This is a genomic window from Promicromonospora xylanilytica, from assembly GCF_054782895.1.
The window spans coordinates 1-56875 of record NZ_BAAGRP010000073.1 but is presented as its reverse complement, the minus strand read 5'-3'; the positions used below and the strand labels follow the sequence as shown (position 1 = coordinate 56875).

Sequence of the window (56875 nt, the reverse complement as noted above, 5' to 3'; positions counted from 1 at the left end):
TGACCGCGGCCGACGGCGATCTCGTTGAGCGCCTTGGCGCGCCCCAGATAGTCCTCCGTGAGGGCACCGGACGAGAGGAACGGGGAGTCGGAACGTGCCGCCCGCGACCCCTCCGGCGCCGCGCCGTCGAGGTACTTGCTGGTCAGCAGGCCCTGCTGGAGCGGGGAGAACACGATGGTCCCGACACCGAGCTCGCCGACGACGTCGAGCAGGGACTCGGTCTGCCGCCCGTCGTACGCGTCCTCGTGCGCCGGGTTCTCGATGTGCCGGTTGAGCATCGAGTAGGAGGGCTGGTGGATGAGCAGCGGGACGCCCAGGTCGCCGAGGATCCGCGCCGCCTCGCGCGTCCGCGCAGGCGAGTAGTTGGAGACGCCCACGTACAGGGCCTTGCCCTGCTGCACCGCCGACGCGAGGGCACCCATGGTCTCCTCGAGCGGCGTCGAGGGGTCCGGCCGGTGGTGGTAGAAGACGTCCACGTAGTCGACGCCCATCCGGGTGAGCGACTGGTTCAGGGAGGCGGTGAGGTACTTGCGCGAGCCGTGGTCGCCGTACGGCCCCGGCCACATGTCGTAGCCGGCCTTCGTCGACAGGATCAGCTCGTCGCGGTACGGCTTGAGGTCCGCGGCGAAGTGGCGCCCGAAGTTCTCCTCCGCCGAGCCGTACGGCGGGCCGTAGTTGTTCGCCAGGTCGAAGTGGGTGACGCCCAGGTCCAGCGCGCAGCGCAGGATCGCCCGCTGGGTGTCGAACGGGCTGGTGTCGCCGAAGTTGTGCCAGAGCCCCAGCGAGAGTGCCGGGAGGTCGAGGCCGGAGCGGCCGGTGCGGCGGTACTGCATGGTGTCGTAGCGGTCGTCGGCGGCGAGGTACCGGGATGCGAGGGGCATGCGGCCATCGTGGCATGCGCGGCGCGCACTCGGTCCCCCGTCGAGGCTCGACGGGATCGCATCGGTAAAACTTCCTGTTCTGCCCTCACTCCGGGCGCTGGATCTGCCCCTTTTCCTGACGCGTGGTGCGCGGGGACGTGCACCCGCGCACCACGACGAGCTGGATCAGCAGTACAGGTTGCCGCCCGGGTCCACGCCGAGCGCGCTCGTGAAGCGCAGATAGGTGTCGACACGGCTCTGCACCTGGGCCGGGTTACCGCCGTTGCACTCGATCCGGCCGTTGATGCTCCGGATGGTCTCGCCGAACCCGGCGCCGTTCACCATCGCGGCGTGCGGCGTCATGGTGCCCGGGCCGTTCTGGGTGTTCCAGTACCAGAGCCCGGTCTTCCAGGCGACAGCCGAGTTCGTCTGGACAAGGCTCGGGTTGTTCAGCAGGTCGATCCCGAGGGCGTCGCCCGCCGCCTTGTAGTTGTAGTTCCAGCTCAGCTGGACCGGACCGCGGCCGTAGTACTGGTCGTTGCCGGCCGGGCACCCGAAGGGCTGGTTGGTGTCGCAGTAGTGCGGGTAGTTGTCCGTGTTCTGCTCCACGATGTGGACCAGGCCGCCGGTCTCGTGGGAGACGTTGGCGAGGAACGCGGCAGCCTCACGCTTCTGGACGGTCTCGCTGCCGGTGTTGGCGAAGCCCGGGTACGCACTGAGCGCCTCGACGAGCCCCGCATAGGTGTAGAACGAGTTCCGGCTGGGGAAGAACTGGTTGAACTGCGTCTGGCTGACCGGGAAGTCCTCGGTGCCGGGCGGGTCCGTCGGGTCCTCACCGCCCCCGCACGTTCCGACACGCTCCCAGACCCCCCACTCGCCGGTCGTGCCGGGAGTCTCTCCCTGGGTCCACCACTTGGCACGCCACGCGACGCCGGCGTGCGTGACCTGGCTGCCGCCGACATAGACGGCGCTACCGCTCCAGGCCGGGGCCCCGCAGTCCGCCACGGCGGTCGTGCCCGCCGGTGCGGTACCGGCGGCCGCCGGTACCGAGACCGCGGCCGCCGTGGTCAGGAGTGCAGTGACGAGAGCAGTGATCAGTAGCGGTGCGCGACGAGATCTCACGGGGAACCACCTCGCTTCCGGTTCTGGGCCGTCGCCGTCGACGGCCGATTTGTTCAGGAACCTAGCAAGGTCGAGGCGGGGTGGTCGTGAGGGATTCCCACACGAAGGACCCGTACGGAGGAACAGCACGGCGAGTGCGCTCGTGGGGCTGAGTTCGGTCGGTTGACCCGCGGGAGTGGATGAGTTCGGTCGGTTGCCATGAGATCGGTCAATCAACTGACCGATCTCATCCCAACGGACCGAAGTCACCGAGACCCACCAGACAACCGGCCACGGCGTCCTCCAGGGTCGGCGCGGACGCCGCAGATCCGGGGCGGGCGGCGTACAAGGTCGCCGACGACGTACGGCAGCACCAGGTCTGGGGCCTGGGGTCGTACCGCGTGTTCGCCTCGGACGCGTCGATCACCTCGGACAACGGCTTCGAGGTGCCGGTCACGCCGGGGGTGCGGATTGCACTCTCTGCTCACCGTGTCGCTCGGCGGGGTGGGCAGCTACGAGCACGTCGTCAACGGCGTCGGCCCCCGCACGGCGGGCACGGAAACCGTCCCGGCCAAGGTGGTGAGCTACCCGTAGCCACGTGGTCAGGTGACGGCGCCCATGTGCCACGGGATGAACTCCTCGGCGCCGATCCCGAGCTCCTCGCTCACCGTCTGCTCCCCGGAGGCCACCGCCAGGATGCGGTCGAAGATCTGCCGGCCCACCTCGGCGACCGTCGCGGTGCCGTCCACGACCACGCCCGCGTTGATGTCCATGTCCTCCGCCATCACGGAGTACATCGGGGTGTTGGTCGCCACCTTGATGGACGGCGTCGGCCGGCAGCCGAAGACCGAGCCCCGGCCGGTGGTGAACACCACCACGTTGGCGCCGCCCGCGACGAGGCCCGTGACGGACACGGGGTCGTAGCCGGGGGTGTCCATGAACCCGAACCCGCGCTCGGTGATCGGCTCGGCGTACTCGTACACGGCGCCGAGGTCGGCCTGGCCACCCTTGGCGACCGCGCCGAGCGACTTCTCCAGGATGGTCGTCAGCCCGCCCGCCTTGTTGCCCGGCGATGGGTTGTTGTCCAGCGTGCCGCCACCCGCCGCGACGTAGCCGCGCCACCAGTCGATCCGGTCCAGCAGCTTCTTGGCGACCGCCGGCTCGGTGGCCCGGGCGGTCAGCAGGTGCTCGGCCCCGTACACCTCGGGGGTCTCGGCCAGCACCGACGTCGCCCCGTAGGCGACCAGCCGGTCCGAGGCCCAGCCCAGCGCCGGGTTGGCCGTGATGCCGGAGTAGCCGTCCGAGCCGCCGCAGTTCAGCGCGAGCACCAGCTCCGACACGTCGCACTCGACCCGCTCGCGTGCGTTGACCTGCGGCAGCATCTCGCGGACGGCGGCGACACCCGCGCGCACCGACGCGCGCACACCGCCGGCCTCCTGGATGGTCAGGGAGCGCACCACCGTGTCGTCGGGGATGGCGGCGAGCAGTCCCTGCTTCACGTCGTCGGGCGGACCGAGGGTCGGCATCCCCAGGTCGGCGACCTGGCCCGATCGGGCCGACAGCGCCGCACCCGGCACCATCTCGCAACCCAGCCCCAGCACCAGCAAGCCGGCCACGTTCGGGTGGGCCGCGTACCCGCGCAGGGTGCGCAGCAGGATCTGGCCGCCCTCGGAGTCGGGCACCAGGCCGCAGCCCGACGTGTGGGTCAGGGCGATGACGCCGTCGATGTTCTCGAACTCGTCCAGGGCGCTGCCGGTGAACTGGTCGGCGATCATCTTGGCCGTCGACGCCGAGCAGTTCACGCTCGTCAGGATCGCCACGAAGTTACGGGTGCCGACCCGCCCGTCGGCCCGGCGGTAACCGCGGAAGGTGGGGCGGGCGCCGTCGGGCACCGGGAGCTCGGTGTGCGTGCCGCCCAGCGGCGCCTCGCGCGTGCCCTCCTCGAAGCCGAGGTTGTGCGCGTGCACGTGGTCGCCGGGCGCGATGTCTGCGGTCGCGACCCCGATGACCTGCCCGTACTTGTGCACCTCGCCGCCCGCCGGCACGGCCCGCAGCGCGATCTTGTGCCCGCGCGGCACCGGCTGCCGGACGGCGACCGGCCCCGCCCCCGGGGCGGCGGCCCGGTCGCCCGGGCTCAGGTCACGGGTGGCGACGGCGACGTCGTCACCCTCACGCAGTACGAGCAGACCGACCTCAGCCACGGGCACCTCTCGAAATCTATGAACCGTTTCATCCTACCGACCACCCACCCGACACGTTGAGCTGCGTCGCGGCCTCGTCGGGGGTGATGCGCTCGAAGAGCACATCGGTGTTGACGCGCTCCATGATGTCGGCGAGCTCCGCGGAACCGTGCGGCGGCACGGGCGGGGTGTCGACGATCTCGTCCTCGATGTCCGCCATGAAGTCGGCCATCTTCTGGTCGGTGGGCGACAGGTCGCCCAGGATGCCCTCGCGCACCTCCGTGTTCGCGGGCAGGCCGCGGTCGGTCAGCATGATGTCCGCGGCTTCCTGCGAGTTCAGCAGGAAGTCGACGAACTTCGCGGAGGACTCCGGGTACTCGGTGTCCGCGGAGACCGAGTAGAACATCGCCGGCTTGTAGTACATGCCGGTGCGCTCACCCTCGGTCTCGCCGGGCAGGCGGAGCAGCTCGAGCTCGTGACCGGACGAGTCCGTCAGCGCGCCCAGCTGGTTGGTCCACCAGACGCCCATGGCGCCCTGGTTGGTACCGAGCAGACCGCCCTCGGGGCCGGCCGCCTGGTACTCGACCGTGCGGGCGGCGTCCGGCTGGCCGCCACCCTCCATCAGGTCGAGCGAGACCTGGAAGAAGTCGGCGACGGTCTGCTCGGAGACACCGAGCTCGCCCTCCGGCGTGAACAGCGTCTCGCCGCGCTGGCGCGCCAGCACGTTGAGGCCTGCCTCGTTGAAGCCGTAGTCCTGCACGCCCCACACGCCGTCACCGGCACCCTTCGCGACGGCGTTCGCCGTGCTGACGTAGTCCTCCCACGTCCAGGTGGTGTCGTCGGGCATGTCGACGCCGGCGTCGGCGAAGATCTCCGGGTCGGCGACCATCGCGTAGGCGTTGATGCCCGTCGGGAGGCCGTACTGCGCACCGTCGATCTGGCCGCCCGCCAGGACGCTGTCATCCACCTTCGACGTGTCGACGTCGAGCTGGCTCAGGTCCGCGAGCACGTTCTTGGTGGCGTAGTCGGAGATGTAGCGCTCCTCCTGGGTGATGACGTCCGGGGTGTCGCCGGCGGCCACCGAGGTGGCCAGCTTGTCCCAGTAGCCGTCCCAGTCGGTGAAGTCGGGTACCACGGTGATGTCGGGGTTCTCCGCCTCGAACGCATCGATGATCTGCTGCGTCGACTCGTGGCGGGTGTCGGACCCCCACCACGCGAACCGGATCTCGCAGGGGCACTCCTCGGCCGCGGCGGGCCCGTCGCCGCCGCTGCCGCCGATGCCCGAGTCGCCGCCCCCACATCCCGCGAGAGCCAGGGTCACTGCCGCGATACCCGCGGCCGAGGCGGCGAGGCGCTTGCCGCGCCTCGTCGGTAGTCCGTTGCCGGTGATGCTCATGTGTTTCTCCTTCTGTGACAGTGACGTCGTTGTCGCGGAGCTACTTGATTCCGGTGGTCGCGATGCCCTTGACCAGGTACTTCTGGCCGAACAGGAACGCGATGAAGACGGGGATGAGAGACACGATCGACATGGCGAACAGCGAGCCCCACGAGCTCTCGCCCGTCGAGTCGACGAACGTCCGCAGCGCGATCGGCACGGTGTACATCTCCGGCCGGGTGAGGAAGATCAGCTGGCTGAAGAAGTCGTTCCACGTCCAGATGAACGTGAAGATCGCCGTGGTGGCGAGGGCAGGCATCGACAGCGGCAGCATGATCTGCAGGTAGATGCGCAGGTGGTTGGCGCCGTCGAGGGTCGCCGCCTCGTCGAGCTCCCGCGGGATCCCGCGGAAGAACTGGACCATGAGGAAGATGAAGAACGCGTCGGTGGCAAGCAGCTTCGGCACGATCAGCGGCAGGAACGTGTTGATCCACTCGAGCTGGGAGAACAGCACGTACTGGGGCACGATCACCACGTGGATCGGCAGCATGATCGACATCAGCATGATCGCGAACCACAGCCGCTTGCCCTTGAACTCGAGCCGCGCGAACGCGTAGGCCGCGAGTGAGCAGGAGAGCAGGTTTCCGAGCAGCGACCCGAGCACGACGATCGCCGAGTTGATCAGGTAGTGGCTGAACGGGTGCAGCAGCGCGTTCCACCCGTCCGTGTAGTTGGACAGGTCGATGTCGGTGGGGATGAGCCCTGGCTCCCGGAAGATCAGCGCGTTCGGCTTGAACGAGCTGGCCAGCATCCAGAGCAGCGGGTACAGCATCACGAAGCCGAAGGCGATCAGACCCGCGTGCTTGAGCAGGCTCCCCACCCTGGCACGCAGGTGGCGGCCGGGTGGCCGGACGGCCGGACGGTGGTCCTCGGGCGCGATCCCGTCATGGTCCGACGGCGGCGGCACCGCGCGCGAGGCGGTCTTGAGGGGCGTGGAGGCGTCAGTCATCGTAGAAGACCCAGTACTTGGAGGCGAGGAAGTTGACTGCGGTCATGCCACCGATGATCAGCAGCAGGAACCAGGCCATCGCCGACGCGTAGCCCATGTCGAGCGAGCCGAACCCCTTGAGGTAGAGGTACAGCGTGTAGAGGAGCGTCGAGTCGGACGGGCCGCCGTTCCCGCCGCTCACCACGAACGCCCGGGTGAAGGACTGGAACGCCTCGATGAGCTGCAGCACGAGGTTGAAGAAGATGATCGGCGTCAGCAGCGGCAGCGTGACGGACCGGAACTGGCGGAACTTGCTCGCTCCGTCGATCGAGGCCGCCTCGTAGTACATCTGCGGGATCTGCCGCAGGCCGGCCAGGAAGATCACCATGGGGGCGCCGAACGTCCAGACGTTGAGCGCCATGAGGGTGCCCAGCGCGTAGTCCGGGTGCGACACCCAGCCCTGGCCCTGCACGCCGAAGAGTGCGAGCACCTGGTTGACCAGCCCGTCGGCGCCGAAGATCTGGCGCCACAGGATCGCGATGGCCACCGAACCGCCGAGCAGCGAGGGCAGGTAGTACACGGACCGGTACAGGGCGAGCCCGCGCATTCCCCGGTCGAGCAACAGCGCGAGGCCCAGGGCCGCGGCGAGCTGCAGCGGTACCGACACGAACACGTACATGAAGGTGACGCCGAGGGAGTTGAGGAACCTCGGGTCCTCGAACATCCGCGTGAAGTTCTCGAGGCCCACCCACTGGGGCGGCGAGAGCAGGTCGTAGTCCGTGAAGGACAGGTACAGCGAGGCGCCCATGGGCCCTGCTGTGATGAGCACGAGCCCGACGAACCAGGGCGCGAGGAAGAAGAGCGCCCAGCGCCCGTCACCCTTTCTCCGTGGACTGACGCTCTGTTTGCTGCGGGAGAGCTCCTGGATCACTGACATGGGTTCACCACCGCTCTGGCGGGCGGTGGCTCGGACCGCCAAGGTCCGGGCTCGCGGTTCGGGTGGCGCATCGCGTTTGTCCTCCGGATCGTCGTCGATCCCCGGTCGCATCGGTGAGAAACCGGTCTCTGGTGGAGGAACGTACCACACGAGCAACCGGTTTCCCATGGTGTACCGTCAACTCGGGAAACCGGTACCACCGCATCCCGCGCCACGGCGCGGTGCACGGGCGGGGCCGGACAGGTGACGGACGGAGAGCAGATGGTCAGCGGCAGCGCAGGGGGCACAGGTCAGCGCGCGGGTCAGCGGCGTGCCATGGCCACGATCGGGGACGTCGCGACGGCGGCAGGGGTGTCGCGCGCGACCGTCTCCCGGGTCATGAACGGGCGGAGCACCGTCGACGCGGCCATCGCGGAACGGGTGCGGGACGCCGCGGCATCGCTGAGCTACCGGCCCAGCAACGCCGCACGGAGCCTGGCGCTCGGCCGCACCCAGACCGTGGCGCTCGTGGTGCCCGACCTCGGCAATCCCGTGTTCCAGCAGATCCTGCGCGGCGTCATGGACGGCGCGGCGGAGGACGGCTACCGCGTGCTCGTGGCGGACACGGTGGAGGACGACCAGCAGGAGGGCGCCATCGCGCTCGAGGCGCGCATGCGCTGCGACGCCCTGGTCCTCGTGTCACCGCGCATCGGGGACGCCGAGCTCAGCGCGCTCATCGCCGACGTCGAGCCGGTGGTCCTCGTCAACCGGGAGACCGGCGGCGCGGCCCCCAGCCTGGTCGTGGACTACGAGGACGCCGCGCTCCAGGTGGTCGAGCACCTCGTGTCGCTCGGCCACCGCCGCATGGTCTACCTCGGTGGCCCCGTGCGGAGCGCGTCCGACGAGCTGCGCCGGGCCGGCCTCGCCCGCGCGAGGAAGCGGCACGCCGATCTCGAGATCATCGACCTGCCCGCCGGGCCGGACATCCAGGCAGGGCACGGCGCGGCACCCGCCGTCCTGGCGACCCGCGCCACCGCCGCGGTGGCGTTCAACGACCTCGTCGCGTTCGGCCTGCTCGCCGGCCTGAACGAGGCAGGTGTAGCCGTGCCCGCCGACATCTCGGTGGCCGGATTCGACGACATCGAGCTGTCCCGTTATGCCACACCCGCGCTGACAACTGTCGCGGTACCGCAGGCCGAGCTCGGCCGCCACGCCTGGAGGGAGCTGCACGCTGTGATCGACGACGATGCCCACCCCGCAAGCTCTGCTCGATTCACGCCGAGCCTGGAGGTGCGCGGCAGCACCGGCCCCGTACCCCAGGGCCCGGAGCGCGTGCACGTCACGGACGACGACGGCGGAACCGCCGTCGTGCCGCGCGACGAGATCCCGACCGTGCCGCCCACCGCGGCCCCCACCTGGTCCGTCCCCGCGGACCCCGAAGCCGACGCCGTGGTGCTGACCTGCGGCGACGGGCTGGAACTGGTGCGCCGCGACGCGGGCGGCCGCATGCCGAAGGTGCACGCGCGGCGCCCGTACCTGCACCCCGTGCACACCCTGGCGGGCGTGCCGCTCACCGACGTGAGCCCTGTCGACCACCGGCACCACTACGGCGTCGGCATCGCGGTTCCCGACGTGAACGGCACCAGCCACTGGGGCGGCCGCACCTTCATCGAGGACGTCGGGCCGACGCTCCTGAAGAACCACGGCCGGCAGACCTCGCAGGGTGTCCGCGTCGAACCCGCCCCGGCCACGCGCGCGGCCGGAGCGGGAGCCGAGGCGGGCGAGGCCCTGGTCGAGGACGTGCTGTGGTCCGACGAGCACGGCGACCCGCAGCTCCGCGAGGAGCGCCGCGTCACGGCACGCCTGCTCCCCCAGAACCCTGGGTCGGCCGCCGCACCCGGCTGGGTGCTCGACTGGCGGTCCACCCTCCACGCCGACCACGGCCCGCTCGAGATCCGCTCGCCCGCCACCAACGGCAGGCCCGGTGCCGGCTACGGCGGCCTGTTCTGGCGGCTGCCGATCGCCGAGACCACGTCGGTCCTGTCCGCGGCGGGCACCGGCGAGAACCGCGCGCACGGCAGCTCGTCACCCTGGGTCGCCTTCGTGCAGCAGCAGGGCGGCCGGTCCACGACGCTCCTGCTGGTCCAGCCCGGCCAGGTCCGGCCCTGGTTCCTGCGCTCCGCTGAATACCCCGGAGCCTGCCCGGCACTCGCCTGGGACTCGCCGCTGCTCGTCCCCGAGGGCGGCTCCGTCCAGCTGGACCTCGTCGCCGTGCTCCTCGACACCGCCCTCACCGGCTCCGCCGCGGCGGCGCTCGCCGCGGATCTCACCGACGGCGGCCGGCGGTGAGCCTGCCGAAGGTCGCGGTCGTCGGTGTCCACGGTCACGGGGGCTCGCACCTGCGGACCGTCGCGGAGCTCGAGGCGAGAGGGCTGGCGCGGCTGAGCGCCGTCGTCGACCCGCGGGAGCCCGACGACGCTCCCGCGCCGTGGTTCGCGAGCCTCGGCGACCTGCTGTCGGGGGGCGCGGACACCCTGCCCGACGTCGTGGTCCTCTCCACCCCCATCCACACCCACCTGCCGCTCGCCCGCGCCGCGATGGAGGCCGGCATCGACGTGCTGCTCGAGAAGCCGACCGCCGCGTCCCTGGCGGAGCACGCCGAGCTCGTCGCCGTCGCCGAACGGACCGGGCGCCTGTGCCAGGTCGGGTTCCAGACCTTCGGCTCCCACGCGCTGCCCGCCGTCGCCGACATGGTCGCGCGCGGCGAGGTGGGGCAGGTGACCGGCATCGGCGCTGTCGGGACCTGGGTCCGGACCGCCGCGTACTGGGCGCGCTCGCCATGGGCCGGGCGGCGGCGCATGGGCGACCGCGCCGTCGTGGACGGCGTGGTGACCAACCCGCTCGCGCACGCCGTGGCGACCGCCCTGTGGGTGGGCGGCGCCAGGGCCGGCGCCGACCTCGCCTACGTGAACACCGACCTGTGGCGCGCCAACCCGATCGAGGCCGACGACACCTCGTCCCTGCGCGCCGTCGGCACGGACGGGACGCGGTACGGGTTCGGCCTCACGCTGTGCGCGGCCGAACGCACCCCGGCACGGGTCATCGTGCAGGGGACCGCCGGCGAGATCGAGCTCGAGTACGAGCACGACCTGGTCCGGCTGCGCACCGGGCGCGTCGTCGCGGAGAAGCAGTACGGGCGCACGGGGCTGCTGGAGAACCTGCTGCGCGCCCGCACTGGCGAACGGCTCCTGTGCGACGCGCGGGACACCGGCGCGTTCATGCGGGTGCTCGAGGCCGTGCGCACCGCCGCCGACCCTGCGCCGATCGCCGACGACTTCGTGGACTGGGCGGACGGTATCGAACAGGGCTCCGGGAGCGCCGGCTCCCGGACGATCGGCGGCACGCAGGGAAACCCGGAGGGCGACTCACGCCATCCCGTGGTGCGCGACGTCGCCGCGTGGTGCGAGCGGGCTGCGCGCGAACAGCGCACGTTCACGGAGCTCGGTGCTCCCTGGACGGTCAGCACCTAGCCGCCGACCGCCGTGGGAGGGTGCTCTGGTGTTGTCCGTCCTCACCGCCATCGGGTCCATGGCCTGCATCGTCGCGCTGGGCTGGGCGGTCCAGCGGCACGGCCTGCTCGCCGGGGGAGCCTTCCCGCGGGGCGCCACCCACAGCGCGGACGGCGGGGCGGCCCGCCACGTGCTCGCGACGCTCTCGTTCACGATCTGCGCCCCCGCGCTGATGTTCAGCACGCTGGCGTCGACCGACCTCGCACACGTCGTCTCGCGGGGCGCCGCGGTCACCTGGGCCACGACGGCGGCGCTCGCCCTGGTCAGCGCCGCCGTCGCGCGGTGGGTCCTGCGCCTGCCGGCGGGCCCGGTCGCCGTGACCACGCTCGCCTCCGTCTACGTCAACGGCGGCAACATCGGCATCCCGCTCGCCGTCTACCTGTTCGACGACGCCCTCGCCGTGGTGCCGACCCTGCTCTTCCAGCTTCTCGTGCTGGCGCCGCTGGCGCTGGCGGTGCTCGACCGCTCCGCGCCGGCGGCCGGAGCCGCCCGGACGGATGGCCGGGCGGGCAGCCGCTCTGGCTGGTCCTCGGTGGTCCACGTCCTGCTCGCGGCCGTCCGGAACCCGATCACGGTCGGCACGGTCGCCGGCCTGCTCGTCGCGGTCGTGAGCGAGCTGACCGGACTGCGGCTGCCTGATGTCGTCCTGCTCCCGTTCGACCTGATCGGCGCCGCCGCCCCGCCGCTGGGCCTGCTGACCTTCGGGATGACCCTCGCGGTGCCGATGCCGGCGCTCCCCGCGCCGGCCCCCGCCACGGAACCGCAAGCCGACCCGGACCGTCCCCGGCCTCCGGTGCCGTGGTGGGCCGGCCGCGACCGGCTGCTGGTGCGGGCGGTGGTCGCGCTCGCCGTGCTGGTGCGCAACGTGCTGCACCCGCTGGTGGCCTGGGCCGTCGGCACCGCCGTGGGGCTCGACCAGCAGGCCGTGGCCCTCGTCGTCACGATGGCCGCGCTGCCCACCGCGGTGAACGTCACCACGTACGCGACGCGGTACGGGGTGTTCGACGGCGTGGCCGCGCGCGCGACGGTCTGGACCACGGCGCTCTGCGTGCCGGTGCTGGTGGCGGTCGGCGTCCTCCTGGGGTGAGCGGCGCTCGGTGCGGGCGGTGGCGCCTCCGCGGGGCGGGGTCTCCGCGCGGCGGGGTCTCCGCGCGGCGGGGTCTCCGCGCGGCGGCGGGCACTGGAGGGAGTGCGGAAAACCAGGGGCTTGTGGTGGGGCGGTGAGCCTGGCATGGTTGCGGGAAACCGGTTTCTCGTGGTCAGGGAGCCGGCCTCGTGGACAAGGGAGTCACATGCGAACACCACCATCCCCGCGCCCGCGCGGGGCCCTCGGCCCGGCGCCGGAGAGCGCCCTCACTTTGCCCGCCGCCCGTCCGCTCGCCCGTTCGCTCGCGCTGCCGCTGGCACTGACCGTGGGCCTGGCCGGCGCGCTGGTCGCCGTCGGGCAACCGGCCGCGGCGAGCCCCGCGGGCGGGGCGGCGACCACCGTCGCCGAACACTCGACGGGCGGGCACGGCCCGGGCAGGCATCGCGGTGACCTCGGCCGCGAGACCATCGCGGCCGACGACGGCTGGGCCGCCTGGTCCGGCCCCACGTCCCCCGAGGGCGTGGAGCGGCAGGCCGGGCCCACCACGGGCGGGGCCGCCGCCGCCCCGGCCGAGGTCTACACGGTCGACACCTGGCAGGAGCTGCGCGACGCGCTCGCCGGCCGGGAGGGCGGCAGCCAGAACGACGCCCGGTACAACGAGACGCCGCGGATCGTGTACGTCACGGGGACGCTCGATGCCTTCAGCGCGCCGGACGGGACCCGGCTGACCTGCGAGGACTTCGCGTCGCGGGTGACGGTGGAGGGTACGGGCGAGCCGTTCTCGATGGACGACTACATCGAGCACTACGACCCGTCCGGCCCGTGGGGATGGGTGGAGCCGTCCGGTCCGCTGGAGCGGGCGCGCGACGCGGCGGCGCGTCTGCAGGCGGCCCAGACGCAGCAGCACGTCGGCTCGAACGTGACGATCGTGGGGGTCGGCGACGACGCCCAGATCTCCGGCGCGAACCTCCGCGTCCGGGACGCGCACAACGTCATCCTCCGGAACCTGCGGTTCTCGGACGGCTACGACTGCTTCCCGCAGTGGGACCCGGGCGACAGCGAGTCGGGGAACTGGAACTCCGCCTACGACAACGTCTCGCTGTGGACGTCCACGAGCGTGTGGGTGGACCACTCCACGTTCGACGACGGAGCGCACCCCGCCGACTCGCTCCCCGTCGTCTACGGGCGGCCGTTCGAGGTGCACGACGGGCTGCTCGACATCACGCACGGGTCCGACCTGGTGACGGTGTCGTACAACGAGTTCCTCAGCCACGACAAGACCATGCTGATCGGCTCGTCCGACTCGCGCACCCAGGACCGCGGACAGCACCGGGTGACGCTCCACCACAACTACTGGGAGGACATCGGCCAGCGCGCACCACGCGTCCGGTACGGCGACGTCCACGCCTACAACAACTACTACCGGCAGACCGAGACCGGCTCGTTCCAGTACTACTGGGGATCCGGCAAGGAGTCGAGCCTCGTGGTCGAGAACAACGCGGTCCGGCTGGCCCGCGGGTCCGACCCTGCCACTGTGGTCGGTGCGTACGGCGGCACGATGCTCAGCGAGTCCGGCACGACGGTGAACGGCCGGCGGGCGGACCTCCTGGCGGCCTACAACGCCACGGCGACGACACCCCTGGCCGACGAGGCACGCTGGACCCCGTCCGACGCGTACCGGTACCGGCCGCTGCCGACGGCCGCGGTCCCGTGGGTCGTCATGGCCCGCGCCGGCGCGGGCGTCCTCACCTCCACCCCGCCGAGGTAGTCGTCTGGCGAGGTAGTCGTCTGGCGAGGTAGTCACTCAGCGCGCGCTGGGTGACTACCTCGCTGCCTGACTACCTCGCCAGGGGACTACCTCGGCGGGAGCGGGTCAGATGCCCAGGTCTAGGGCCTCGATGCGGACCGGCTCGCCCGTCTCCAGCGAGCGGTTGCCCGCGTAACCGACCGACGACGCGCGGACGCCGTCGACGTAGCCGGCCTGGCGACCGAGCGGATCCACCTCACCCGACGGCGCGAACACGCTGGCCAGCAGCAGCGCGTCACCGCCGCCGTGCCCTCCACCGCCCCGCACGATGGGCCGCTCCTCGGCGCGCTCCCAGTGCCGCTGCACCACGAGCCGCTCGCCGATGGGCCGCACCTCGTCACCGGCGAACACCTCGGTGGCGCTGGGGTCGAGGACCGCCACGCCGTCCTCGCCGAACTCGACCGAGCCGCGCTCCGTGACCTCGAGCTCCGCGCGGCCGCGCGTGCCGTTGACCACCACGCGGTAGCCCTCCCACGGCGCATGCGCGGTGAGCGAGTAGGTCAGCAGCGCACCGCCCTCGTACTCGACCACGAGCCCCAGGGTGTCCTCCGTGGTGATGCCCGCGTCGAACACGGACCGGTTGCGCACGTAGCCGTCCACGGCCTGCGCCTCGGGCCCGTACAGCGTGGACAGCCACTCGTTCTTGTCCACGGAGAGCTGCCACGGGTCGATGCCACGCTCGTTCAGCGCGCGCTCGGCGTCGGTGACCTCGTAGCCGGTCTCGTGCGCGCCGTCGTCGCCGTAGAAGCGGCGGCCGCCCGTCGCGAAGACGCGCTGCGGAACGCCATCGATCCACCAGTTGACCAGGTCGAAGTGGTGGCTCGACTTGTGCACCAGCAAGCCGCCGTTGTTCACCTTCTCGCGGTGCCAGCGGCGAAAGTAGTCGGCGCCGTGCACGGTGTCGAGGGCCCAGTCGAAGTGGACCGACAGCACGCGGCCGATCTCGCCGCTCGCGATCACCTGGCGCAGCGCGCTGTTGCGCGGCGAGTAGCGGTAGTTGAACGTCGTGACCAGGTCACGACCGGTCTCCGCGACGGCGTCGACGATCTCCCGGGCCTGGTCGGCGTGCGCGGCGAGCGGCTTCTCCACGACGACGTCGGCCCCGGCCCGCAGTGCGCGAGCGACGAGGTCACCGTGGGTACGGTCGACCGACGTGACGATCACGCGGTCCACGGACTGTTCCGCGATCGCCTTCTCCAGGTCGTCCGGCGCGTAGACGGGCCGGATACCGCCGAACGCCGCGGCGACGCGCGCCTCGTAGGCCGCCGCGCGCACCGGGTTGGGCTCGACCCACGCGACGATCTCGCCGTCCGGCGCGTGCGCTCCGATCAGGGCGTTGATGTACATGGACGCGCGGTGCCCCGTACCTACCACCGCGTAGCGGCGGCGCCCCTCGGGCAGCGGGCCCGACGGCGGCGTGGGCTCTTGCGTCGGACCGGTGATCGGCTCGGTGGTCGGCTCGCTGGTCGGCTCGGGCATCGGTGGAGAGCTCCTTCGGTCGTCGTCGACGTCGGGTGGATGGGGTTGCCACGATACGGCGCTTGGAAAGCGCTGTCCACGATCTGTCCGGCTGAACCCGGCCCGGCGCTCAGCGCCGCTCAGGCGTGAGGACGACCTGGCCGGCCCAGGCGAACCCGCCGCCGAACCCGAACAGGAGCGCGGGCACGCCCGACGGGATCTTGCCCGCGTGCCACCACTTGGACAGCCCCATCGGGATCGACGCCGCCGACGTGTTGCCCGACTCCGTGATGTCCGTGACCACTACCTTGCCCTCCAGCCCGAGGGCCTTGGCGAGAGGTTCGATGATCCGCAGGTTCGCCTGGTGCGCGACGAGCACCTCGATGTCGTCGATGCTCAGCCCGGCCCGCGCCACGACGCCCCGCGCCCGGTCGGCGGCCCGGGTGATGGCCCACTTGAACACCGCGCGGCCGTCCTGCTGGAACTTGACCTCCGGCACCTCGATCCGCACGGCGGGCGTGAGCTCCGGCTCGGTGCCCCACACCACCGGTCCGACGCCGGGGTCGTCGGCAGCCTGCAGCACCGCCGCCCCCGCGCCGTCGGCCGTGAGGATGCACGTCGAGCGGTCGGTCCAGTCCGTGTACGCGGTGAGCTTCTCCGCGCCGACCACCAGCGCCGTGTGCGCGGAACCGGTGCGGATCGCCTGGTCGGCCAGCCCCACCGCGTGCGCGAACCCGGAGCACGCCACGTTGAGATCCATCGCCGCCGGCCCCACCACGTTGCGCAGGTCCGGTGCTTCCTCGCCCTCGGGTGTCGAGGCGCCCGGCTGGACGCCGGTACGCAGCGCGTACGCGACCCGCCCCGCCGTGTTGGGCGAGCGGTCGTCGTTGGTGGCCGTCGCGACGATCACCAGGTCGACCGCGTCAGCCGTCAGGCGGGCGTCGGCGAGCGCGTGCTCGGCCGCGGCGGTGGCCATGTCGGCCACCGTGACGTCGTCGGCGGCTACGTGGCGGGTGACGATGCCGGTGCGCGACCGGATCCACTCGTCGTTGGTCTCGACGAGCTCGGCGATGTCCTCGTTGGACAGCGTCCTCGGTGGCTGGTGGTGTCCCAGACCGATGATGCGGGAGCCTGCGGCTCCGGACGGGAGTGCGAGTGTGGGCGACGTAGCCATGAGGTCAACGTAGCGCGCCCAGGTCGAACGGCTCGACGGCCAGACCGGGCACCCGCTCCCGGGCCGCGCGCACGACGCGCTCCTCCGCGCCCGGGCCGAGGTCGAGCAGCTCGCCCACCTCGCGGAGCGCCCCGCGTAGCTGGGCGTCGTACCGCTCCCCCATCGCCGCGTTGCGGCCCTTGTAGGTCCACGCGATGAGGTTGGTCAGGTCGAACCGCGGACGGCATGCACGGCAGGACATGATGCCCTGCGGTCGCCGGAACCGCGTGACCCGGTGGCCCACCGGGCACGCCCCGACCCACGGCCCGTCGATCGACGGTGCGGACGGGTCGACGCAGCGCTGCCCCGAGCACCCGATCCGCACCGCCACCTCGCGCCACGCCGGCCCGTGCTTGGCCTTCGGTCCGGCGAGCGCGTGCGCCACCTCGTGCAGGATGGTGTCGCGTACCTCCCGTTCCTCGTGGATCCGGGTGAGCGGCGCGGACAGGCTGATGCGCCTCTTGCCGTAGCTGCACATCCCTGCGCGCCGGACGGCGTCGTCGAACTCGAACGTCCAGGCCTTCAGGCCGTGCTGGTCCATCAGCTCGCGCGCCAGGCGCGAGGCGGCGACAAGATTCATGCGTACCCCTGCGGTGATCGTCGGTGAAACGTCCGGCCCTCCCGGACGTGATCGAACCTACGGGGCTCCACTGACACCCGAGCCACGTTATCCACAGCTCCGTGCCGCGCACCCGGAGCATGGCCCTTGCGGGCGGCGGCATGCGCCTGCCCGTCGCCCAACCGTCTGACCTGCACTTTCGTCACTGACATCCGTGGCACCATCTCGGCCATGGGCTATCAGGAGCAGTTTCGTCGGGCGGCACTCGACCTGCACTTCCCGGAGGACGAGGTCACCACGTTCATCGGGCACCTGCGGGGGTCGATCAGGTTGGAAACGCTCGCGGACGCCCCCGGAGCCCCCGTCGGACGGTTCGGTGGGCCGCCGCGGCTGCCGGTGGGGACGAGCTGGCCGGACAACGGAGACGGGTCCCTGGCGTTCGTCTTCTCCGTCGACTGTGCGGCACTGCCGCGGGTCGACGGACTCGACCTGCCGGTCGACGGCTCGCTCCTGTTCTTCCTGGACCACCAGGACGACAACGAGCAGTGCCACGCCGAGCACCGACGGTACGCGCGGGTCATGCACCTGCAGGCAGGCGCCGAGACCGCGGTCGCGGAGCCGCCGTACCCCGGGCTGGTCTCCGACGAGCAGTACGACGTCAGCGCCGCGGTCGACGCGTGGCTGCCCGACTGCCTCGACCTGGAAGAGCACGAGATACTGCCCTTCCACGAGCAGCTGGCACAGGAGCTCCGGAGCTCCATGCCGCACCTGGACGAGCTCGATGCCCTGACCGAGGAGCTCTGGCCTCCGAGCAGCGGGCTCGCGAGCGGCTTTCTCGGTGGGTACACCGACGACGAGGTGCTCTGGACGATGGCGGAGGAGATCCTTCGGGAGCGCGAGAAGAGCGGCGGGACCACCATTCCGCAGGACGAGTGGTTCGACCACATGGCGGTCGAGCAGCGCCGGCTGTCGGACGAGTGGATGTCACTCGCCACCTTTATGGTGTCCTCCGACTACTACCACGGGCGCATGTCGATCCGCCGCGACGACCTGGCCGCCGGCCGTCTGGACAGGATGCTCTCCATGACCGAGTTCACCGAGTAGCGGAACTCGCCGGCGGGATCGGGAAGTTCGTCCGGAACACGTTCGACGGGTCGTACGTGGCCTTGATCGTCCGCAGCCGGGAGAACGTCGGCTCGGGGAACGCCTCCAGCAGGCGCTCCGGGCGGCTGTCGGTGTCGAAGGAGAGGTACGAGCCGTCCATGACCGGCCCGATCTCCGCGTCCCACGCCTGGTTGAGCCGGTCCTGGTCACCAGCCAGCGCCGAGAGCGCGAAGTTCTGGTGCCGGTGCGGGTACGCGGTGGCGTCGGGTGCCACGTCGTTGCCCGCGCCGCCCGTGGTCCGGATCGACGTGAAGTACGACTCGCCGGAACTCAGCAGCCGTTCGATCGCCCGGCTCGCGCCCTGGTCCAGATGGGTGAGCAGGCCGGACCTCGCGGACGGGTCACCACCACCGGAGTGGTGCGCGTCCTCCTGGCGTACGACCCCCGAGTACGGCAGCAGCTGCGCCTGGTGGCCGAGCAGCGGCCCGGCGTCGGCCAGCAGCTCCAGCTGGGCGATGGCCTCGTCCGGTTCGACGTCGGTGCCCTGCGCCGCGATCACCGTCATGAGCTGGGCCATGGGTGGCTGACCGCCACGTCCACGCCCCAGGATCATGAACGACGTGAGCCCGCGCGGCGCGGCCTCGACGGTGGCGCCCCACTTCTCCAGCAGTCCGGCGGTGTCGGTCGCGTCGAGCGTCATCTGGGAGAAGACCACGTCGCCGACCGCTCCGGCCTCGATCTCCAGCCAGGTCACCACGCCCATGTTCCCGCCGGCGCCGCGCAGCGCCCAGAACAGGTCCGGGTGCTCGTCGCGGGAGGCGTGGAGCACGCGCCCGTCGGCGGTGACGACCTCGGCGGCGACCACGTGGTCGATCGTCAGCCCCTGCAGCCGCCCCAGGAATCCGATGCCGCCGGTGGTCCCGAGCCCGCCGACGCCCACGCCGCCGTGGTCGCCCGACGTGATGGCCCAGCCGCGCGGCGCGAGGGTCGCGGCCACCTCGCCCCAGGTGGCCCCTGCCCCGATCCGCACGCGGCGCGTGGCCTCGTCGACCACCTCGACCGACCGCATGCCGCGCATGCTCAGCACCACGCCGCCGTCGTTCGTCGACCGGCCGGAGATGCCGTGCCCGGCCGAGCGGACGGCGAACTCCACGCCTTGCTTCTGCACCCAGGCGAGCCCGGACGCGACCTCGTCGGTGCCCTGCGGCCGCAGCACCAGGCCCGGGGCCCCGCTCCGCAGGTAGTTGTGCCGCACGGAGCCGTACTCGCGGTCGCCGGGCTCCACGGCCCGGGCGGCCAGCTCTCGCGGCAGCGAGTCGTAGTCGATCCCCTCGCGCCGGGCGGCCAGCGCCACCGCGCCACGCCGGGCCGACGCCGGCACGGTGCCGCTCGACCTCCGCTCGGCCGCGACCGCCTCCCGCACGGCTGGTGCGACCTCCTGCGCGAACGCCCGGATCTGGTCCGGGTCGTCGCCCATGGCGATGAAGCCGCTGACGCCGTCCGTGAGCGCCAGGTCGGTCAGCTCCTCGACCCACTGGTCGGCGGGACCCTGCAGCGGACCTGTCGAGCGGTCGGTGATGGCCCCACCCAGGTTGAGCAGACGGCGGATCGCGCTCGGTGAGCGCCCTGCCTCCAGCGCCGCCTCGTCGATGGTCGCGTTGCCCCGCGCCAGGTCGCCGTCCTTGAAGTACGGGAGCGAGGGCAGCCAGCCGTCGGCCTTCGCACCGGTGAGCCGGAGCATCCGCTTCTTGTACGCGCCGAGCCAGATCGGGATGTCGTGCGCGGGAGCCGGGCCGCGCTTGGCGCCGTCGACCCGGTGGAACCGGCCCGGCACGCGCAGCGGGCTGCGGTTGGTCGCGTCCCAGATGCCCCGCATGATCTCGATGCCCTCCTCGAGGGCGTCGACGGACTCGGCGGGCGTGCGGCGGGTGACGCCCATCGCCTCCATCGCGTCCCAGAACCCGCCGGCGCCCACGCCCATGTCGAACCGGCCGCCGCTGAGCAGGTCGAGGCTCGCTGCGGAGCGGGCCACCAGGGCGGGCTGGCGCATACCCAGGTTGAGCACGTTTCCGGAGATATGAATGCGTTCGGTCTGCGCGGCGACCCAGGACATCAGGGTCCACGTGTCGAGGAACGACGGCTGGTACGGGTGGTCCTGGAACGTGACGAGGTCCAGGCCCAGCTGTTCCGAGAGCTGAGCGAGCCGGACGGGCGTCTGCGGGTCCTGGTTGCCGGGGGTGATGAACGTGCCGAAGAGCAGCTCGTGCCCGTAGTCGGTCATGGGTGACGTCGTCCCTCGTGTCGCTGCGTCCGCCGCGCATCGGCGGATCGTCTGTCTAGCAGACGATATTACTCACAACTCTTCTCGCTGGCCGCACATTCCCGTACGATCGGTACATGAGCACCACGGCGACGACCCCCACGGGCCGGCACTCCCTGTTCGGCTGGTCCCTCGCCGCGCTCCTGCGCGAGTGGAGCGCACGGGTCGACGCCGCTGCCGACGACCTGCCGCAGGGCACACGCGGCTACCAGCTGCTCACGGCGGTGGTGCACGGCGACCTGCCGAGCCAGGCGGCGCTCGCCTCCACGCTCGGCATCGACCGTACGGTCATGACCTACCTGCTGGACGCGTTCGAGGAGTGCGGGCTCGTCGAGCGGCAGCAGGACCCCGCCGACCGCCGCGCGCGGCGCATCGTGGCCACCGACAAGGGGCTGGGGGTGCTCGCCGCGATGGAAGCTCGCGTCGCCGCGGCGGAGGACGAGCTGCTCGCCGGACTCGAGCCGGCACAGCGCGCACTGCTCCGTGAGCTGCTGGAGCGCGCCGCCACCGGCGCCGGCCCGGACGACGACCCCTGCCGCACGGTGGTCGAGGCGACGACGCGGCGCTGATCGCCGGTTCGGTCCCGTCCGGAGACGCTCAGCGCCCGCCCAGACCCGCCTCGCGGTAGAACCCCTCGATGTGCTCGCGCATCAGCCGCTCGGCAGCCGCGGCATCCTGGCCCTCGACGGCGTCGACGATCGCGCGGTGCTCCGCGCACAGGCGCGCCGCCGTCGTCGGCCACTCGTCGAGCGCGGCGGCGCCCGCCACGACGTAGGACGCGACGGCCGACCGCAGGCCGACCAGGATCGCCTCCACGAGCTGGTTGCCGCCCAGCCGGACCAGCTCGAGGTGAAAGTCCTGGTCGTGCTCGACGAACGTGGCGACGTCGAGGCCCGGATCAGCCATCGCGTCGACGTGCGCGCGCACTCTGCGCAGCGTGGCGTCGTCGTGCGCCCGGGCCGCGGCGTCACGCACCACTCCGGTCTCGAGCAGCACGCGCGTCCGCACGACGTCGGACACGGGCAGCGTGCCGGAGGCGACGTGCAGGCGCACGGCCGCGCCCAGGCCGGCCGCCGGGCGGTCGATCACCGTGGCGCCGGCGCTCGGGCCGGAGCCGACGGCCGTGCGCACGATGCCCATCGCCTCCAGGATGCGGATGGCCTCGCGCACCGAGGGGCGGGACACCCCGAGCTCCTCCGCGAGCGCCCGCTCCGCCGGGAGCCGCTCGCCGATCGACCACTTGCCCGCGGTCAGACCTGCCTCGATCTGGGCCAGCACTCGCTCGTGGGTTCGCACCGGACCAGTGTACTTCTGTGGTCTGTCCACAGTGGGCTATGGTGAGGACAGACCTCGAAGGAGAGTGCCCATGCGCATCGCCCTGGCCGCCACCTGCATCGCCGACGCCATGTTTCCGCAGGCCCCCAAGGCCGTCGTGACACTGCTGGAACGACTGGGGCACGAGGTCGTCTTCCCCGCCGGGCAGGCGTGCTGCGGCCAGATGCACGTCAACACCGGCTACCTCGCCGAGGCCGTCCCGGTGGTCCGTAACCACGTGCGCACGTTCGAGCCGGTGACCGACGGCGAGTGGGACGCCGTCGTGGTGCCGTCCGGCTCCTGCACGGGGTCGATCCGGCACCAGCAGGCGATGGTCCTCGACCGCGCCGGCCTGCCGGCCGAGGCGCGGGCGGCCGCCGCCGTCGCCGCCCACACCTATGAGCTGTCGGAACTGCTGGTCGACGTGCTGGGTGTGACCGACGTCGGCGCGTGGTTCCCGCACCGTGTGACCTACCACCCCACGTGCCACTCGCTGCGGATGCTGGGGGTGGGCGACAAGCCCGAGCGGCTCCTGCGGGCCGTCGAGGGGCTGGAGCTGGCCCCGCTCGCGCAGGCAGAGGGCTGCTGCGGGTTCGGCGGGACGTTCGCCCTGAAGAACGCGGACACGTCCGCCGCGATGCTGCGGGACAAGGTGGACGCCGTCGTGGACACGGAGGCCACGGTGCTCACCGCCGGCGACTGGTCGTGCCTGATGCACATCGGGGGCGGCCTCTCGCGCGACGGTGCGGGCGTGCGGCCGATGCACCTGGCCGAGATCCTCGCCTCGACCCGCGAGTCGCCGACCGTGCCCGGCCCACCGAGAGCCTCGACCACGACCGGCGCCCCCGCGGGCGCCGGGCAGGAGGCGGCCCGATGAGCACGTTCCTCGGTATGCCCGGCGCCCACGACGGTCGCGGGCCGGGCCCTTCCGCGGCACCCGACACCCTGGCCGGCATCGGCCGTCCGGAGGACCCCCTGCACTGGGGAGCGTCCTTCCCCGACGCCGCACGGTCCGCGCTCGAGAACGGCCAGCTGCGCCGCAACCTGGGCAAGGCGACGTCGACCATCCGCACCAAGCGCTCGAACGTGGTGGGCGAGGTGCCCGACTGGGAGGCGCTGCGGGACACCGGCTCCGCGGTGAAGACCGACGTCATGGCACGCCTCCCGGAGCTGCTCGAAGAGCTGGAGCGCAACGTCACGGCGCGCGGCGGCACGGTGCACTGGGCGCGGGACGCGGCCGAGGCCAACCGGATCGTCGCCGACCTGGTGCGCGCCAAGGAGACCGACGAGGTCGTCAAGGTCAAGTCGATGGCCACCCAGGAGATCGGGCTCAACGAGGCGCTCGCCGAGGAAGGCATCGCCGCGGTCGAGACCGACCTCGCGGAGCTCATCGTGCAGCTCGCCGACGACATGCCGTCGCACATCCTGGTGCCCGCCATCCACCGCAACCGCACCGAGATCCGGGACATCTTCCTGGAGCGCATGGCCGACGCGCCGCCCGACCTGACGGACGTGCCCCGTGAGCTCGCGATGGCGGCCCGCGCGCACCTGCGGCGCAAGTTCCTCGCGGCGAAGGTCGCGATCAGCGGCGCCAACTTCGCCGTCGCGGACACCGGGACGCTCGCCGTGGTGGAGTCCGAGGGCAACGGCCGCATGTGCCTCACGCTGCCCGAGACCCTGATCACCGTGATGGGCATCGAGAAGCTGGTACCCACCTTCGACGACCTCGAGGTGTTCCTGCAGCTCCTGCCCCGGTCCTCGACCGGCGAACGGATGAACCCGTACACCTCGATGTGGACGGGGGTGACGCCCGGCGACGGGCCGCAGGAGTTCCACCTGGTGCTGCTCGACAACGGCCGGACCAGCGTCCTCGCGGACGAGGCCGGGCGCTCCGCCCTGCACTGCATCCGCTGCTCCGCGTGCCTCAACGTCTGCCCCGTGTACGAGCGGGTGGGCGGCCACGCCTACGGCTCGGTCTACCCGGGCCCGATCGGCGCGATCCTGACGCCGCAGCTCACCGGCGAGAAGTCCGACCTTCCGTACGCCTCCACGCTGTGCGGCGCCTGCTACGAGGTGTGCCCCGTCAAGATCGACATCCCGTCGATCCTGGTGGAGCTGCGGGCGCGCGAGGTCGAGCTCGCCGGCGCCTCGCCGGACACCGCGGACCGGGTCTGGAAGGCGGCCATGAAGGCCGCGTCCTTCGCGATGGCCGACGGCGCGCGGTTCCGCCGCGCCGCCCGGGTGCCGCGCGTGCTGCGCGCGATCTCGCGCGACGGCGTGATCAAGCGGCTGCCGTTCCCCGGCTCGCTGTGGACCGGGTCCCGGGACCTGGTGGCACCACCGAAGCAGACGTTCCGCGACTGGTGGGACGGGCGGGAGGAACAGCGATGACCGACGCCAGGACCGAGATCCTCACCCGCATCCGCTCGGCGCTGGGCCCGGACGGCGGCGCGGTCGCCACTCCCGTGCCGCGCGAGTACCGCGCGGCCGGCGAGCACGCGCCGGGTTCCGACGTCGTGCTGGACCTGCTGGTCGACCGCCTCGAGGACTACAAGGCGCACGTCCACCGGACGACCGCTGCGGGCCTCCCGGACTTGCTCGCGCGGATGCTCGCGGAGCGGGCGGCAGAACGCGGACGGGACGCCGCGCGCGGGTCCGTCGTCGTGCCCAGCGGGCTGGATCCCGCCTGGGTCACCGGGCTGGGGCGGGTCGCGGTGCGCACCGACTCGCCCGAGGCTCCCCTGTCGGCGGCCGAGCTGGACGGGACCGACGCCGTCGTGACGGCCGCCCGCGTCGCCGTCGCCGAGACCGGCACCATCGTGCTCGACGGCGGACCCGACCAGGGCCGCCGTGCCATCTCGCTGGTACCGGACACGCACGTGTGCGTGGTCCGGACCGACCAGGTGGTGCAGACCGTCCCGGAGGCGGTGCGCCTGCTCGGCACGGACCCCGCCCGCCCGCTGACCTGGATCAGCGGGCCCAGCGCGACGAGCGACATCGAGCTCGACCGCGTGGAGGGCGTCCACGGCCCGAGGACCCTGCACGTGGTGCTGGTGAGCTGACCGGTCAGGGGTGCAGGCGCGCCCCCTTGACCACCTTGTCCACGACCCGCCGCTCGCCCGCGACCGCCACCCCGACCAGGTCGAGCTTCTCGGTGGCGACGCTCGCGACGGCCGCCCGGTTGTCGACGTCGTTCCCTGTCGCGAACAGGTCCGCCGTGTAGACGCCGATGCGCAGCCCGCGCGCGTCCGCGCGCTCGCGGATCGTGGCGAGCCGGTCCCCGTCGGCCACCATGACCATCACGGGCGTGCCCAGCATGGCGAGGTACTCGCGCCCGTCGGCGTCCCGGTAGGGCTCGCCGACCAGCTCCGGGTAGGCGGCGGTCACGGCGCTGGCCAGGAAGGCCGTCACGTTGCCCTCCTGCCAGCCCAGCAGGTCCTCCCGCAGCACGATCACGATCTTGGCCTGTTCGAAAGTCATACCGCTCACAGTGCGCCCGTGAGCGAGCCGGGATCTTGTACGTTCTTGACATGGGCTCGCCCGGTTCGGCCTCGGACACCGCACAGGACGTGGTGCGCGCCTGGCGGCCAGGAGTCGACGGCGTCGCCGAGGTGCTGCACGCCGCATGGCACGAGCACGCCTACCCGGCCCACACCCACGACACCTGGACCGTGCTGGTCGTCGACAGCGGTCTGATCGGCTACGGCCTGGGCGGTCACGAGCACGCGGCCCAGCGCACCGGGGTGACCGTGCTGCCGCCGGGCGTGGTGCACGACGGGCGGTCGGTGACCGCCGCCGGCTTCCGCAAGCGCGTCGTCTACCTGGAGCCCACGGTGCTCGACGACGCGCTCGTCGGCCGTGCCGTCGACGCCCCGCTCGTCCTGGACGACACGCTCCGCACCCGCTTCGTCGGGCTCGACCGAGCGCTGACCGTGCGCGAGGACGTCGCCGCGGAGAGCCTGCTCGCCCTGGTGACGGAGGGCCTGGCCTGGCACCTCTCCGGCCGCCCGACGCCGCCGCGAGAACCGGCCACCGCCTCGACCGCCCGCCGTGCCCGCGACCTGCTCGACGCCGACCCGGCACGACCCGTCCGGCTCGCGGAGGTCGCCGCCGAGCTGAACGTCACCGTGCCGCACCTCGTCCGGGCCTTCACCAGGGAGCTCGGGCTGCCCCCGCACCGGTACCTCGTGGGTCGCCGCCTGGACATGGCGCGGCGCCGGCTGCTGGCCGGCGAGCCCGCCGCCGACGTGGCCGTCGCCACCGGGTTCCACGACCAGGCCCATCTCACCCGGCACTTCCGCCGCCTGCTGCGCACCACGCCGGCCCGCTACCAGCGCGGATAGCCCCTGGCTGTGGGCGTGCGTGTCGTGCGGGAGAATGGCCTCTCGTGACCGACCCTGCGCCCGAGCCGACCCTCTTCGACCTTCCGCCGGGTGCCCGGCGTCCCCGGGCCCGGGTCGTCCTGCTGACCGGGCCGTCCGGCTCCGGCAAGACCTCGCTCACCCGGCGGCTCGGCCTGCCGGTGGTGCAGCTCGACGACTTCTACCTCGACATCGACCACCCCGGCCTGCCGCAGCGCTACGGGAGCGTCGACTGGGACAGCCCGGCCACCTGGGACGCCAGGGGGGCGCTCGCCGCGCTGCACGACCTGGCGACCGAGGGCCGCGCCGACGTTCCCGTGTACGACATACCGACGTCGCGCCGGACCGGGATGCGCCGGCTCGACATCGGCGGCTCGCCCCTCATCCTGGCCGAGGGTATCTTCGCGGCGCACCTCGTCGACGACTGCCGCGCCGAGGGCCTGCTCGCCGACGCGATCTGCCTGACCCGGCCACGGCTGGTGACGTTCTGGTTCCGGTTCCTCCGGGACGTCGCGGAGGCACGCAAACCGATCATCACCCTGCTGCGCCGGGGTACCTCGCTGCTGCGCGCGGAGCCTGCGATGATCGAGCGGTGGGTTGCGCTGGGCTGCCGCGCGTCCTCCCCGGCTCAGGCAGAGAAGGACATCCGCGGGCTCCTGGGTCAAAAGTCCTCGAACGCGTAATCCACGTGTAACCGAACTGCCACGTACCCCACACGCGTGGGGCTCACCCTGGGGCACAGGAGGTGGTGTCTGTGATCCAGCGCAACGGCTTGCGTGTGCTCTCGCTGTACGAGGGCTTCTTCAGCGGCGGGGCTCGTGTCCTGCACTCGACAGTGGTCGCCGGTCTGCATCAGGGCGGCCGTCAGCAGCATGCTGTGCTGAGCCTGCACCACGAGGTGCGGCGTGAGGCCACCCTCCAGCGCATGGAGGACGACCCCCGGTACCGCGCGCTGCGGGCCGCAGGCGTCCGGATCGGCTCCCTGGGCCGGAGCACCGACGCAGGCCACGACCCTCGCGTCTTCACCGAGGCCGAGCTCCAGGCCGCGGCTCGCCAGGCAGGCAGCTCGCACGTGGTGCTCTCGCTCAAGGAGCAGCCGCTCCGGCTCGTGAACCAGGACGCGTTCCCGGACCGCCCGGTGATCGCTTGCCTGCACCGGTCCGACCCCGAGCATCAGGGCGACGCCCTCGGCGACCTCCTGACCGCGGCGGACCGGGGGCGGCTCGCCGCCGTCGTCTGCTGCGCGGAGTCGACGCGGGACGCGTACCGCGACGCCGGCGTGCCGGCGGACCTGCTGCGCGTGGTACCCAACGGCATCAACCTCGCCCGGTTCCGGCCGGTGCAGGGCGCCCGCCGGCTCGCGCTGCGGGGCGCAGCCGGACTCCCTGGCGACGCGAGCGTCGTGGTCTACGCGGCGCGGTACGACGAGATGAAGAACCCCGAGCTCTTCCTGCGGTCGGCCCGCACGTTCCTCTCCCTGGAGCCGAAGGGCCAGGTGCTCATGTGCGGCGCGGGCATGAGCGCCGCCAACCGGGCACTGCAGGACGACCTCGCCCGGATCTTCGGTGACCGGCCGGACCTGCTCGACCGGCTGCAGCTGCTCGGGGTGCGGCACGACATGGAGCTGGTCTACGCGACGGCCGACGTCGTGGCCCTCACCTCGACGTTCGGCGAGGCCGCACCGCTGTGCCTCATCGAGGGCTCCATGTGCGGGGCGGTCCCGGTCACCACGCCGGTGGGTGACGCGCCGTCGATCGTCGAGCGCACCGGGTTCGTGACGTCGTTCGAGCCCGAGGAGATCGCCGCCACCTGGATCGAGGCGGCGGCCCGGCGGGAGGAGCTGGAGTCGGCACGCACCGCCGTGCGCCCCCGGTTCAGCCACGTCCGGATGATCGCGGGTTACGCGAGCATCATCGAGCGCACGCACCGCGAGGCAGCCCTGCGGCCGGCCCGCGTCTGAGCCAGGACGGGCGTGGTCCCACCCGGACGACCGTGTGGGACCACGCCACCCGCCCGGACACGGCAAGATGACCTCATGTCCGACGCCCCCGTCACCCTGAGCCAGGTCGCCCGCGAGGCCGGCGTCTCGCTCGCCACGGCGTCGCGCGCCATCAACGGCAGCGCCACCCGCAGTGTCCGTGCGGACCTGCGCGAGCGTGTGCTGGAGACGGCACGCCGCCTCGCCTACTCCCCGGACCCCAGCGCGCAGGCCATGGCCCGCGGCCGCACGTCGGCCCTCGGGCTCGTGGTGCACGACATCGCCGACCCGTACTTCTCGACCATCGCGGCCGGCGTGGCCCGCGCCGCCGAGCGCGAGGGCCTGATCGTCACGCTGTCCTCCACGGAGCACAGCCCCGGGCGCGAGCTCGCCTTCGTCGAGCTCGCCCGGCGACAGCGGTCGCGCGCGATCATCCTTGCGGGAGGGCGCCTCGCGCCGGGCGACGAGGCGGCGGCCAGCGACGCGGCAGCCAGCGACGCGGCGCCGGGCGGGGTGCCGCCCGCCGGGGCGCTCGAAGCGGCGCTGCGCTCGTTCCAGGACGCCGGAGGTGGGGTGGCGCTGATCGGCCAGCCGGTCGGTGACCTGCCGGTCGTCGAGATCGCGAACGCCGACGGTGCGGCCGACCTGGCCCGCGCCCTGCACGGCCTGGGCTACCGGCGGTTCGCCGTGCTCGCGGGCCCCACCGGCCACCGCACGGCCGCCGACCGGACGGACGGGTTCGCCGGGGCGCTGGCGGAGCTCGGCAGCCCTGTCACACCTGGTGACGTGCTGACGTGCGAGTTCACCAGGGACGGCGGGTACTCGGCGATGCGTGAGCTGATCTCGCGCGCCGACGCCCCCACGGCCGACGACGGCCTGCCCGAGCTGGTGTTCGCCGTCAACGACGTCATGGCGGTCGGCGCGATGGCGGCGGTCCGCGACGCCGGCCGGAGCGTGCCGGACGACGTCGCCGTCGCCGGGTTCGACGACATCCACACCCTGCGCGACGTCTCGCCCGGGCTGACGACGGTCCGGATCGAGCTGGCGGAGGTCGGGGCGCTGGCGACCGAGCTGGCGCTCGGCCGCTCGGCAGCGGCTCGGACCCGGATCAGCGGTGAGGTGGTCCTCCGGGAGTCGACGCCCGAGCGGTTCATCGACCGCGCCTGATCGACGACCCGCCGCACCGCGGGCCCGTCGCATCCCGGCATGTACTCACCACCGGATCGTGCGCTACCCTCTTTGGGAAAGCGCATTCCGTACCGACGATGGAGTCTCGCCCGTGACCACACTTCGCATCGCCATGAACGGCGTCACCGGCCGCATGGGTTACCGCCAGCACCTCGTGCGCTCGATCCTGCCGATCCGCGACCAGGGCGGGGTCACGCTCCCCGACGGTTCGCGGGTCCAGGTCGAGCCCGTGCTGGTGGGCCGCAACGCGGACAAGCTCAAGGAGCTCGCCGCGCTGCACGACGTCGAGCACTGGACGACCGACCTCGACTCGGCCATCGCGGACGCCGACATCGTGTTCGACGCCGCCATGACCAACCTGCGTCCCGCGACGCTCGCCAAGGCGATGAAGCAGGGCAAGCACGTCTACACCGAGAAGCCGACGGCGGAGACGCTCACCGAGGCGATCGAGCTGGCGCGGCTCCAGACCGAGACGGGCGTGACGGTCGGCGTCGTGCACGACAAGCTGTACCTGCCGGGCCTGGTCAAGCTGCGCCGGCTCGTGGACGAGGGCTTCTTCGGCCGCATCCTGTCGCTGCGGGGCGAGTTCGGGTACTGGGTCTTCGAGGGCGACACGCAGCCTGCCCAGCGTCCCTCGTGGAACTACCGCAAGGAGGACGGCGGTGGCATGACCACCGACATGTTCTGCCACTGGAACTACGTGCTCGAGGGCATCCTCGGGCAGGTCCGGACCGTGACGGCCAGGACGGTCACGCACATCCCGACCCGCTGGGACGAGCGCGGCGCCGAGTACGCCGCCACGGCCGACGACGCCGCGTACGGCATCTTCGACATCACCACGCCCGGCGGCGACGACGTCGTGGCGCAGATCAACTCGTCCTGGGCGGTGCGCGTGTTCCGCGACGAGCTCGTCGAGTTCCAGGTGGACGGCACCCACGGCTCCGCCGTCGCCGGTCTGCGGGAGTGCCGGGCCCAGCACCGTTCGCACACCCCCAAGCCCGTGTGGAACCCGGACCTGCCGGTCACCGAGCCGTTCCGCGACCAGTGGCTCGACGTCCCCGCGAACGCCGACCTCGACAACGGCTTCAAGCTGCAGTGGGAGGAGTTCCTGCGCGACGTCGTGGCGGGGCGTCCGCACCGCTTCGGCCTGCTGTCGGCGGCGCGCGGCGTGCAGCTCGCCGAGCTGGGGCTCCAGTCGTCCGCTGAGGGTCGCCGCCTCGACGTCCCGGAGATCACGCTGTGAGCGGGGCTCCGGTCGAGCTCCCGGTGTTCGACGGCGACGGCCGGGTCACCGGTACGGAGACCGTGTCCCTCGGCGCCCCGGGGCCCTGGACGACGCCGTCGGGACCGATCACCTCCCGCGTCGCCTTCGCGGCGGCCCACGTGGTGCCGCAGCTCGGCGCGGAGAACGTGCCGGGCGCTCCCGCCGTCGTCGACTGGGACTCGACCCTCGCGTACCGGCACCGCATCTGGGAGCACGGGCTCGGCGTGGCCGACGCGATGGACACGGCCCAGCGCGGCATGGGGCTCGACTGGGCCGCGACGCAGGAGCTCGTGCGGCGGTCCGCCGCCGAGGCCGCCTCGGTGGGCGCCCGCGTCGCCTGTGGTGCCGGGACCGACCAGCTCGCGCCCGACGTCGTCGCCGCGCTGGTCCCGGGTGACGCCGGGCTGGCCACGGTGGCCGACGCGTACCGCGAGCAGGTGCACCTGGTGCAGGACGCCGGTGCGCAGGTCATCGTCATGGCCTCGCGTGCCCTGGCGAAGGTCGCCCGCGGGCCCGAGGACTACGCCCGCGTGTACGACGCCGTCCTGGCCGACGCCGAGCGGCCCGTGATCCTGCACTGGCTGGGCACGATGTTCGACCCTGCGCTGGCCGGCTACTGGGGCTCGGACTCCGTGGACGACGCCACCGCGACGTTCCTCGACCTGGTCCGCGCCCACCAGCCCCGCATCGACGGCGTCAAGGTGTCGCTGCTGGACGCCGCGCACGAGGTGGGCCTGCGCCGTTCGCTCGCGGCGCTGCCCTCCGACGACGGCGTCCGGCCGCGGCTGTACACCGGCGACGACTTCAACTATCCCGAGCTGATCGCCGGGGACGAGCAGGGCCACTCGGACGCGCTGCTCGGCATCTTCGCGGCGATCTACCCGGCCGCCTCGACGGCGCTCCAGGCGTTCGACGCCGGCGACGCCGAGGGCGGGCACAAGATCCTGGCCTCGACCGAGGCGCTGGGGCGGCACATCTTCGCCGCGCCCACGTACTACTACAAGACCGGGATCGCGTTCCTGTCCTGGCTCAACGGTTTCCAGCCCGGGTTCGCCCTGGTGGGCGGGCTGCACTCCGGCCGGTCGCTGCGCCACCTCGTCGAGCTGGCCCGGCTGGCCGACGGCTGCGGCATGCTGCTCGACCCGCCCCTGGCCGCCGCCCGCCTGCGCGGGTTCCTCACGACGAACGGGGTCACCTCATGAACGCGCCAGAAACCCAGGCCACCGGGGCCGGGCGGCTCAGGAACCGGGCTTCCCTGAACACGGCGACCGTCAAGCACGCCTCGCTCGCGGAGGCATGCGACGCGGCGGCCACCGCGGGGTTCGGCGCCGTCGGACCGTGGCGCGACGTGGTGCACGACGTTGGCGCGTCCGAGGCGGCTCGCATCATCTCCGAGGCCGGGCTGCGTGCGTCGTCCCTGTGCCGCGGCGGGTTCCTCACCGCGGCGGACGACGCCGGGATCCGCGCCGCGCTCGACGACAACAAGCTGGCCATCGAGGAGGCAGCGACGATCGGCACCACGGAGCTGGTCTTCGTGGTCGGCGGGCTGGCGGGGTCCACGCCGGGCGGGGCTCCGGCGCCGGACGCGGACCGGGACCTCGTCGCCACCCGCGGCCGGGTCGCCGACCGGATCGGCGACCTCGTGCCGTTCGCCGCCGAGCACGGCGTGCGGATCGTGCTCGAGCCCTTGCACCCGATCTTCGCCGCCGACCGCGCGGTGATCTCCACGCTCGCACAGGCGCTGGACCTGGCGGCTCCGTTCGCGGCGTCCGAGGTGGGCGTCGTGGTGGACACGTATCACGTGTGGTGGGACCCGGCGCTGCGCAAGTCCATCGCGCGGGCGGGCCGGGAGGACCGCATCGCCTCGTACCAGGTGTGCGACTGGGTGCTGCCGCTCGCGGCGGATCCCCTGAACTCGCGCGGTCACGTGGGTGACGGGTACATCGACTTCGAGACGATCACGGGCTGGGTGCGCGACGCCGGCTACGTGGGCGACATCGAGACGGAGATCTTCAACGAGGAGATCTGGGCCCGCCCGGCGTGGAAGACGGCAGCGACGGTGGTGTCCCGCTACGACAAGCACGTGGCCCCGCACCTGTAGCCGCGAACACGGATGGTCGGTAGAAGGTCAGGTGGTCGGCACCCCCGGGGGTGCCGACCACCTGACTTTCTACCGACCACTCGGCGGATGAGCTAGCTCGCCGGGCGCAGGACGAACCGGCACATGCCCCAGACCGCGTACAGCAGCGGGGCGGCCGCGAAGCCCAGGCCCACCACGGGGCGGGCCGCCAGGAGCGACACCAGCAGGCCGAGCACGACCAGGACCCCGGCCGAGAGATACCAGCGCCGGACCCCGAGCACGAGAGCCGCCAGCAGCACGTCGCGCAGGCGCGCGCCCGGCATCTCGGGCACCGCGGCCAGGGCGAGCACGGCAGTCAGCACCGCAAGGACGGCGAGCGTCACCAGCACCGGGATCGCTACCGCGCCGGCACTGCGGCCCCAGAAGAACGCCACGTCGACGGCGGCGACGACGACGGCGCCCGTCGCGAGCGCCCCGATCGCCAGCCCTCGACGCAGGTGCCGGCGCCAGGCCCGTGCGAAGGTGCGCACGACCGCCGTCGACCCGTCGGAGCCGAAGACGCCGAACACCGCAAAGGCGGCGGCGAGGGCCGGTCCCAGCAGGGGCGCGGCCACGGCGAGGTACGGCCAGCTCGCCGCAGGATCCGTCACCGCCACCAGCACCACGAGGGGCAGGCAGGCGACGGCCAGGAGCATGTTGGTCATGAGCCCCGTGTAGACGGTGCCGAACACCATCTCGTAGGTCTCCGGCCCGATCAGCGGCCGGCGGCGAGGCGCTGCCCCCGCGGTGTCCGCGGTGGTCATCCCTTCACACCCGTCGTCGCGATGCCCTGGATGAAGTAGCGCTGGCCGAAGAGGAAGATCAGCGCGATCGGCAGCACCGACAGCACCGAGCCCGTCATGATCAGCGCGTGCTCGGCGTTGTACTCCCCGATGAACGACTGCAGGCCGAGCTGGATGGTCCACAGCGGCCGCTCACGCAGGTAGATGAGGGGGCCGAGGTAGTCGTTCCAGGTCTGGACGAACGTGATGATCGTCAGGGACGCCAGGGCCGGCACCGACAGCGGCATGATGATGCGCCACCAGATCCCGTACTCGGAGAGCCCGTCGATGCGCGCCGCCTCCGACAGCGAGTCCGGGATGGACTCGTAGTACTGCTTCATCAGGAACACGCCGAACGCGCCGAACGCCTGCAGCAGCATGATCGCCCACAGGGTGTTGTTGAGCCCCCAGCTCGAGAGCATCTGGAACTGCGGGATCATGTAGGACTGCCACGGCACCGCGATGGTCCCGATGTACAGCAGGAACAGCACGTCCCGGCCGGGGAAACGCATCTTGGCGAAGCCGTAGGCGGCGAAGCTGCCGGTCAGCACCTGCAGGAAGGTCACGGCCACGGACACGACCAGGGTGTTGCGCACCCAGGTGACCATGTCGGCCTTGACCCAGATGTCCATGTAGTTGCGCCACTGCACCGGATCCGGGATCCACTGCACCGGTGCCGTGAACACCTGGTTGTTGAGCTTCAGTGACGAGATCACCATCCAGGCGAACGGCAGCATGATGCCCGCCGCCGCGACGATCATCGTCGCGTAGAGCAGGACCCGGCCGGACTTCCGGAGCGCGGACGTACGGGCGGCCATCACGCATCCCTCCGCTTGTTGTACAGGAACTGCACCACGGTCACGAGGATGCAGATGAGGAACAGGACGACGGCGATCGCGGAGGCGTACCCGAACTGGAACTGCTCGAAGCCCTTCTGGAAGATGTACTGACTGAGCACGAGGGTCGCCTGTCCCGGACCGCCGTCGGTCATGACGAGGATCAGGTCGAAGACCTTCAGGCTCTGGATCGTGACCATGACGGTCACGAAGAACATCGTGGGCCGCAGGCAGGGCAGGGTGACGTTCCAGAACCGCTGCCAGACGCCGGCGCCGTCGATCCGGGCGGCCTCGTGCAGCTCGGTCGGCACGGTCTGCAGACCGGCCAGGAACAGGAGCATGTAGTAGCCCATGTCCTTCCAGGTGCCCACGATGATCACGGCAGGCATCGCCCAGTCCTTGGAGACCGTCCAGCCCGGCACGTCGCCGTCGGTGAACAGGCCGAGGAACTGGTTGATCGGCCCGAACTCGGGGCTGAACAGCATGTTCCACACCACCGCGACCGCGACGATCGACGTGATGTACGGGAAGAACGCCACGGTGCGGAAGAACGCGGCGCCGCGCAGCTTCTGGTTGAGCAGCAGCGCGAGGCCGAGGGACACCGCGATGGTGATCGGGATGTGCAGCGCCGCGTAGTAGAAGGTGTTGCCGAGCGCTATGTGAAAGCTCTTGTCGCCCACCAGCCTGGCGAAGTTGTCGAGGCCGACCCACTTGGCGGTCCCGAAGATGTTCCAGTCCGTCAGGGACATGTAGAACAGCGTGAACACCGGCGTCAGGGTGAGTACGGCGAAGCCGAGGAAGTTCGGCAGGATGAACGTCCAGCCGATCAGCGCGTTGCGCATCTTGAGCGACGTGCGTGGGGTCTTGAGCGGCGGCGGGGGCGCGGGCTGCGAGAACCCGAGGCTCCGCTTGTCGCCGACGACCGGTGTCGTCATGGGGGATGTCTCCTCTGAAGTGCGTGATGGTCCGGGGCCCGCGCGGGCCAGCTCTTGGCCGTGGGCGCGACCGTCGCGACTGTGCGTCTGGTTCAGTCGCAACGGTCACGCCCACGGCCGGAGGGGTTAGCCGACCTCGTTGGCCACGCGTTCCTCGGCCTCGGTGATCGCCTCGTCCACCGGGGTGGACTCCGACATGACCGCCGAGTGCATCTCGCCCAGGATGGTCTGGATGGACGCCGTGTTCTGACCCACCGGGTTCTCCGGCAGCGTCTCGTGCGTGGTGTAGGCGAACCGGGACACATCGTCCTGCGGCACACCCTCCAGCGAGAAGATCGCGTCGGCCACGGCATCGTCGATCAGGGCCGGCGTGATGCCGATCTCGGCGAGCGCCGCTGCACCCTCCGGGCCGGCGGCGAACCGCAGGAAGTCCTTGGCGGTCTCGATCTTCGACTCGTCGATGCCGGCGTTGATGCCCATCGTGGTCGGGTCACCGAACGTGACCGGCGTGCTCTCCGTGCCGGTCGTCGACTCGTCGAGCTGCGGGATCGGTGCGATGCCCCACTCGAACTTCTCCGCCGCGCCCGACTCCTGCTCCGCGACGAGCGTGCCGATGTACCAGGAGCCCATCGGCATCATGGCCGCCTTCTGGGTACCGAACTGCGCCTGGTAGGTCAGCTCGTTGGTGGTGACCGTGGCGTAGGACGGCTGTGCGCCGCTGTCCTGCGTGGCGAGCTCACGCTCGTAGTACGGCGCGAGGAACGAGAAGTCCCCGCCGTCCAGCGCCGCGCCCTCGGTCTGTGCGAGCGCGAAGCCCTGCACGGTGGACTGCCAGCTGTGCAGGTAGGTGCCGGTGACCTGCTTCTCGCCGATGCCCTTGGTCAGCTCCTCCGCGGCGGCCGCGTAGTCGTCCCAGGTCCAGGACCCGTCCGGCAGGTCGACGCCGGCCTTCTCGAACAGGGCCTTGTTGTAGTAGAGCAGCCACGAGTCCTGGCGGTAGGGCACCGCGTAGGTGACGCCGTCGACCGCCATCGGCTCCAGCCCGCCCGTCGCCGGGTCGAGCTCCGCCGCCACGTCCGAGATGTCGAGCAGCGTGCCGCCCTCGGTGAACGTGACGTAGTTCTTCAGGTTCTTCACGATGAAGATGTCCGGCGCGGCGCCGGCGGACAGGTCCGCGGTGAGTGCCGTGTCGTAGTCGTCGCCCGCTGGGTACTCCTTGAGCTCCACGGTGACGTCCGGGTTCGCCTCGTGATAGGCGTCCGCGAGCGTCTGGAACTCCGGCGTGGACGCGAAGTCCCAGCCGGCCAGGCTGATGGTCACCGGGCCCTCCGCGGCAGCGGGCTCTGCTTCTCCGCCGCACCCCGTCAGGGCCAGCGTCGCGGCGGCGGCAACACCGACCGCGCTCATGATCTTGCGGTTCATCTCTACTCTCCTTCGAGTGGTTTCGTTCGTACGACGCCCCGGCGGTGACCGTCGAGGGCGTGAGTGGTTCAGGGCAGGGTTGCCGTGGTCCGTTCCCCGTCCGGCCAGGTCACGGTGACCTGCCCGGCGGTGAGCTCGAGGCGCGGCTGCCCGGTCCCCCGCGTCCCTGTGGCGGTTCGTGGCGCGGCAGGGCCGCCGTTCGGCGAGGCGTCCTGCGTGCGCGTCAGGTGTACGCCCACGGCGACCCAGCCGTCGGGGACCGGCGCGTACCGGGACCAGGGCGTGGTCGTCGGACCGGCCAGCGGGGTGGCGTCGTCGGACGTCGCCTCTCCGCAGACCGGCGCGATGTCACCGAGGAGCGGGACCAGGGCCGAGACGAGCCCCGGCCCGGCGGCCCAGCCGCCGATCCGCAGCGCGACGGCGTCGGCGGAACTCTCCGAGACCCGAACCAGCCGGACCTCCCAGGCGCCACGGACCAGCGACACGGTGGTGACCCGGCCCGCCGGTGTCGAGCGGCCGGGCCGCCCCGACCCGTGGTCCGGGACGGAGAGGTCGGCCTCGACCCAGTGCACGTCGGCGACGGAGGCGAGGGCCGCCGCCGTCGCGGGCTCCTCGACAGGCACGGACACGGGCTCGAAGCCCGTGCGGTGGGTCGCCTCGTCCGCCGCGTCCAGCAGGACCACCGACTGGTCGAGGGGCGAGGTCCAGGCCGCACCGTCGAGCAGCGGTGACGTCGCCGTCGAGTAGCCGAGCCGCGCGTAGAGCGGCGAGTCGCCACCGTCCGCGCCGGGCAGCGCGTGGTCCGTACCGTGGTTGATCACGCGCGCTATGCCGTCGTCGCGTGTGGCGCTGATCGCCCAGCCGGGCGCGGACGCGACGGTGAGCACGTCACCGACGTCCACGGGGAGCGGCTCGGGCGCGGCCGTCCACACCTCGTGCGACGCCGGGAGGGCGAGGCCCAGCAGGCCCTTGCTCGCCCAGTAGGGCGATCCGGGACCGCTGTACCGCTGGGCGATCGGGCGCCACGGGTGGTGCCAGCCGAGCGTGAGGAGCCCGTCAGGTCCCGGCACCTCGTGCTCGGCGAAGTGCCGCACGATGCGCGTCGCCGCCTCCCGGAGGCGGCCCGGGCTGCCGACACCCGCGAGGGCGCCGGCCCAGAAGGGCGCCGCCGCCGCGAACCGGTAGCCGAGGCTGCGCCCCTGGATGAGCGGCGAGCCGTCGGACCCGACGAGAGCCAGCGCGTCGTCGAGGTAGCGCTCCAGGTGGACGCGGTCGTTCGCGGACCGCGCCGCCAGGTCCTCGCCCGCCGCCTGCGCCACGGACGCCGCGCCGGACATCCGCGCCCACAGGGCCGGGTACAGGTGCAGCGCCCAGCCCGCGTAGTGGTCGAAGCTCCGCTCGGGACCGTCGGCGAACCAGCCGCCCGGACGGTGGAACCGGTCGTGCGCCGCGAGATCGCGCTGGACGTCGTCGGCGGAGAACGGGCCACCGACCGAACGCAGGAAGGTCTCCACGACGATGCGGAACCAGACCCAGTTGTTGTCTGGGTAGTCGCGGTCGCCCACGACGGAACCGAGGTACTCGACGGTGCGTTCCTGCACGTCGGGCGACAGCCGGTCCCAGATCCAGGGGCGCGTCATGTCGAGGATGAGGGCGAGGGAGGCCGCCTCGACCTTGGCCTGGCCGTGCTCCTCCGGCCGCGTCCAGCGCTCGGCGTGGCCCGAGTCGGTCCCGGCGGCGAGCCCGGCCGCGTACCGCTCGGCGAGACCCGTCGGATCTGCCCCGTCCTCCCCCGCGAGCCGGAAGCCGGCCAGCAGGAACGTGCGCGCGAAGCCCTCGAGACCGTCGACGGCGGTGCCGTACCCGCCGGGCGCACCGGGCAGGGTGATGAGCGAACCGCTCGGGGAGGCGTACGGCCGGACCCCGGCGAGGAGCCGGTCGGCGTACCCGGCGAGCCAGGCGCGTGCCTCCGGCCCGGCGGTTCCCGAACCGCTGGTCACGGCGTGCGACACGTGGCGGCTCATGCGACGAACTCCATGTCCGCGCGCGTCACGGCGCTGCGTGGCGCGTCGCCCCGCGTGTACCGCTCCAGCTCGTCGAGCGCGGCCGCGGTCATGCGCCGCGTCTCCGTGCCGAGCGACCCGGCGATGTGCGGCGTGATCATGACGTTCGGCAGGTCGTACAGCACGGACGACGCCGGCAGCGGCTCCGGCTCGGTGACGTCGAGCATCGCGTAGATGCGGCCGCCCGCGCACTCGTGCTCCAGCGCGGCGGTGTCCACCACGGCGCCCCGCGCGGTGTTGATCAGGGTGGCACCGTCGGGCATGAGGGCCAGCTCGCGTGCTCCGATCAGCTTGCGCGTCGAGGGCAGCTCCGGGGCGTGCAGCGAGACGATGTCGGACGCCGCGAGCAGCTCGTCGAGCGGCACCAGCCGCGCACCCGCTGCGGCCACGTCGGCGGCATCCGCGAAGGGGTCGGCGACGAGGATCTCCCGCGTCTCCGGGCCCGAGCCCGGCACGGTCAGCCTGGCCACCACCTGGCGCCCCGTCCGGGAGAAGCCGACGATCCCGATCACTCGGTCCCGGTTGGAGAGGACCGCCTGCTCACCGAGGTAGGACCAGTCGTCGCGCCGGGTACGGGCGAGGCTCGCGAGGAACGGTGCCTTCTTGCCCGCCATGAAGATCGCGGCCACCGTGAACTCCGCGACGGGCAGCGCGTTCTCCGCCACTGCGTTGGTGACGAGCAGGCCACGGTCCCAGACCGCGTCGGACACAAGCGGCCGCACGGTGCCGGCGCAGTGCAGCACCGCGCGCAGGTTCGGCGCGAGGTCCAGCACCTCCGGCGTGACCCGGGGGGCGCCCCACGACGTGAGGAGCACCTCGACGTCGGCCAGCCGTTCCTTCGCCTCCGGCGTGTCGTAGGCGGTGACGCGCACAGGGTCGCCGAGCCTCGCGAGCTCACGCAGCCGGGTGTCCTCCTCGGGACCGAACTGCATACGCCGGGCTCGGTCATCCATGACGAGCAGGACCTCAGGTCGCCGCACCACCGCTCTCCTCTCCATCGAGTCCACGTTCGCCTGATCACCTAGACGAACAGTTCCGATCAACTACGATCGGACGATGGCCCATTGAAGCCCACGTAGCACCCGGTTGGCAACCCCCTGGCTCTTCTCGAAAAGTTCCACTACGATCATTTTCGATCACACCGCTTCGAGTTCGATGGAGAGCACATGACGGCACGGCTGCCGGCGCCCGACGTCACCGACCGCAGCTTCTGGACGTCGGTCCAGGTGACCGCGGCGTGCGCGTCGGCCCTCGCGGTGGCCGACGGCGAGCGCGGCACCCCCTGGCCGCAGCCCCTGGCCTCGCAGTACGCCCGGTTCTTCCGGGACGGTGACCGCACCGTCTACGAGGCGCACGTCGCCGCACGTCACGCACGACTCACCCGCGCCACCCTCGCGGCACTGCTCGACCCGCGCCCCGACCGTGTCGACGAGGTGGTCGACGGCGTGCTGCTGCTGTGCGAGCAGTCGACGTGGTGCTGGGCCGCGCACGACGACACGTTCGACCGCTTCGGCAGGATCACCCCCACCGTCACCGAGCCCTACCTCGACCTCGGGGCCGGCGAGGTCGCCGCACAGCTCGCCTGGATCGACCACCTGCTCGGCCCGGCCCTCGACGAGCGAGCGCCCGGCGTGCGGTGGCGCATCCGGCAGGAGGCGCAGGCGCGGGTCCTCGGACCGTTCACCGACCGCCGTGACTGGTGGTGGCTCGGGGTCGACCACCCGATCATGAACTGGAGCCCGTGGATCCAGGGCAACGTGCTCGCCGCCGGCCTCGCGCTCGAGGAGGACCCGGACCGGCGCCGGGCCGTCGCCGCGCTCGTCGCGGACGGGATCGCCGCCTACTGGGCCTCGCTGCCCGCCGACGGAGGCGTCGACGAGGGCTACCACTACTGGTGGCAGGGGGCCGCGCGTGCGCTCGAGGCGCAGGACCTGCTCGGGTTCGCGGGCATCGAGCCGGCGCAGGAGGCACTCGACCGGATCCGCGCGACGGTCGCCTTTCCGCACTCCATGCACCTCGGCGGCGACTGGTACGTCAACGTCGCCGACGGCGCCGCGCGGCCGCTCGCGACCTGGCCGTGGAACGTCGTGCACGCCTGGGCGCTGCGCGTGGGCGACGGCCACGCCGCGCGGCACGCGGCGTCCTACCGCGGGCGCCAAGGCGGGCTGTTCGACGAGCGATCGTCCCTGCCGCGCGCGGTCCGGATGCTGTCGGACCGGGCCTGGTCCGACGCCTCGACCGCCTCCGCGCCCCTGGTGCCGACCGCCGCCTTCCCGTCGACAGGCGTGGCCGTGGCCCGGTCGCGCGCCGGCACGGAGCGCGGGCTCGCGGTGTCGGTGAAGGGCGGGCACAACGGCGAGAACCACAACCACGTGGACGTCGGCTCGGTGATCGTGGCGCTCGACGGAACGCCCGTCGTGGTCGACGCGGGCAAGCCGACCTACCGCGCCGGCACCTTCGGACCGGACCGGTACGCGCAGTGGGTGGTCCGCGGCGACTGGCACAACGTCCCGCGGGTGCGCGGGGTCGAGCAGGCACCGGGCGAGCAGTTCGGCGCACGTGCCTTCGAGGTGTCGGCCGCGGACGACGAGTCGCCCGCTGGCGCCTGGCGAGCCCGGCTGGATCTCGGCGGGGCCTATCCGGTGGACGGGCTCGAGCACTGGTGGCGTGCGGTCGGTCTGGATCCGGGGGCCGAGGAGGTGACGGTCGAGGACTCGTGGGTCTTCTCGACCGCGAGCGCTCCGGCGCCCGCCGACGAGCGGGCGCCCACCGACGAGCGGGCGCCCGCCGACGAGCCGACCGCGTGGCACTGGCTGCTCGCCGGGGACGTCACGCTCGCGGCGGGCCGTGCGACGGTCCGGTTCACCCCGGACGCCGCTGCGCCGTCGGCCCGCGCACTGGTCCTGACCTGGGATGCGGCAGCAGCCGATGCCGAGCTCGACGTGCGTGAGCTGGACGACCCCGAGCTGACGGTCGTCTGGGGCGAACATCTGACCCGGTTGCGGCTCACGGCGCGCGCAGAGGCGCCATCTGGCACATTTCGGGTAACCATGAGACCCACCGGGTCCGGATCGCAGGAGGTTGTATGACGGAGGAAGCGCCGCTGCCCAGCGAGCGACGGGCGCGCCTCATCGCGCGGGTACGCGAGACCGGGTCGGCTCGGGTGAGCGATCTGTCGCGCGTGCTCGGCGTGACGCCTGTGACCGTGCGGCGCGACCTCGCCCTGCTCGTCGCCGAGGGCACGCTGGAGAAGGTGCACGGCGGCGCACGGATCCCGGCCCGCACCAACGGCCTCGGTGCGCGCACCAGTGCCGGCGCCGGCGTCTACCAGCCTGAGCCGCCGTCCGCGGGCAGCTCCGACCAGCTCACCATCGGCATGGTCGTGCCGTCGATCGACTACTACTGGCCCGAGGTGATCCGCGGCGCACGGGATGCCGAGCACGGGGCGGCCCGGCTGATCCTGCGCGGGGCGTCGTACGACGTGGACCAGGTGCGGCGACAGGTCGCCGCGCTCGTCGGGGACGACGGCGCCCCGGGCGTCGACGGCCTGCTCGTGGCACCGCCGGTGGACGGCCCCGAGGCCGCCGAGCTCGGCGAGTGGCTGGCCGGCCTGAGCCTCCCGGTGGTGCTGATGGAACGGCGGCTGGCGACCGGACCGTACCGCGAGCCGCTGGAGTCGGTGGCCACCGACCATGCGCTCGGCTCCGGGATGGCCACGCGGCACATCGCGGAGCGCGGGCACCGGCGGGTGGGTCTCGTGACGTCGCGGACCAGCCCGACGTCGGCCGCGGTCCGGCGCGGATTCCTCGCGGTGGCGGACGAGCTGGGGCTCGAGGTCGTGCTCGACCTGGAGACGGTGCCGCTGTCCGACGCCGGGTGGTCCGACGAGGCCGCCTCCGTGCTGGACCGGTGCGCGGAGGCCGGGGCGAGCGCGCTCCTGGTCCACTCGGACCGGGAGGCGATCTCGCTGGTGGAGCAGGCGCAGGAGCGCGGCGTGCGTGTGCCGGCGGACCTCGCCGTGGTCGCCTATGACGACGAGGTCGCCGGGCTGGCCGATCCCCCGCTCACCGCGGTGCGACCGCCCAAGGCCGCGATCGGCGCAGGTGCCCTGGAGCTTCTGCTGCGGCGGCTGACCGCGATCCGGTCGGACGACGCCGCCGCACGGGACGGCGAGGGCGGTGACGCCGTCACCGGGGTCGAGCGTCCCGTGCACCGCATCGAGCTGAGCCCACGCCTCATCGTGCGGGCGTCGAGCGGGTCTCGCGCCTGAACGAGTCCGCACGATGAGGCACGCTACGCCCCCGGTTCCGGTGCGTGATGCCGGAGGCCGGTGCTCGCGCGGACGACGGAACGGAGCGCCGCCAGGTCGCCCGACACCGCGCCGACAGCACGCGCCTGGACCAGCACGTTCCCGAGCGCCGTCGCCTCGACCGGGCCTGCGACCACGGGCAGCCCCGCCGCCTGGGCGGTGAGCCGGCACAACAGCTCGTTCCGCGAACCGCCACCGACCACGTGCACGGTGTCCACGACCACACCGGCCAGCATCGCCGCCTCCCCGATCGCCCGCGCCGAGGCGGCGGCGAGACTGTCGAGGATCACGCGGACCAGGACGGGCCGCATGGCGAGCGGGTCCTGCGGAAGGTCCACCCCGAGCCGCGCGACCGCATCGGACACGCGTCGGGGCATGTCGCCGGGGGCCAGGAACTCGGCGCCGTCGACGTCGATCAGGCAGCGCCCGCCGGGATCCGCGGCGGCGGCCGCCAGGAGGGCCGGCAGGTCGACGGGCGTGCCGTCGTCGGCGGACCAGGCGCGGACGCACTCGTCGAGCACCCACAGGCCCATGACGTTACGCAGGTACCGCACGGTGCCGTCGAGCCCGAGCTCGTTGGTGAAGTTCGCCGCGCGGCTCTCCTCGGTGAGCACCGGCGCGGGCAGCTCCAGCCCGACGAGCGACCACGTGCCCGACGAGATGTACGCCGACGCGCGACCCAGCGGGCTCGCGGCCACGGCGGAGGCCGTGTCGTGCGAGGCGACCGCGAGCACCGGCACCTCGCCGAGGCCGGTCGCCTCCCGCACCTCGGGCAGCAGCTGCCCGACGGCGGTCCCCGGCTCGACCAGTTCCGGCAGCAGCTCCCGGAGCCGGGCGAGCCCGGGGTACAGCGCACCCAGCCGGTCCAGCAGCTCGGCCGACCAGGTGCGTGTCCGTGCGTCGAGCAGCCCCGTGGTGGACGCGTTCGTCACCTCGGCGACCCGGCGGCCCGTGAGCCAGTACGTGACGAGGTCGGGAACCAGCAACAGCTGCCGTGCCCGTGCCCACTCGCCAGCACCGGCCGAGCCCTCCAGACCCGCCGACGCCGCCGCCACCAGCTGGAACTCCGTGGTGAACGGCAGGTGCTGCAGCCCGTTGACCGCGTAGTGGTCCCCGAACGGGATCCGTCGGTAGACGTCGTCGGCGACGCCGTCGGTGCGCGGGTCGCGGTAGCAGTACGGGTCGGCCACGAGCTGCCCCTCGGCGTCGAGCAGCCCGAAGTCGACGGCCCACGAGTCCACGCCGATCCCGCGGAGGTGGACGCGTCGCTCGCGCGCCACGTCACCGGCGGACCGCAGCCCGTCGAGGATCCCGCGCCACAGCGCGCCCACGTCCCACCGCAGCCCACCGTCCGCGTGCTGCCGGGGCCCGTTGCCGAACCGTCCGCACTCGACGAGCTCGACCTTCCCGCGGTCCACCACCCCGAGCATCACCCGCCCGCTCGTGGCGCCGAGGTCGACGGCGACGAACCCGGACGCCCCGAGCGTGCTCACCGGAGGAACGCCGCCGACACGCCCGCGTCGACGGGCACGTGCAGGCCCGTCGTGTGCGAGAAGTCGGAGGTGCACAGCGCGAACACTGCTGACGCCACGTTCTCGGGCAGCACCTCACGCTTGAGCAGCGTGCGCTGCGCGTAGAACTCGCCGAGCTTCTCCTCCGGCACCCCGTACACGGCCGCACGGTTGGCGCCCCAGCCGGACGCGAAGATCCCCGACCCGCGCACCACGCCGTCCGGGTTCACGCCGTTCACGCGGATGCCGTGCTCGCCCAGCTCCGCGGCGAGCAGCCGCACCTGGTGCGCCTGGTCGGCCTTGGTCGCGGAGTAGGCGATGTTGTTCGGTCCGGCGAACACCGAGTTCTTGGAGGAGATGTAGACGATGTCGCCGCCAAGGCCCTGGTCCACCAGCACCCGCGCCGCCTCACGTGAGACCAGGAACGAGCCCTTGGCCATGACGTTGTGCTGCAGGTCCCAGTCGGCCTCGGTGGTGTCGAACAGGGACCGCGACAGGGACAGCCCCGCGTTGTTCACCACGAGGTCCACACCGCCGAACGCCAGCACCGCGTCGCGGATCCCCGCCTGCACGGCCACCTCGGACGACACGTCCATGGCCACACCGATGGCGACGTCCGCGGAGCCCAGCTCGGCCGCCGCCGCGGTGGCCTTGGCGGTGTCCAGGTCCGCCACGACCACGCATGCGCCCTCGGCCGCCAGCCGCGTCGCGATCGCCTTGCCGATGCCGGACGCCGCCCCGGTCACCAGAGCGACCCGCGTCGCCAGCGGCTTGGGCGCGGGCATGCGCTGCAGCTTCGCCTCCTCGAGGGCCCAGTACTCGATGCGGAACTTCTCGTCCTCCGCGATGGGCGCGTACGTGGAGACGGTCTCCGCGCCACGCATCACGTTGATCGCGTTCACGTAGAACTCGCCGGCCACGCGCGCCGTCTGCTTGTTCCGCCCGTACGAGAACATGCCGACGCCCGGGACCAGCACGATCGCCGGGTCCGCCCCACGCATCGCGGGCGGTTCCTCGCCGCGCGCCCGCGTCGCCGCGGCGCCCCGCTCGTAGTACGCGGCATAGTCCGCGCGGTAGGCGGCGTGCGCGGCACGCAGCGCGGTCACGGTCTCCTCCACCGTCGCCGATGTCGGCACGTCCACCACCAGCGGCTTCACCTTGGTGCGGAGGAAGTGGTCGGGGCACGACGTGCCGAGCTCGGCCAGGGGCAGCAGCCGCTCGCGCGCCAGGAAGTCCAGCACGACGTCGGAGTCGGTGAAGTGCCCCACCTGCGGCGCGTCGGCCGACGCGATGCCGCGGACCACCGGGGCGAGTGCCGCGGCCCGGTCTCGCCGTTCGGCCTCGGGCAGGGGCTCGTACCCGGCACGGACAGGGCCGAACGGGTGCGCGCCGTCGGCCGCGAGGGCCGCCGTCCGCGACTCGATGAACGCCTCGGCCCGCCGGATGATCCCGAGCGACCGCTCCTCGGCCTCGGCCGAGGTGTCGCCCCACGCGGTGATCCCGTGTCCACCCAGGATGCAGCCGATGGCCTGCGGGTTCGCCGCCTTGATCGCGGCGATGTCCAGGCCCAGCTGGAACCCGGGGCGGCGCCACGGCACCCACACGACGTCGGAGCCGAAGATCTCCCGGGTGAGCGCCTCGCCGTCCGCCGCTGCGGCCACGGCGATACCGGAGTCGGGGTGCAGGTGGTCCACGTGGGCGGCGTCGACCAGGCCGTGCATCGCCGTGTCGATCGACGGCGCAGCGCCGCCCTTCCCGTGCAGGCAGTAGTCGAACGCGGCGACCATCTCGTCCTCGCGGTCCAGGCCGGGGTACACGTCGACGAGCGCGCGCATCCGGTCCAGCCGCAGCACGGCCAGGCCCTGGGGCTGGAGCGTGCCGAGGTCTCCGCCGGAGCCCTTGACCCACAGCAGCTCGACGGGCTCCCCCGTCACGGGGTCGGTGGCGGTGCCCTTGGCCGACGTGTTCCCGCCGGCGTAGTTGGTGTTCCTCGGGTCGGCGCCCAGCCGGTTCGAGCGGGCGACGAGCGCGGTGACCGTCGGGTTCTGGGTCGCGTCGGCGGTCTGGTTCGTCATGGGGCTGCTGCTTCCGTCTCGGTTCGGTCGTGGCCTGCGGGTGATGTGCTCACGCGCCCCACCCGGCCTGTGCGCCCCCGACACGTTCGGCGGCGATCGTCTCGGCGTAGCCGGACGCCGCGAAGGCGGTGGTCGGGTCGGGGTCGAGGCCCGTCTCCGCGCGCACCTGCGCGACGAGCGGGCGGACGTCGGTGTCGTACGCGTCCATGAGCACGGCGTGCGCGCCGAGCACGTCACCGGAGAGCTGGGCCGCCGTCAGCGCCTCGACGTCGACGAGCAGGGCCTTCGCCGTGGCCTCCTGGACGTTCATGACCGACCGGATCTGGGCCGGGATCTTCGGCTCGATGTTGTGGCACTGGTCCAGCATGAAGTTGACCCCGCTGTCCGGCGCGTGGGCGCCGGCGGAGACGATCTCGTGCATGATCCGGAAGAGCTGGAAGGGGTCCGCGGCACCGACCATCAGGTCGTCGTCGGCGTAGAAACGGCTGTTGAAGTCGAAGGCGCCGAGCCGGCCCTGGCGCAGGAGCTGCGCGACGATGAACTCGATGTTGGTGCCGGGAGCGTGGTGGCCGGTGTCGAGGACGACCTTCGCCCGGTCACCCAGGGCCATGACGTGCAGCAGCGACGTGCCCCAGTCCGGTACGTCGGTGACGTAGAAGGCGGGCTCGAAGAACTTGTACTCGAGCACCATGTGCTGGTCGTCGTCGAGCGCCGCGTAGATCTCGCTCAGGGACTCGGCGATCCGGTCCTGGCGCGCGCGGATCGAGTCCTGGCCGGGATAGTTGAGACCGTCGGAGAGCCAGACCTTGAGGTCCTTGGAGCCCGTGGCCCGCATGACGTCGATGCACTGCTTGTGGTGGTCCACGGCCTTGGCCCGGACCCGGGGGTCCGGGTGCGCGAGCGAGCCGAGCATGAAGTCGTCGTCCTGGAAGACGTTCGAGTTGATCATGCCGATCCGCACGCCCAGGTCCTCGGCGTGCCGGGCGAGTGCCTCGAAGTCGTCGACGAGGTCCCAGGGGATGTGCAGGCTGACGCGGGGAGCGACGCCGGTGTACCGGTGCACCTGGGCGGCGTCGGCCAGCTTCTCGAACGGGTCTCGCGGCACGCCCGGCTGCCCGAAGACCTTGAACCGGGTGCCTGAGTTGCCGAACGCCCACGACGGGAGCTCGATGGTCTGTTGCTTGAGCGCGGCCTTGACCGCCGCGATCTGATCCGTGCCCGTCACGGGTGATCCTTCCTCTTCGCGCATCCTCACGCATGATTGGCCCGCTCGTCCTCGAGCGCCCGTGAATCGATTCATTCGGAGCCTATGCGGCAGCGCAGCGCTGGTCAACCCCGCCACGACGCGCCGCCGCAAGGGCCGCGACGCGCGTCGCCCAGGCGGAGGTAGCCTTATCCGGCTAACCCGATCGGAATACTGGCCCGCCCTGGGCCCCGCGATGGAGTCCTCCATGTCCGTGCTGTCCCCGCCGCCCCGCCACCCCCACCCGGTCGCCCCGGCCGCCGGTACGTCGAACGCGAGCGCCCGGTCGAGCTGGGTGCCGGAGCTGCACGGACTGCGGGGGCTCGCGCTGGCCCTCGTGGTGCTGTTCCACCTGTTCGGGCACGGCAGGGTCTCCGGCGGCGTCGACGTCTTTCTCGTCGTGTCCGGCTACCTCGCCACGGCGACGCTCCTGCGCCGGGCCGAGCGGCGGGCGCTCGACCCTGCGGCGTACTGGGGCCGCACCTTCGTACGCCTCGCGCCGCCCGCCCTGGTGGTGCTGGCCGCCACCACTCTGCTCATGGTGCTGACGGCGTCCGAGAACACGTGGCTGCAGACGCTCCGGGAGATCTTCGCGACCGCCACCTACTGGGTGAACTGGGAGATGATCTCCGGCCAGCTCGCCTACGGTGCCGCCGGGCCGGGCACGAGCCCGGTCCAGCACTTCTGGTCCCTGTCGGTCCAGGCGCAGTTCTTCGTCGCGTGGCCGCTCGTGATCCTCCTGACGGCCTGGGCCGCCCGCCGGTTCCGGTTCTCCGCCCGTCCGGCGCTGACCGTGGTCACCGCCGGGGCGACGGTGTGGTCCTTCGTCTTCGCGGCGCAGCTCGCCGCGGCCGACCAGGCTGTCGCGTACTTCCATTCCGGCGCGCGGTTCTGGGAGCTCGGCGCCGGCGCGCTCGCCTTTCTGCTGGGCCGGTGGGTGCGAGTGCCCGACCCGGCACGCCCGGTGCTCGCCTGGGCCGGGCTCGCACTGGTCGTCGCCTGCGGTTTCGTGCTCGACGGCGGTTCGCTGTTCCCGGGACCGCCGGCGCTGTGGCCGGTGCTGGGCACGCTGTTCGTGATGTTCGGCTCGGGCGGCGACCGCGCGACCGGCACGCCGACCCGGCTCATGCGCTTCCTCGGCCGGCGCCCCCTCACGTGGGTCGCCGACCGCTCCTACAGTCTCTACATCTGGCACTGGCCCCTGCTGATCGCCTACCTGAACCTGCGTGACCGCACTCAGATCGGTATTCGCGGCGCGGCCGTGATCCTCGTGGTCTCCGTGCTGCTCGCGTGGCTCACCGATCTCACCGTCGCCCGCGGGACGCAGGCGTTCCGGGAGCGCAGGGGCGACCGGCCGGCCCTGGTCGCGGCCGTGCTCGCCGTCGCGCTGGTCGCGGTGCCGACGGGCGCCTGGGTGAGCGCCTTGGAGCGCCAGCAGGCGGCCGACCTGGCCGCGCTGGACGCTCCCGTCCCGTCAGAGCGGTACCCCGGTGCCCTCGTCCTGACCGAGGGGGCGACACCCGACGACGCGACTCTCCGCCCCGACCCGGTGGTCGCGGCCCAGGACCTGCCGGAGTCCCAGGTGGAGCCCGGTTGCGTGCAGGGTCATGGCCGCGAGATGCCGAACGGCGTCGAGGTGCTGAGCTGCGACATCCACTCACCCGGGACACCGACGCGGACGGTCGCCATGGTGGGTGCGTCCCACGTCATGCAGTGGGTGCCGGCCTTCGAGAAGATCGCCCGGGAGAACGACTGGCGCCTGGTGCTCATCGCCAAGCAGGGCTGCCGCATGCAGGACCCCGCCGGGGAGGTACAGGGGTTCCCCTCGTGCCTTCCGTGGAACGAGAGCCTGGTGGGGGTGCTCGACGAGCTCGCGCCCGACGCGGTGGTGGTCGACGGCACGGAGACCGGCGTGGCGTCCGGCGTGGCCGAGCGCATCCTGCCCGGGCAGCTCGCCGCGTGGCAGCGGCTCGACGCCCAGGGCGTCCCGGTGCTCGCGCTCCGCGACAACATGCGCTTCCCGACCGACCCGGTGGACTGCGTCGCCGAGCACGGTGCGGACCCGGAGTGCGGCCGGGCGCGCGCCGACGGCCTCGGGGCCAGGGACCCGCTCACGACCACACCGGGGATCCCAGACTCCCTGGTGCCGCTCGATCTCACCGACGCGCTCTGCACGGCCGACGACTGCCCCGCCGTCGTCGGCAACGTGCTGGTGTACCGGGACGACGACCACATATCGGCCACCTACGTCCGGACGGTCACCGGATACCTGGACACCTTGCTCCGCCGCGACGCCGGATGGCTCCTCCGGCCCGCAGACTGACGGGTCTCTCGGGTGGTCGGCAGAACGTCAGGTGATCGGCACCCCGGGGTGCCGACCACCTGACGTTCTACCGACCATCCTCAGCCTGGGATGCCTGGGATGCCTGGGGTGCCTGGGTGTCAGAAGTCGAAGTCCTCGATGTTGGCCTCGTCGAAGACGTACGGGTCGCCCAGCAGCACCTCGCCGTCCGCGCCCACCGTGAACTCGCCCAGGCGCCCCGCCTCGAAGGTCTCACCCTCCTCGCCCGTGATGTCGCCGGCGGCCAGGGCCGCGGCGGCCTGGGTCGCCAGGTAGCCGAGGTCGGTCGGGTTCCAGAGCGCGAATGCCTCGACAGTGCCGTCCTCGACGTACTCGCGCATCTGGTTGGGCGTGCCCAGGCCGGTCACGGCCACCTTGCCCTTGTACTCCGAGGTCGACACGTAGCGCGCGGCTGCGGCGATACCGACGGTCGTGGGCGACACGATCCCCTTGAGGTCCGGGTGCGACTGCAGCAGCGCGGCGGTCTTGTCGAACGACGTCTGGTCGTCGTCGTCGCCGTAGACGGTCTCCACGAGCTCGATGTCCGGGTAGTCGGACGCGAGCTTCTCCTCCATGAGCGCGATCCAGGCGTTCTGGTTGGTCGCGTTGGCCGACGCCGACAGGATGGCGATCTCGCCCTCGCCGCCGATCTGGTCCGCGACCAGCTCGAGCTGCTTGTCCGCAATGCCCTCCGGCGAGGCCTGGTTCACGAAGAGGTCGCGGAACTGCGGTTCGGTGTCCGAGTCGAACGTGACCACCTTGGTGCCGGCGGAGCGCGCCTCCTCCAGCGCGTCGCCGATCGCCGTCGGGTCGTTCGCCGACACGACGAGCGCGCCGACTCCCTGCTGCGCGGCGGTGTTGATGAACGGCACCTGGGCGTCGGGCGACGCGGTGTCGGGCCCGACCTCCTCCACGGCGACGCCGAGCTCCTCCGCGGCCTCCTGCGCGCCCGCCGTCGACGCCTCGAAGTACGGGTTGCCCAGGTTCTTGGGCAGCACGGTGATCGTGACGTCGCCGTCACCACCGCCGCCTCCCTCGTCGCTCGACCCGCAGGCCGTCAACCCAAGAGCCAGCACCGCGGCCGTACCGGCCGCGAGCACAGATGTGAACTTCATCGTCCGTCTCCCTACGTTCGTTGCCTGGCGGCGCTCCGCCGCCGGACTCTCAGGCCGCCCGCGATGCGCGGGGCGACCACGGAAACAACCAGGGCCGTGCCGATCACGATGTTGATGACGTTGACCGTGACGCCCTCCAGACGCAGCGCGCTGCCGAGCACGCCGATGAGCAGGACGCCCGCGACCACGCCGTGGACGGCGCCGCGGCCGCCGAAGATCGACACCCCGCCCAGCAGCACGGCCGCGACCACCTGCAGCTCCATACCGGTCGCGTTGTCGCCGCGCGCGCTGCCGTAGCGGAGCGTGTAGTAGACGCCCGCGAGCGCCGACACCGCCCCGGACAGCACGAACAGGATCAGCAGGGTCCGCTTGACGTCGACACCGGAGAACCGGGCAGCCTCGCTGCTGCGGCCGATGTCGAGCACGTTCCGGCCGAAGGGGGTCGCGTGCAGCAGCACCGCGAAGACCGCGACGAGCGCGAGGAGCCCGAGGGTGACGACCGGGTAGGGCGACTCGCCCAGGTTCTCCGTGGCGCCGTCGGTCCACGCCTCGGGGAAGCCGGTGACCGCGGTGGTGCCGAGCAGGCCGACGGCGAGACCGCGGTACAGCGCGAGCGAGCCGATGGTGACCGCGAGGGACGGCAGGCCCCCGTAGGCGACCAGCGCGCCGTTGACGGCGCCGCACACCGCGCCGATCAGCACGGACAGCAGCAGTGCCGACCAGAGGCCGAACCCCGCCTGGTACATCAGCCCGAAGGTGACGCTGGACAGCCCGACCACCGACGCGACGGACAGGTCGATCTCGCCGGTGGCGATGATCAGCGTCATGGGCAGGGCGATGAGCAGCACGGGGGCGACGTCGAGCACCAGGTAGGTGATGGTGAGCGGGCCGTCGAAACCCTGCACCGTCGAGGCGGCGACGATCCAGGCCACGACGAGGATCCCGATGGTGAGCATCTCGCGGGTGAGCAGTGCGCGCTGCCACAGCGGGCGGGCGTGGGTCCTCATGGTGTCGCCTCCGCACGGTGGTGGGGGCCTGCCCCGGACGGCCGGGCGCCGCCGGGCGGGCCGCCTGCACCAGGTGGCGGGCCGGCGCCGGGCGGCGGGTCCGCGTCCCGGGCGGCTGCCAGGCGCCGCGAACGGCGGTTCGCGAGGACGCGGTCGAGCGCGATCGCGCCGATGATGAGCGCGCCCACCACGGCGCGCTGCCAGAAGTCGGGGATGCCCACGACGGGCAGCGCCCGGTTGATGGTGAGCAGCAGCATCGCGCCGAGTGCCGCACCGGCCACGGTGCCGCTGCCACCGAAGATCGCGACGCCGCCGACCACGACGGCGCCGACCACCTGCAGCTCCATACCGGTTCCCGCGCCGGAGGACACCGTGCCGTACCGGGCGGCGAACATGACGCCGGCGAGCCCCGCGAGGGCGCCGCCCAGGGCGAACGCCCCGAGCAGCCGGCGGCGGACGGGCAGGCCCTGGAGGGCCGCCGCGTCGGGGTCGGACCCGATGGCGTACAGCTGCCGGCCGCCGCGCGAGGTGTACAGGTAGTAGCCGACGGCCGCGAGCACGATCGCGGCCACGATGGTGAGCACGGGCACGCCGAGCACCTGCCGCGTGCCGAGGCCGAGGAAGGCGCGCGGCATGTCGCCCGCGTCGATCCGGTCGCTGCCCGCCCATGTGAGGGTCACCCCGCGGTACACGTACAGCGTCCCCAGCGTGATGACCAGGGCGGGTACGCGGGCGAACGCCACGATCGTGCCGTTGACCAGGCCGAGCACCGCGCCGGCCGCGACGGCGACGAGGGCCACGACGATGATTGGCAGATCCGGCGCGGCGATGAACAGGCGGCCCGTCAGGTACGCCGTGAGGCCCAGCACCGAGCCGACGGACAGGTCCACGTTGCGCGTGATGACCACCACGGCCTGGCCGACCGCGAGCACCACGAGGATCGCGGGGGTGAGCAGCAGGTCGCGCCAGCCGTTCGCGCTGAGCAGGAAGCCGGGCTGCACGGCGGTCGTCACACCGATCACGATCAGGAGGGCGAGGGCTATGCCGGCCTCGCGACGGCGGAGCAGGCTCCTCATGCCGCACCCCCCGAGGCCTGGTCGGCGGAGGCGCCCGGCGTCGCCGCGCGCATGACGGCCTCCGGCGTCGCCTCGGCTCTGCCCAGCTCGGCGGCGACGCGTCCCTCGCGGATCACGAGCACGCGATCGGCCATGCCCAGCACCTCCGGCAGCTCGGACGAGATCATGAGGACGGCCAGGCCATCGGCGGCCAGGGTGGACAGCAGCCGGTGCACCTCGGCCTTGGTGCCGACGTCGATACCGCGGGTCGGCTCGTCCACCATGAGCACCTTGGGTCCGGTGGCCAGCCACTTCGCCAGCACCACCTTCTGCTGGTTGCCGCCGCTCATGGTGGTGGCGAGCGCGTCCAGCGCTCCGGCCTTCACCGCGAGGCGGCCGGACCAGTCACGCGCGAGCCGCGCCTCGGTGTCGGGCAGGAGGATGCCGAGGCGCGCCAGGCGCCGCCGGGCGACGGCGCTCACGTTGCGGACCACCGACGACTGGGTGACGAGCCCCTGCAGCCGCCGGTCCTCCGGGACCAGGGCGAGGCCTGCCGTGATGGCCGCCGCCGGGTCGCCCGGCGGTAGGGGCCGTCCGCCGACGGTCACCCGCCCGGCGTCGTACCGGTCGACGCCGAACACGGCGCGGGCGATCTCGCTGCGCCCCGCGCCCACGAGGCCCGCCAGGCCGACGATCTCGCCGGCGCGCACGTCGAAGGACACGTCGTGGAAGGTGCCTGTCGACTCCAGTCCCTCGACCCGGAGCACCACGTCGCCGGGCGTGCTCGCGACCTTGGGGTAGAGCTCGGCCACGTCGCGGCCCACCATGCGGCGCACGAGCTCGTCGGGCGTCACGTCGGCGACGGCGTCGGTCGAGACGTGCTCGCCGTCGCGCATGACGGTGACGGTGTCGCAGAGGTCGGCCACCTCGTCGAGGCGGTGCGAGATGAAGACGACGGCGCGGCCGGCGTCGCGCAACCCGCGGGCGACGGCGAACAGCCTGCGCACCTCGACGGCGCTCAGTGCGGCCGTCGGTTCGTCCATGACCAGCAGGCGGGCGTCCAGGGAGATCGCCTTGGCGATCTCGACGATCTGCTGGTCGGCGATGGACAGGCCCTCGGCGGGGCGGTCCGGGTCGAGGTCGACGCCGAGGTCACGGAACAGGTCGCGAGCCCCCTCGCGCATGGCTCGCCGGTCGATCCGGCGGAACCGGCCGAGCGGCTCGCGGCCGAGAAAGATGTTCTCGGTGACGGTGAGGTCGGGAAAGCTCACGGGCTCCTGGTGGATGACGGCGACGCCGGCGGCCTTGGCCTCCGCGGGTCCGGCGAAGTCGACGGGCTCGCCGTCGAGCTCGACGACGCCCGCGTCCCTGCGGTGCACGCCGCCCACGACCTTGACCAGCGTGGACTTGCCGGCGCCGTTCTCTCCGACGAGGGCGTGGATGCTGCCCGGCTGGACCACCAGGGTGCCGCTCCTGAGGGCCGCCACAGGCCCGAAGGACTTGGCGACGCCCTCGAGGCGCAGCGTCGGTGCGGCGTTCGGCATGTCTCTCCGTCGAGCTGTGCGGGCGGTCGGCGTTGACCACGGTCTGTCTCGCATCGGGGTTGAATCGTTCAAACCGATACTTCGGAAGATAGACCCAGCAGGTCAGAGCGTCAAGAACTTACGGCGAGTCCGTTGCCGTGCCGTGCCGCTTACGCGACTCTTGAACGATCAGGGGTGATCACTGCCCACAGCACTGGGAGGCGGCCCGAGGACGTGCCGCCTCGGACGGAGGTGACCGGAGATGACCCAACCAGCTGCCGGGGAGCACGCGGCGCTCGGCGAGGAGCCCACGGAGCTCAAGCGGGTGATGGGGCCCAAGCTGCTCCTGCTCTTCATCGTCGGCGACATTCTCGGCACCGGCGTGTACGCCCTCACCGGGCAGGTGGCCGCCGAGGTCGGCGGTGCGGCGTGGGCGCCGTTCATCGTCGCCTTCCTCATCGCACTGATCACCGCGTTCTCCTACCTGGAGCTGGTGACCAAGTACCCGCGGGCGGCGGGCGCCGCCCTGTACACGCACAAGGCGTTCGGCATCCACTTCCTCACGTTCATCGTGTGCTTCACCGTGATGTGCTCCGGCATCACGTCGGCGTCCACCGCCGCCCGCGCGGTGGGTTCCAACCTGCTCGTGGGGTTCGGGTTCGACGAGCCGAGCACCTGGACCGTCGTCGCCGTCGCGCTGGTCTTCATGGCGCTGGTCGCCGCGGTGAACCTGCGTGGCGTCGGCGAGTCGGTGAAGGCCAACATCGTGCTCACGATCGTCGAGCTCTCCGGCCTCCTGTTCATCATCCTGGTCGGCCTCTTCGCGGCCTTCGGCGGACAGGCCGACTTCAGCCGGGTGATGGTGTTCGAGAGCCCCGGCGACAAGAACGCGTTCCTCGCGGTGACCGCCGCGACGTCGCTCGCGTTCTTCGCGATGGTCGGGTTCGAGGACGCCGTCAACATGGCTGAGGAGACGCACGACCCGGTGAAGAACTTCCCGCGCATGATGATCACCGGCATCGGGATCACCGGCGTCATCTACGTGCTGGTCGCCATCTTCACCGTGGCGATCGTTCCCGTGGGCGAGCTCGGCGAGAGCGAGACCCCGCTCACGCTGGTGGTCGAGCGGGCCCTGCCAGGCTTCCCCATCGGCAGCATCTTCCCGTTCATCACGATCTTCGCCGTCGCCAACTCGGCGCTGATCAACATGCTGATGGCGTCCCGCCTCCTGTACGGCATGGCCAAGCAGAAGGTACTGCCGCCGTTCCTCGGGCGGGTCTCCCCGCGGCGCCGGACACCCACCGCGGCGATCATGTTCACCACCTTCATCGCGCTGGGGCTCATCGTGCTCGTGACGCTGCAGGAGGAGTCCGGCGTGATCGCGGCGCTCGGTGGCACCACGTCGCTGCTGCTGCTCGCGGTGTTCACCATCGTCAACGTCGCGGTGCTCAAGCTGCGGAGCAACATCGTGGAGCGCAGGCACTTCGTGGCCCCCACCGTGCTGCCGATCCTCGGCGCGCTGCTCTGCGCGTTCTTCGTCGGACCGTGGACCGGGCGCGACCCGCTCCAGTACCAGATCGCGGGCTGGCTGCTGCTCATCGGGGTGGTGCTGTGGTTCGTCACCTGGGCGTTCAACCGCCCCGAGCCCACTGAGATCAAGGACCCGGGCGCGCTCAGCGAACGCGAGGGCGGCGTCAACTAGCACCCTGCCAACCGCGAGGTAGTCGTCTGGCGAGGTAGTCACGTACGCGACTACCTCGCCAGACGACTACTTCGCCAAGTGACTACTTCGCCAAGTGACTACCTCGCCAAGTGACTAGGTGGTCTCACGTGGTCGTTGCACCGGTTGCTTGTTGGGTCAACAGTAGGCGGTTGAGGGCTTCGGCCGGGTTGGCCC

General features: G+C 72.2%; 46 protein-coding genes (1 of these 46 cut by a window edge). 21 read left to right on the top strand and 25 right to left on the bottom strand.

All coding sequences use genetic code 11. The features are described 5' to 3' along the window. A protein-coding gene (locus tag ACYVK7_RS22235; protein ID WP_460889904.1) for an aldo/keto reductase crosses the window boundary here: on the bottom strand, positions 1–881 show its 5' portion. 175 nt of this gene lie to the left of the window's left edge; only the first 881 of its 1056 coding nucleotides appear in the window; its start codon is at positions 879–881; its stop codon lies off the left edge, out of view. A gap of 165 nt (positions 882–1046) precedes the next feature. After that, positions 1047–1982: a glycoside hydrolase family 19 protein gene (locus ACYVK7_RS22230; RefSeq protein ID WP_460889903.1), complete on the bottom strand. Its 936-nt coding sequence runs from the start codon at positions 1980–1982 to the stop codon at positions 1047–1049. A 450-nt stretch (positions 1983–2432) separates the two neighbouring features. On the opposite strand from ACYVK7_RS22230, the gene ACYVK7_RS22225 reads away from it, so the two are divergent. Continuing rightward, a complete protein-coding gene (locus ACYVK7_RS22225) occupies positions 2433–2555 on the top strand; it encodes a hypothetical protein (RefSeq protein WP_460889902.1) in 123 nt (40 codons plus the stop codon). 8 nt (positions 2556–2563) lie between these two features. Here the strand turns inward: ACYVK7_RS22225 and ACYVK7_RS22220 are convergent, their stop codons facing one another. The 4 genes from ACYVK7_RS22220 to ACYVK7_RS22205 are packed head-to-tail and all read right to left on the bottom strand — an operon-like array spanning position 2564 to position 7441. Then, complete coding sequence (locus tag ACYVK7_RS22220; RefSeq protein WP_460889901.1) at positions 2564–4168, bottom strand: UxaA family hydrolase; 1605 nt, start codon at positions 4166–4168, stop codon at positions 2564–2566. Between the two features lie 22 nt (positions 4169–4190). Beyond that, the gene (locus tag ACYVK7_RS22215) at positions 4191–5537 is read right to left on the bottom strand and encodes an ABC transporter substrate-binding protein (RefSeq protein WP_460889900.1); all 1347 of its coding nucleotides are present in this window, start codon (positions 5535–5537) and stop codon (positions 4191–4193) included. 40 nt (positions 5538–5577) lie between these two features. Beyond that, positions 5578–6525, bottom strand: a complete 948-nt coding sequence (locus tag ACYVK7_RS22210) for a carbohydrate ABC transporter permease (protein ID WP_460889899.1) — start codon at positions 6523–6525, stop codon at positions 5578–5580. After that, positions 6518–7441, bottom strand: a complete 924-nt coding sequence (locus ACYVK7_RS22205) for a carbohydrate ABC transporter permease (protein WP_460889898.1) — start codon at positions 7439–7441, stop codon at positions 6518–6520. The genes ACYVK7_RS22210 and ACYVK7_RS22205 overlap by 8 nt, the downstream gene beginning before the upstream one ends. Positions 7442–7756: 315 nt before the next feature. Between ACYVK7_RS22205 and ACYVK7_RS22200 the strand changes: the two genes are divergently transcribed. From ACYVK7_RS22200 to ACYVK7_RS22185, 4 genes are all read left to right on the top strand, one after another. After that, positions 7757–9769, top strand: a complete 2013-nt coding sequence (locus ACYVK7_RS22200) for a DUF6807 family protein (RefSeq protein ID WP_460889897.1) — start codon at positions 7757–7759, stop codon at positions 9767–9769. Then, positions 9766–10950 (top strand): Gfo/Idh/MocA family protein, encoded by a 1185-nt coding sequence (locus ACYVK7_RS22195; protein ID WP_460889896.1) that lies wholly within the window; start codon positions 9766–9768, stop codon positions 10948–10950. Before ACYVK7_RS22200 ends, ACYVK7_RS22195 begins: the two co-directional genes overlap by 4 nt. 28 nt (positions 10951–10978) lie before the next feature. Then, positions 10979–12076: an AEC family transporter gene (locus tag ACYVK7_RS22190; protein WP_460889895.1), complete on the top strand. Its 1098-nt coding sequence runs from the start codon at positions 10979–10981 to the stop codon at positions 12074–12076. Between the two features lie 205 nt (positions 12077–12281). Beyond that, on the top strand, positions 12282–13844 hold the full coding sequence (locus ACYVK7_RS22185; protein WP_460889894.1) for a pectate lyase family protein: 1563 nt from the start codon (positions 12282–12284) through the stop codon (positions 13842–13844). A 105-nt stretch (positions 13845–13949) separates the two neighbouring features. On the opposite strand, the gene ACYVK7_RS22180 is transcribed toward ACYVK7_RS22185, so the two are convergent. From ACYVK7_RS22180 to ACYVK7_RS22170, 3 genes are all read right to left on the bottom strand, one after another. Next, on the bottom strand, positions 13950–15362 hold the full coding sequence (locus ACYVK7_RS22180; protein WP_460889893.1) for a Gfo/Idh/MocA family oxidoreductase: 1413 nt from the start codon (positions 15360–15362) through the stop codon (positions 13950–13952). Positions 15363–15471: 109 nt separating this feature from the next. Beyond that, positions 15472–16515 (bottom strand): 3-oxoacyl-[acyl-carrier-protein] synthase III C-terminal domain-containing protein, encoded by a 1044-nt coding sequence (locus tag ACYVK7_RS22175; protein WP_460889892.1) that lies wholly within the window; start codon positions 16513–16515, stop codon positions 15472–15474. 4 nt (positions 16516–16519) lie between these two features. Continuing rightward, on the bottom strand, positions 16520–17134 hold the full coding sequence (locus ACYVK7_RS22170) for a SprT-like domain-containing protein (protein WP_460889891.1): 615 nt from the start codon (positions 17132–17134) through the stop codon (positions 16520–16522). 210 nt (positions 17135–17344) lie between these two features. On the opposite strand from ACYVK7_RS22170, the gene ACYVK7_RS22165 reads away from it, so the two are divergent. Further along, entirely contained in the window at positions 17345–18217 is an 873-nt protein-coding gene (locus ACYVK7_RS22165) for a DUF1963 domain-containing protein (protein ID WP_460889890.1), read from the top strand. Here the strand turns inward: ACYVK7_RS22165 and ACYVK7_RS22160 are convergent. Further along, entirely contained in the window at positions 18207–20498 is a 2292-nt protein-coding gene (locus ACYVK7_RS22160) for an LLM class flavin-dependent oxidoreductase (protein WP_460889889.1), read from the bottom strand. The two genes, ACYVK7_RS22165 and ACYVK7_RS22160, sit on opposite strands and share 11 nt — an antisense overlap. Before the next feature lie 116 nt (positions 20499–20614). Here ACYVK7_RS22160 and ACYVK7_RS22155 point away from each other — a divergent pair, with 116 nt between their 5' ends. After that, a complete protein-coding gene (locus ACYVK7_RS22155; protein WP_460889888.1) occupies positions 20615–21106 on the top strand; it encodes a MarR family winged helix-turn-helix transcriptional regulator in 492 nt (163 codons plus the stop codon). Between the two features lie 28 nt (positions 21107–21134). Here the strand turns inward: ACYVK7_RS22155 and ACYVK7_RS22150 are convergent, their stop codons facing one another. After that, the gene (locus tag ACYVK7_RS22150) at positions 21135–21833 is read right to left on the bottom strand and encodes a FadR/GntR family transcriptional regulator (protein WP_460889887.1); all 699 of its coding nucleotides are present in this window, start codon (positions 21831–21833) and stop codon (positions 21135–21137) included. 70 nt (positions 21834–21903) lie between these two features. Between ACYVK7_RS22150 and ACYVK7_RS22145 the strand changes: the two genes are divergently transcribed. The 3 genes from ACYVK7_RS22145 to ACYVK7_RS22135 are packed head-to-tail and all read left to right on the top strand — an operon-like array spanning position 21904 to position 24913. Beyond that, positions 21904–22728 carry a (Fe-S)-binding protein gene (locus ACYVK7_RS22145; protein ID WP_460889886.1) on the top strand — a complete coding sequence of 275 codons (825 nt, stop codon included), beginning with the start codon at positions 21904–21906 and terminating at the stop codon, positions 22726–22728. Further along, positions 22725–24242 (top strand): LutB/LldF family L-lactate oxidation iron-sulfur protein, encoded by a 1518-nt coding sequence (locus ACYVK7_RS22140; RefSeq protein WP_460889885.1) that lies wholly within the window; start codon positions 22725–22727, stop codon positions 24240–24242. Before ACYVK7_RS22145 ends, ACYVK7_RS22140 begins: the two co-directional genes overlap by 4 nt. Continuing rightward, on the top strand, positions 24239–24913 hold the full coding sequence (locus ACYVK7_RS22135; RefSeq protein WP_460889884.1) for a LutC/YkgG family protein: 675 nt from the start codon (positions 24239–24241) through the stop codon (positions 24911–24913). The genes ACYVK7_RS22140 and ACYVK7_RS22135 overlap by 4 nt, the downstream gene beginning before the upstream one ends. 4 nt (positions 24914–24917) lie before the next feature. On the opposite strand, the gene ACYVK7_RS22130 is transcribed toward ACYVK7_RS22135, so the two are convergent. Further along, on the bottom strand, positions 24918–25331 hold the full coding sequence (locus ACYVK7_RS22130) for a DUF2000 family protein (RefSeq protein ID WP_460889883.1): 414 nt from the start codon (positions 25329–25331) through the stop codon (positions 24918–24920). A 50-nt stretch (positions 25332–25381) separates the two neighbouring features. Between ACYVK7_RS22130 and ACYVK7_RS22125 the strand changes: the two genes are divergently transcribed. From ACYVK7_RS22125 to ACYVK7_RS22095, 7 genes are all read left to right on the top strand, one after another. Beyond that, the gene (locus tag ACYVK7_RS22125; protein WP_460889882.1) at positions 25382–26194 is read left to right on the top strand and encodes a helix-turn-helix domain-containing protein; all 813 of its coding nucleotides are present in this window, start codon (positions 25382–25384) and stop codon (positions 26192–26194) included. Between the two features lie 44 nt (positions 26195–26238). Then, positions 26239–26895 carry a uridine kinase family protein gene (locus ACYVK7_RS22120; RefSeq protein WP_460889881.1) on the top strand — a complete coding sequence of 219 codons (657 nt, stop codon included), beginning with the start codon at positions 26239–26241 and terminating at the stop codon, positions 26893–26895. Between the two features lie 71 nt (positions 26896–26966). Beyond that, complete coding sequence (locus ACYVK7_RS22115; protein WP_460889880.1) at positions 26967–28172, top strand: glycosyltransferase; 1206 nt, start codon at positions 26967–26969, stop codon at positions 28170–28172. 75 nt (positions 28173–28247) lie between these two features. Continuing rightward, positions 28248–29357, top strand: a complete 1110-nt coding sequence (locus ACYVK7_RS22110) for a LacI family DNA-binding transcriptional regulator (RefSeq protein WP_460889879.1) — start codon at positions 28248–28250, stop codon at positions 29355–29357. A 133-nt stretch (positions 29358–29490) separates the two neighbouring features. Then, positions 29491–30621, top strand: coding sequence for a Gfo/Idh/MocA family protein (locus ACYVK7_RS22105; protein ID WP_460890022.1), 1131 nt, complete (start codon positions 29491–29493; stop codon positions 30619–30621). After that, positions 30618–31844 carry a dihydrodipicolinate synthase family protein gene (locus tag ACYVK7_RS22100; RefSeq protein ID WP_460889878.1) on the top strand — a complete coding sequence of 409 codons (1227 nt, stop codon included), beginning with the start codon at positions 30618–30620 and terminating at the stop codon, positions 31842–31844. Before ACYVK7_RS22105 ends, ACYVK7_RS22100 begins: the two co-directional genes overlap by 4 nt. Continuing rightward, positions 31841–32743, top strand: a complete 903-nt coding sequence (locus tag ACYVK7_RS22095) for a sugar phosphate isomerase/epimerase family protein (protein WP_460889877.1) — start codon at positions 31841–31843, stop codon at positions 32741–32743. The genes ACYVK7_RS22100 and ACYVK7_RS22095 overlap by 4 nt, the downstream gene beginning before the upstream one ends. A gap of 92 nt (positions 32744–32835) precedes the next feature. Here the strand turns inward: ACYVK7_RS22095 and ACYVK7_RS22090 are convergent, their stop codons facing one another. The 6 genes from ACYVK7_RS22090 to ACYVK7_RS22065 form a co-directional block, all read right to left on the bottom strand. After that, positions 32836–33525, bottom strand: a complete 690-nt coding sequence (locus ACYVK7_RS22090; RefSeq protein WP_460889876.1) for a DUF624 domain-containing protein — start codon at positions 33523–33525, stop codon at positions 32836–32838. Next, on the bottom strand, positions 33522–34361 hold the full coding sequence (locus ACYVK7_RS22085) for a carbohydrate ABC transporter permease (RefSeq protein ID WP_460889875.1): 840 nt from the start codon (positions 34359–34361) through the stop codon (positions 33522–33524). Before ACYVK7_RS22085 ends, ACYVK7_RS22090 begins: the two co-directional genes overlap by 4 nt. After that, entirely contained in the window at positions 34361–35314 is a 954-nt protein-coding gene (locus ACYVK7_RS22080; protein ID WP_460889874.1) for a carbohydrate ABC transporter permease, read from the bottom strand. Before ACYVK7_RS22080 ends, ACYVK7_RS22085 begins: the two co-directional genes overlap by 1 nt. A 126-nt stretch (positions 35315–35440) precedes the next feature. Further along, positions 35441–36736, bottom strand: coding sequence for an extracellular solute-binding protein (locus ACYVK7_RS22075; RefSeq protein WP_460889873.1), 1296 nt, complete (start codon positions 36734–36736; stop codon positions 35441–35443). A gap of 68 nt (positions 36737–36804) precedes the next feature. Then, the gene (locus ACYVK7_RS22070; protein ID WP_460889872.1) at positions 36805–38760 is read right to left on the bottom strand and encodes a DUF2264 domain-containing protein; all 1956 of its coding nucleotides are present in this window, start codon (positions 38758–38760) and stop codon (positions 36805–36807) included. Further along, positions 38757–39779: a hydroxyacid dehydrogenase gene (locus ACYVK7_RS22065; protein ID WP_460889871.1), complete on the bottom strand. Its 1023-nt coding sequence runs from the start codon at positions 39777–39779 to the stop codon at positions 38757–38759. The genes ACYVK7_RS22070 and ACYVK7_RS22065 overlap by 4 nt, the downstream gene beginning before the upstream one ends. 186 nt (positions 39780–39965) lie before the next feature. On the opposite strand from ACYVK7_RS22065, the gene ACYVK7_RS22060 reads away from it, so the two are divergent. Together ACYVK7_RS22060 and ACYVK7_RS22055 are read left to right on the top strand one after the other, a co-directional pair. Next, positions 39966–41888 (top strand): heparinase II/III domain-containing protein, encoded by a 1923-nt coding sequence (locus tag ACYVK7_RS22060; RefSeq protein WP_460889870.1) that lies wholly within the window; start codon positions 39966–39968, stop codon positions 41886–41888. Further along, positions 41885–43069 (top strand): substrate-binding domain-containing protein, encoded by a 1185-nt coding sequence (locus ACYVK7_RS22055; RefSeq protein WP_460889869.1) that lies wholly within the window; start codon positions 41885–41887, stop codon positions 43067–43069. Before ACYVK7_RS22060 ends, ACYVK7_RS22055 begins: the two co-directional genes overlap by 4 nt. A 23-nt stretch (positions 43070–43092) precedes the next feature. Here the strand turns inward: ACYVK7_RS22055 and ACYVK7_RS22050 are convergent, their stop codons facing one another. Genes ACYVK7_RS22050 through rhaI form a run of 3 tightly spaced genes read right to left on the bottom strand, consistent with a single transcriptional unit; the run spans position 43093 to position 47943 of the window. Beyond that, positions 43093–44601 (bottom strand): rhamnulokinase, encoded by a 1509-nt coding sequence (locus ACYVK7_RS22050; RefSeq protein ID WP_460889868.1) that lies wholly within the window; start codon positions 44599–44601, stop codon positions 43093–43095. Continuing rightward, the gene (locus ACYVK7_RS22045; RefSeq protein WP_460889867.1) at positions 44598–46694 is read right to left on the bottom strand and encodes a bifunctional aldolase/short-chain dehydrogenase; all 2097 of its coding nucleotides are present in this window, start codon (positions 46692–46694) and stop codon (positions 44598–44600) included. Before ACYVK7_RS22045 ends, ACYVK7_RS22050 begins: the two co-directional genes overlap by 4 nt. A gap of 49 nt (positions 46695–46743) precedes the next feature. Then, positions 46744–47943 carry an L-rhamnose isomerase gene (gene rhaI / locus ACYVK7_RS22040; RefSeq protein WP_460889866.1) on the bottom strand — a complete coding sequence of 400 codons (1200 nt, stop codon included), beginning with the start codon at positions 47941–47943 and terminating at the stop codon, positions 46744–46746. 202 nt (positions 47944–48145) lie between these two features. On the opposite strand from rhaI, the gene ACYVK7_RS22035 reads away from it, so the two are divergent. Next, positions 48146–50260 carry an acyltransferase family protein gene (locus tag ACYVK7_RS22035; RefSeq protein WP_460889865.1) on the top strand — a complete coding sequence of 705 codons (2115 nt, stop codon included), beginning with the start codon at positions 48146–48148 and terminating at the stop codon, positions 50258–50260. Between the two features lie 119 nt (positions 50261–50379). Here ACYVK7_RS22035 and rhaS read toward each other — a convergent pair whose 3' ends face one another. The 4 genes from rhaS to ACYVK7_RS22015 are packed head-to-tail and all read right to left on the bottom strand — an operon-like array spanning position 50380 to position 54999. Then, on the bottom strand, positions 50380–51393 hold the full coding sequence (gene rhaS, locus ACYVK7_RS22030; protein ID WP_460889864.1) for a rhamnose ABC transporter substrate-binding protein: 1014 nt from the start codon (positions 51391–51393) through the stop codon (positions 50380–50382). 11 nt (positions 51394–51404) lie between these two features. Further along, entirely contained in the window at positions 51405–52400 is a 996-nt protein-coding gene (locus ACYVK7_RS22025; protein ID WP_460889863.1) for an ABC transporter permease, read from the bottom strand. Next, the gene (locus ACYVK7_RS22020) at positions 52397–53476 is read right to left on the bottom strand and encodes an ABC transporter permease (RefSeq protein WP_460889862.1); all 1080 of its coding nucleotides are present in this window, start codon (positions 53474–53476) and stop codon (positions 52397–52399) included. The genes ACYVK7_RS22025 and ACYVK7_RS22020 overlap by 4 nt, the downstream gene beginning before the upstream one ends. Next, on the bottom strand, positions 53473–54999 hold the full coding sequence (locus ACYVK7_RS22015; RefSeq protein ID WP_460889861.1) for a sugar ABC transporter ATP-binding protein: 1527 nt from the start codon (positions 54997–54999) through the stop codon (positions 53473–53475). The genes ACYVK7_RS22020 and ACYVK7_RS22015 overlap by 4 nt, the downstream gene beginning before the upstream one ends. Before the next feature lie 241 nt (positions 55000–55240). Here ACYVK7_RS22015 and ACYVK7_RS22010 point away from each other — a divergent pair, with 241 nt between their 5' ends. Next, positions 55241–56680, top strand: a complete 1440-nt coding sequence (locus tag ACYVK7_RS22010) for an APC family permease (RefSeq protein WP_460889860.1) — start codon at positions 55241–55243, stop codon at positions 56678–56680. Positions 56681–56875: the final 195 nt, after the last annotated feature.

Excerpts from the sequence above, each read along its gene's own strand:
- ACYVK7_RS22215 (WP_460889900.1), bottom strand. The coding sequence starts at position 5,537 with ATGAGCATCACCGGCAACGGACTACCGACGAGGCGCGGCAAGCGCCTC.
- ACYVK7_RS22210 (WP_460889899.1), bottom strand. The coding sequence starts at position 6,525 with ATGACTGACGCCTCCACGCCCCTCAAGACCGCCTCGCGCGCGGTGCCG.
- ACYVK7_RS22205 (WP_460889898.1), bottom strand. The coding sequence starts at position 7,441 with ATGTCAGTGATCCAGGAGCTCTCCCGCAGCAAACAGAGCGTCAGTCCA.
- ACYVK7_RS22200 (WP_460889897.1), top strand. The coding sequence starts at position 7,757 with ATGGCCACGATCGGGGACGTCGCGACGGCGGCAGGGGTGTCGCGCGCG.
- ACYVK7_RS22185 (WP_460889894.1), top strand. The coding sequence starts at position 12,282 with ATGCGAACACCACCATCCCCGCGCCCGCGCGGGGCCCTCGGCCCGGCG.
- ACYVK7_RS22180 (WP_460889893.1), bottom strand. The coding sequence starts at position 15,362 with ATGCCCGAGCCGACCAGCGAGCCGACCACCGAGCCGATCACCGGTCCG.
- ACYVK7_RS22175 (WP_460889892.1), bottom strand. The coding sequence starts at position 16,515 with ATGGCTACGTCGCCCACACTCGCACTCCCGTCCGGAGCCGCAGGCTCC.
- ACYVK7_RS22170 (WP_460889891.1), bottom strand. The coding sequence starts at position 17,134 with ATGAATCTTGTCGCCGCCTCGCGCCTGGCGCGCGAGCTGATGGACCAG.
- ACYVK7_RS22165 (WP_460889890.1), top strand. The coding sequence starts at position 17,345 with ATGGGCTATCAGGAGCAGTTTCGTCGGGCGGCACTCGACCTGCACTTC.
- ACYVK7_RS22160 (WP_460889889.1), bottom strand. The coding sequence starts at position 20,498 with ATGACCGACTACGGGCACGAGCTGCTCTTCGGCACGTTCATCACCCCC.
- ACYVK7_RS22155 (WP_460889888.1), top strand. The coding sequence starts at position 20,615 with ATGAGCACCACGGCGACGACCCCCACGGGCCGGCACTCCCTGTTCGGC.
- ACYVK7_RS22145 (WP_460889886.1), top strand. The coding sequence starts at position 21,904 with ATGCGCATCGCCCTGGCCGCCACCTGCATCGCCGACGCCATGTTTCCG.
- ACYVK7_RS22140 (WP_460889885.1), top strand. The coding sequence starts at position 22,725 with ATGAGCACGTTCCTCGGTATGCCCGGCGCCCACGACGGTCGCGGGCCG.
- ACYVK7_RS22135 (WP_460889884.1), top strand. The coding sequence starts at position 24,239 with ATGACCGACGCCAGGACCGAGATCCTCACCCGCATCCGCTCGGCGCTG.
- ACYVK7_RS22130 (WP_460889883.1), bottom strand. The coding sequence starts at position 25,331 with ATGACTTTCGAACAGGCCAAGATCGTGATCGTGCTGCGGGAGGACCTG.
- ACYVK7_RS22125 (WP_460889882.1), top strand. The coding sequence starts at position 25,382 with ATGGGCTCGCCCGGTTCGGCCTCGGACACCGCACAGGACGTGGTGCGC.
- ACYVK7_RS22110 (WP_460889879.1), top strand. The coding sequence starts at position 28,248 with ATGTCCGACGCCCCCGTCACCCTGAGCCAGGTCGCCCGCGAGGCCGGC.
- ACYVK7_RS22105 (WP_460890022.1), top strand. The coding sequence starts at position 29,491 with ATGAACGGCGTCACCGGCCGCATGGGTTACCGCCAGCACCTCGTGCGC.
- ACYVK7_RS22095 (WP_460889877.1), top strand. The coding sequence starts at position 31,841 with ATGAACGCGCCAGAAACCCAGGCCACCGGGGCCGGGCGGCTCAGGAAC.
- ACYVK7_RS22090 (WP_460889876.1), bottom strand. The coding sequence starts at position 33,525 with ATGACCACCGCGGACACCGCGGGGGCAGCGCCTCGCCGCCGGCCGCTG.
- ACYVK7_RS22085 (WP_460889875.1), bottom strand. The coding sequence starts at position 34,361 with ATGGCCGCCCGTACGTCCGCGCTCCGGAAGTCCGGCCGGGTCCTGCTC.
- ACYVK7_RS22080 (WP_460889874.1), bottom strand. The coding sequence starts at position 35,314 with ATGACGACACCGGTCGTCGGCGACAAGCGGAGCCTCGGGTTCTCGCAG.
- ACYVK7_RS22075 (WP_460889873.1), bottom strand. The coding sequence starts at position 36,736 with ATGAACCGCAAGATCATGAGCGCGGTCGGTGTTGCCGCCGCCGCGACG.
- ACYVK7_RS22070 (WP_460889872.1), bottom strand. The coding sequence starts at position 38,760 with ATGAGCCGCCACGTGTCGCACGCCGTGACCAGCGGTTCGGGAACCGCC.
- ACYVK7_RS22060 (WP_460889870.1), top strand. The coding sequence starts at position 39,966 with ATGACGGCACGGCTGCCGGCGCCCGACGTCACCGACCGCAGCTTCTGG.
- ACYVK7_RS22055 (WP_460889869.1), top strand. The coding sequence starts at position 41,885 with ATGACGGAGGAAGCGCCGCTGCCCAGCGAGCGACGGGCGCGCCTCATC.
- ACYVK7_RS22045 (WP_460889867.1), bottom strand. The coding sequence starts at position 46,694 with ATGACGAACCAGACCGCCGACGCGACCCAGAACCCGACGGTCACCGCG.
- rhaI (WP_460889866.1), bottom strand. The coding sequence starts at position 47,943 with ATGCGCGAAGAGGAAGGATCACCCGTGACGGGCACGGATCAGATCGCG.
- ACYVK7_RS22035 (WP_460889865.1), top strand. The coding sequence starts at position 48,146 with ATGTCCGTGCTGTCCCCGCCGCCCCGCCACCCCCACCCGGTCGCCCCG.
- rhaS (WP_460889864.1), bottom strand. The coding sequence starts at position 51,393 with ATGAAGTTCACATCTGTGCTCGCGGCCGGTACGGCCGCGGTGCTGGCT.
- ACYVK7_RS22025 (WP_460889863.1), bottom strand. The coding sequence starts at position 52,400 with ATGAGGACCCACGCCCGCCCGCTGTGGCAGCGCGCACTGCTCACCCGC.
- ACYVK7_RS22020 (WP_460889862.1), bottom strand. The coding sequence starts at position 53,476 with ATGAGGAGCCTGCTCCGCCGTCGCGAGGCCGGCATAGCCCTCGCCCTC.
- ACYVK7_RS22015 (WP_460889861.1), bottom strand. The coding sequence starts at position 54,999 with ATGCCGAACGCCGCACCGACGCTGCGCCTCGAGGGCGTCGCCAAGTCC.
- ACYVK7_RS22010 (WP_460889860.1), top strand. The coding sequence starts at position 55,241 with ATGACCCAACCAGCTGCCGGGGAGCACGCGGCGCTCGGCGAGGAGCCC.